Source organism: Vibrio tubiashii (assembly GCF_028551255.1).
GTDB classification, from domain to species: domain Bacteria; phylum Pseudomonadota; class Gammaproteobacteria; order Enterobacterales; family Vibrionaceae; genus Vibrio; species Vibrio tubiashii_B.
Genome location: NZ_CP117029.1, coordinates 1,845,490 through 1,903,160 on the forward strand (window position 1 = coordinate 1,845,490; position 57,671 = coordinate 1,903,160).

Sequence of the window (57,671 nt, forward strand, 5' to 3'; positions counted from 1 at the left end):
GTTTTACTTCCCCCTTCGAAATAACAGACTTCTCTGCGCTGTCGATTAAATCGAATTGGCTTCTGACGTGCTTTTTTTAGAGAAGAATTGATCACCGCACTCCAACCAAAAGTTGAAGGTAGCATGATAGCTAAAATCAAAGCGCCCCAGTTCTCTTGAATTATTACTGATAGTGTTTTAAAAAATCCCTGATGTGTATCTTTCATTATATTTGCACTAAATATAAACACGGACAACACTACGAACGTTGCAAGCATGACCCAAAATATTACTAATTGCGCTTGAAATGCTTTTCCTTGGTTTGACTGGCCGATATCCATATATGTATCGTTGATTTCTAATATTTGGTTTGATTCACCTAAACTATTAGGAGAAACTCTCACCGAAGGTAATGGCTTCGGTGAAAAGAACAGAGCCTCGCCTAAAGGGTAAGTGCGAACTTCTCCAGCAAGGGGACGTTGCTCTTTTAAGTTAAAGTCCTGTTCTATGCTTTGGTCTTTAGTCACGTTATACGCCTTGTAATTTCAATTGACTTGTCGTTAGCGGTAATAAGTTATCACGTACAATGTTTTTTGCTTTTAGCATACTTACTTCACTCAAAAGTCCGAGTCGGTTTAAACTCGTAGTTTGGTAACGCACAACAGTTGTTTCTGACGAATCCGGTGTTGGAAGATAATGCAATTCTACGCCGATACCATGATGAGCATTCGCTTCGCGAGGGAAAATTGGAAGTCCGATCTCAAGTGGCTCATTTGATGAACTCAAACAGACCCATTGCTGTCCTGCAGCTTCAGTCCAGGGCTGCCATTTGTTTCTTTGATGATCAACAAGCCAATAGACCGCTATTTCAATACCAGCGTTATCAAGTTCATTGACAGTAATGCCAGGCATTAACAATGATAAAGCATTTCCTGCAGGAAGTTGTTGAATTGACATGGTTGGTTTAGAACTGATTCTAGCCAGTTGCTCGTTGCTTACTTGAAGTGAATTGTTTCTTGGTGTGTCTCCCCATAAACTGTCTCTAAACCATTGCATATAGTCCGACAAACTAAAGTAGTTGTACCCTGCCGTAACCCCAAGTTGAATTGCAGACACAACCAAGCCAATCATATTAACTCTTATGCCAATCGAGAGAAGTCGGCTACTACTGCTTGCCCAGATAGCGGCCCTTGCAGCACTTTCTGTTTGCATTACAGCCACTCCTACTTGAGCACTTCGATATAGTCCCAAGCCATTTACTACCGTCATACTAGATTCGGCAAAAAGATCTGTACTATGTTTAATAATTGACGCTGTTTTTCCTTTTGATAGTGCTTCCACCAATTGACTGCCTGATTCATATGCTTTCATCGTTGACGACACCATACCAAACAGATATGCACTGCCACCTAGAGCAGCAGTCCATCGACCTAAATTAGCTCTGTAAGCTAGCTTTGAATTGATGTGGTTAACACTATTGAGCGCAGCCTTATCATAATTAGACCTCAAACCTTGCGCAAAGCCGAAAGTGGCACTTAATGCTGAAGTTGTGTCTCTTATTAAAGATACTATACTCACGTTCTTGTTAGAGCTTGTTAAATTGGAGTAACTATTAATGGCATTATATACTGCAAAAAAGGTGATAACTGCTGATAACCCATCCCAACCGCTAAGATAATTCCAAGATCTGACTTTACTAATCGAACGATAATCTGAAGCCATCAGTTTAACATCAAGTTTTTGAGCTTCGCTTAGGCCTTTTATATAAAATCCCGCCTTTTCAGAGCCTTCTCCAAATGGAGAAATTGATTCATAGATTTTTGTTTCAAGCTCGGAAAGTTTGACTTGATTAGCCTTGTGACTTTCGTTAAGGGCATCTACATCAGGCTTACCCGAACGACCTTTTTTTCTATGTTCTGCCCACACTTGACGTATTGTATTTTTCAAGGAGGTATTGTCTTTTCGGATCTTGGTTGCTTGTTCAGTAAGAGTATTGAATTTACTCATTTCCTTCTCACTTGCAAAACCAAGAGTTATGTCCGTATTTCTATAGGCTTGCAGTACGCCAAGCCATGCAGCACCCGTGTGACTACGCAAGACTTCTGAGGGATTGAAGTCCTGAACACTACTTACTTTTTGAAAAAAAGTTTCAATAGTGTTTGTTAAGCCAATCGTATTAGCCGGAACGTATGTTGAATCAATAAGTTGCGAAAAACTATTTAAACCGTCGTTCGTTTGAATAACTTCATGAGGCCTAAACTGCTCATTGAAGATGGTATTCAGTTCTGTCCCGATATGGTTAAGTTCAGTGAGATCTTTCTTATAAGTAGCGATGAGCTTCGCTTCTGTTATTTTTTTACTAATGGCTTCTGTCAGTTTATCGTATTCATCAGCAGAAAGCGTAAATAATGCTCGATAGCTAGCGACCCAAGGCATTTCTTCTAGTTTTTCAGCAACTAACTGGCTAGCAGCATCATTCCAACACAGATCCTGAATACAACTATATTCGGCAGCTAGTAACTCTTCTAACTGTTTGTTAGTACTTGAGTCAAAGTACCAAGCTGCAAAGTAAAAGCGCTCAAACAAATCTATGCGATCTTTGGATATTGAATTCAGCCTTTCATCCCAAAATGCGAGTTTCTTTCTTTCTTTTTCTAAAAAATTTTCCATTTCATCTTGATGTATTAGCTCTCGAATTCCTTTCTTACCATGTGACGCGTTCCAGATTTTCCATGAGCTAACTCCATTGAGGTCATTGTCAAATTGCTCTTGGATGTCATAGATTAGATCGCGATATTTATCCATAACTTCATCGCCGAGGACTTTTTCCATTGCGCGATACTTTTCACCAACAGAAGGACGCATATAATCACTACGTTTATCGTCGTATTCTTGTATCCAATTTACAACGCTCTCCTTCTGGTATTCTGAAAGTTCATCCGTAAACTCTTTATTCCCCAGCATTGCAGCAAGAGCGTCAACTTTCTCTGGTGATACCTGCAACTGAGTTTCAATATACGAACCTTCGACATATTTTTGATATTGCTTTTCGTCAGACTGCCAATTCTCCAACGATTTTGCGACCAATCCCTGATAGCTTGCTAAGTCTCTTAACACTCCTATATCATCATTGAACACTAAATAAAGATGATCTTCTCGATACTCAGCGAGAACCGAACTGCTGATAGTTGAGAAATCTGTTTGTCTAAATAACGACTTATGCTCCCATTCATATGGCTGGTAATCTAGGTCACTCGTATTAGTTTCCGGCTGCTCTGAACATTCAGCAATGAGCACTGATGCTTGTTTTGGTGTTAACAGATCTGTTCCACCATTAATCGCATCAAAGCCAGATAGGTTTACCTTTTGCATAAAACGTAATCTGTCTTTATCTGACCCAATTACTTGAGAACATTTCTTGGCAGTCCATTGCAGTTCAGAATAGGAACAGTAAATAACATCACACCTTTCAAAAATTAAGTTTGCTTCTCCGATTGACGTTGTTCGTTCATCACTATTTACTTCAGAATCTTGCCAAAGTAGTTTCGTGATTTTCCCAGCCTCTACTCTATACTCGTGAAGAATCCACGTACTATCACTTTTTACCAATACATAGATCCAACCATCACGTAGCAACCTAATACCTAAAGGCTTTGATTCGGTCTCGAAAGGTATTTTTGTGTGTTCTTTGGCGGATAAAGTTTCGACCAATCCGTATCTAACAGGAACTAGTTGAATTTTATTTTTCTTAAGAGGACAAGTACCCGCTGGGTCTTGAGCATCTTTTGTCTGACCCGATTTAGCGTCATCATTTGGGGTGCTCATACTTGTTTCTCCTGAGTAATAATATGATTTGAGTATGCTTGGGCAAGTTCGGAAGCGGCTTCTATTCTTTGAGATGGCGTTTTCTGAGATGGCATTTCAATGAGTTGGTAAATATCTGGATAAACTTTTTGATCTAGGAACTTATCCTCACCCAAGAAACCTATAACATTCATGTACATTAGGAGGTCACGTTCAGAAGTAAAACCTTTGTCATAGGCTGTTAACGCGTGTTGTTCGACCCAAGATACACTATCAGCGCAATTCTCAAGTAAAGTTGGAAACCACTTAAAAACATGCTGGGTGAGCTTTTCAACTGTGGTATTCCAAGAAACTCTCCCAAGTAGAGCCCATTGCTCGTCAGAAATCTTCAGATTCTTATCATTAAAATCTATATCTGGAGCCTGTTCAGTCTTCCACTCTTTACGAGTCGGTATCCATACCTTGGATATATCGTTCCAGAACTGAGGAGTGCGAGTTGAGTAAAAGACCCAAGCGCATTCAGAGTGTGCCATTTTTACGTAAACCTTACTACCATACGGCGACTCTGCGATGATCAGGTTTCTGTAGTTTTCACAGATACGCTCCATAGAGTGGCTAGAAGCAATAAAATAGCCAGCCATTGGATTATTCTGGTCAAAAAACCAATCTTTCACGCTCTTGGATGCATGCACAACATACGGTGTTACTTCGAGAAGCTGATCGTAAGGCGCTTTCATGTAGATTGGCTCTAAAATGAGTGGGCCATCCAAAGAATAGAGCTTCGATGCTAAATCTCTGATCTGGCTCCCATCAATGACGAGATACAACTGCTCACCTCGTACTAAGTCAAAAGTTAGCCCTGATTCCAAAAATGCATTGTTAAGACTATCCATCTGTATTTAACTCTTCACACACTTCACATACTGGTTCTGACCCTTTCAGCGCTTCAATTTGTCTACTTTTTAACAGTGAGCTCATCGAATCTTGTGTTGACGTTACCTTTGGTGACGAAACCTCCTCCGGCGCCACCAGCTCTTCTAAACCCAAAGGTAAAACAGGTGCTACCCCACCGTAGCCGCTGCCGCTTCCTGCGCTGCCACCAGAGTTAAGGTTGATAGCAGAGCCAACGACGTGAACACCGCCGGCATCGACTTTAACGAAGCTTCCACCCGCTTTAATTGTAATGGCGCTACCCGCATCCAAAACGATTTTGTTGCCTGCTTTTAGGTGTACTTCGTCACCTGCATCGATAGCCGTTTTGCTTTTCACCTTTTGTTGCAGTCCACCACCAATATTGACTGACTTGTCGGCGAGCACTCTTTCACGGAGTTCGCCTTGGACTGTTAAGTGCCGATTGTTTTTGGTCAGCTCAAACTGGTCGTTTTCTACGGTGAGATGTTTGTCATGCTTAATTTCTAACGAATGATCGTTTTTTACCTCTATGTCGAAGTCTTTCTGCGCATGAACATAGATACGTTCTTTGTCCGCTTGGTCTTCAAAGCTCAATTCATTGAAGCCCAGTCCTTGGTAGGTCTCTGTTCGAATCGCGGTTTTAGTTTTATGTTCCGGGAGTGAATAGGGAGGAACATTCGTTGCGTGGTAAGTTCGACCCGTAATGATCGGTTGGTCCGGATCGCCATTTAAGAAAGAAACGATAACCTCATGGCCTACGCGTGGTAGTGCGATCATCCCATATTGATTACCCGCCCAGCCTTGCGACACTCTCACCCAACATGAGCTATTTTCATCATTGTTCGAATAGCGATCCCAATGGAAATGCACTTTTACTCGGCCGTACTCATCACAATAGATGTCTTCCCCTTCCGGGCCAGCTACGGTCGCTACCATTGGTCCGTCGACCTGAGGTTTTACAGTTGGTTCAGCTTGCCAAACATAATCTGTCGGTATCACTTTAAACTGATTGCTATAAGCAGTTTCACCACTACCACCTTCTTCTTCTAGAGCTTGAGGCTGCTTTCCGACATGTTCTACACAAACAACTAACCATTCACGATTCACTTCAGCGGTAATGTGTTCTTGTAGTTCAAACTTTTTGCCAGCAATAAGACCAGCATGGTTACTTTTCCCTAACGCAGTTCTTGCGTCTCGACGCAGGTACGCTAGGCGCGCAGTATTAAACAAAGTTCCTGATGCGTCGTCTTTAAATCTCCCTGGGAAATCAAAGTGTTCGTATACGTCTGCTCTTTGGTAATCCATTCTAGTGCCGCGTGCTTTTTGGGCAAACGTATAAGTCGGCTTTTTAAAACTGTAGTCTTGAAGGTCGTTGTGACTGACTTCGCTGCGCACCCGAGTAGAAAACGTATTAATGAAAGGCTGCTCAACCACTCCCCCACTTATGCTGTTGTAAGGAATGGGCTGTGACAGTTTGAGAAGACCATCGTTAGCATCGGTAAATAAAAGCGTGTGTTTGCCTTGCTCATGAACAAAGCTATATACCATGCCTTCTTCTGCAGCCAGTCGATGGAGGAAGTCGAGATCAGACTCTCGATATTGAACGCAAAACTCTCGCTGGCTGTGCTCGTTCTTTAGCACAAAAGCGTATTCATTGATGCCCATTTCTTGCAGCAAAACTGACAGAATTTCGGGTACCGTTTTTAACTGGAAGATACGTGAATTACGTCGTAGTGCGAGTCGCTCTAGTGCTGGCACCATAGTCAGGGTATAGAAGGTATGATGATGACCTGTGTCCCCCTTACCAAATTGACGCACGATGCCATTTAGCCGCTGAACAATCACCCCATCTCTCACGATTTCAAAGTCAACGCAGCGATCAACAATATCGTTAGCCGATAGGTTAGGTTGACGGCTAGCAAGTTGAAATTCGAAGCGAAAGCCATTGCAGTCAACACCATTACTTAACTTCGTGTGCGAGAACGAATCTCGACCCGAATACTCGATAACACGCAATGTGTCTGGCTCTTGTCCATCGATTTGAATATTGAAGCTAAGCGTTGGCATTGTAACGTCCTTCTATTAGAGGCTTTGGACAGAAAACTATCCGAAGCAGTTACAAAGCAAACTTAATACCAATCGTAATTATCAAAGTTTCAATAACTTACGTCGTTTCGAGACCTTCAATGAGCAACGAATTACCTCAATCAAGCAAACTCTTGCTCAGAAAGACCAATTAGTTAGCTAGCCAACAATTAATTATTATCCACCAAACACTTACAGTCTGGTATGGTGTAACCTTGGTTGTGCTTAGACTAGATGGAACTAATGGATATTCTTAACCAATTGCAATTTTCTCTCTCAATTACCGGGCCTATTTGTTTGATGCTTATATTGGGAATCGTGTTTAAGCGCATTGGTTTAATTAACGAAAACTTTATTGATGTCGGCTCAAAGCTGGTCTTCAAAGTGACACTCCCTACGATGTTGTTTTTGAGCATCGTGGTATCTGAACACGACTTTTATGCGGCCAGTAGCTTTATTGCTTTTGGCGTTGTCTCTAGTGTGTTGTTTTTTATCTTATCCTTCATCGCTGTTAAAGGTCTTTTTTCCCCATCGCCAGATCAAGGCGTTATTGTACAAGGTAGTTTCAGAGCCAATACGGGCATCATTGGCATAGCTTATGTGGCTAACGCCTTCGGAGAACAAGGCGTCGCGTTGGGCGCGATCTACGTGGCCGCCATCACTCTTACCTACAACATTCTGGCGGTGATCTGTTTGACACCCAAAGGTGCCGAGTCTGGTGAGAGCGTTGGAAAAATGATGATCTCCACCCTGACAAAGAACCCGTTAATCATATCTATCCTTCTTGGACTGGTAGTTTACCTGCTCTCCATTCCTGTTCCTGATATCGCAGTGGATGCGGGTAACTACCTCGCCAAAATGACCCTCCCCCTAGCATTATTATGTACTGGCGGCTCACTTAATTTAGGTTCATTGAAAAAGGAGCCCGGACCCTCTTGGTTTGCCAGCAGCAATAAGTTGGTGATAGCCCCCGTTCTCATCACAACTTCTGCTTATTGGCTTGGATTTCGCGGCCTTGAGCTTGGTGTTTTGTTCTTTATGAATGCTGCCCCCGTTGCCGCAGCAAGCTACGTGATGGCTCGCTCAATGGGAGGAAATTCCACTCTAGCCGCCAACATCATTGCTTTATCCACCGTACTATCGACTTTAACGTGCACAGTGGGTGTCCTCATGCTTCTTGGCTTAGATCTAATGCATACATAGAACCAATGTAAGACACTGTTATATAAGCATTTTAATAACTAAATAAAGTAACAAAATCTTTGCTTTACTTTTAGAAGGTTTAGGCTTAGATTTCGCTCAATTATTACCCTTTTTGAGACTACTATGCCTGAGCAGCGTTTAGGCAATGGAATGGCCGCTTTTTCATTTTTACTATGGGGCCTGTTGCCACTTTATTATCAATTTTTGCCTAACGCCGCGACGGATGAATTGCTGGCGATGCGTTTGATTGCCTCGGTACCGCTCGGAGCGTTGATTGTACTAGGCGTGACAAAGCGTCTACCTGACATACGTGCGATCTGGGCAGACAAGCGTTCCCTCGCCTATACCACTGCGGCCACAATCATGATGTCGATCTCGTGGTGTGCCTTTACGTGGGCGCTGACCAATGATCGAGTCATTGATGCTAGCCTAGGCTTCTTTATCAGCCCGATTACTATGATGGCACTCGGTGTGTTTTTCTTGAAAGAGTCACTGTCCATTGGCAAAAAAGTCGCTCTAGTCCTCGCTTGTATTGGTCTCACCTATCAAATCATCCACTATGGCGAGATCCCTTATATTGCGCTGACAATGGCAATTTTCTTTACCTTTTATGGTTGGTGTAAAAAGAAAATCAACTATAACTGGAGTACCGGACTGTATGTTGAAGCCTTGGTGTTGTTGCCTATCGCACTTTTCTATATGGGCTACAAAGAAGTGACGGTGGGTACTGAGTCTTTGCATCAAGAAGCAACCACGCTTGCACTATATTTGGGTGCAGCCCCTGCCACTCTACTTCCTTTGGTGTTTTACTCAATTGCGATTCGATTAACCACCATGTCGACCATTGGATTAATGCAATACATCGAGCCGAGTATTCAGTTCTTCATCGCGATTTACTTGTTTGGAGAGGCCTTTGATGAGGTGAAGTTAGTCAGCTTTAGCTTTATATGGGCGGGGCTAATCTTTACCATTTTTGACAGTTTACGCTTTAAATATACCGCCAAGTACAGATAGAAAAATCCCCTGCCATAATGGGCAGGGGATTTCTAAGTTTATTAGTTTAGAAAGCTAAACTCAGGCTACCTTGCCAGATCATCCCAAAGGCCAACATGGCTATCGCACCTAGTATCCCAGCACCTAGCTTCTCACGGCCTTCAAATGGATTAATCCCCTGCTCTTTTTTCGCCTGTATGTAAAAGTAGAGACCTGGTAGATAAAGAATTGCCGACAGCAGTAAGTAGTTTAGGCCCGACGCATAAAGTAGCCAGATACCATAGAGAGTTGCTCCGGCACCAATGAGCAATAAGCTTCCTCTGTTTTTTTCCTCGATCGCTATCTTTAAGACGAAAGCGCCAACGAGAAAATACGGCACTAAGATCATTTCTGAAGCGATGATCAACAAGGTGTCATAAGTACTGCCAGCAAACATAACGAACACGAGCGAGATTTGAATCCAGACATTGGTCAAAGTAAGTGGCTTAACAGGGCTGCCCGCTTCGTTTAACTCAGCATAGCGTTTAGGGAACATCTTCTCTTTCGCACACAAATAAGGCGCTTCGGATGCTAATACCGTCCAACTAAGAAAAGCGCCACAGACTGAAATCAGTAGGCCGACACTTATAATGTACTGACCCCAAGGTCCTAAGATTTCGGTTAACACTTTCGCCATAGATGGATTTTGATAGCCTGCCAGCTCAACAGGTTTTATCACCCCCATAGACAGCAAAGTCACAAATACATAAATCGCTAACGCAGTCAGGAGACCAAGAATCGTCGCTCTGCCAATATCTTTACGATTTCTTGCACGACCAGAGACAACGACAGCGCCTTCAATACCAATGAACACCCAAACCGTTACCAACATGGTACTTTTTACTTGAGACATCAAATCATGCCCTTCACCAAAGTGAAGCCCGGTGAAATCCAAAGTAAAAGTGTTCCACTGAAAAGCAAAAGCAGCGCAGACAATAAAGATAAACAAAGGCACTAACTTAGCATAGGTCGTCACCATGTTAATCAGTGCCGCGGTTTGAACACCTCGTAGCACCAAGGCATGAACCATCCAAAGTAAACATGAAGCCCCGACAATTGAAACAATTGTATTCCCTTGGCCGAAAATGATGTTGTCTGGTGTATCAAACAACATTCCAAGCGTGCTAAAAACAATGACTAGATAAGAAACGTTAGCCAGCATGGCACTTAGCCAGTACCCCCAAGCAGAGCAAAAACCGACAAAATCACCAAAACCTTCTTTTGCGTAGCCAAAAACGCCACTATCGACATTCGGCCTATGTGACGCGAGCTTTTGAAAAGAAAGGGCGAGAAAGATCATGCCTACACCCGTTATCGTCCAACCGATCATTACTGCTGCTGGGCTAGCAACCGATGCCATATTTTGAGGCAAGCTAAAAACACCTGCGCCAATCATCGAACCGATGACGATCGCAGTTAGTGAACTCAAGCCGAGTTTATTATCCATTATAGTTTCCGGTACAACCGTTTAGGAGGTGCAATACTACGCTGAAACAGATTCATAAGGCAGAGCTGATGTGAGCTAAGTCGCACATATGATTGGCAAATCGTAGATTTCATTGTCACCGATCAATTCAGAGTGCGCATTATAATATCTTTACAATTAATAGAGAAAATAAATTAGCATCAAACACCAATAAATACACATAAAACCAGAATATAACACTTATTTTAAAACAATATAAAACACATAATACACATATCAACTAACAACAGTAACGACTAATTATCCCTGAATTCATGCAAGTTATGCATAAACCTAAGCATTCCTAGCAAACTCAACTAAGCTATTAAGAGGTGACGGTGATTGTTCCGCACATCACCTCTCTATGATATCCATTACTTCCTGTTTGTGGGGTCGCTGAAAGGCGACCATTTTTTTGTGCCTGCTTTATGTAGCAAGCAACAAAAAAGCAGCCGAAGCTGCTTTTAGAATTCTACGATTTAATGTTTAGAGCTTTCAGGCCTATGCCCGAACTCAGCTTGTTGATATATATCTGCCAGACTGCGATCTTTTCTCTGCTTCGCACTCTTTGCTTTGGCGGCATAATGGTAACTTTGATCTTTGAGCGCCTTTTCATGGGCTTTTGCCGACTGGATAAACTCTGGATCGGACAACGCTTGTTGGCGTAGGCGGTTAACGCGTTCGATGGTTTCTAACAACATAATACACCTCCCAATTACCTGTATCTATAACCAGTATAGTTCTCTAATGTTCCAGGTCAAGAAAATACTGTATATAAAAACATGAACCAACTTTAATCTCTTGTTATCAATAACAATACTCTTAGGTAGCCCATAGGTAAAAGCGCCAATCTCTATATGTTCAATAGCCCATACCTATTGATAACTAAGAGCTATTCATAGTTAAGAGCTATTGCAGTGATTAGTAACATCCATTTCTCACCACCAATCTAGCTCGATAAGATGCTTATCAAATCGAGAAATTGGATAAAGTTATGAAAGCGCTCGTCGTAGAAGGTGGAGCAATGCGCGGTATTTTTGCCGCAGGTGTTTTGGACTCATTTATTGAAAATGGTTATCAACCGTTTGATTTTGCCATTGGTGTTTCTGCTGGGGCGTCTAACCTTGTGGGTTACTTGGCACAGCAGCACAAACGTAGTTATCAGGTCATTACCCAGCTAGCGACCAATAGCGAATTCTTTAACCCCAAACGCTTTATCAAGGGGGGAAACTTAGTGGATGTGAAATGGCTTGTTTCAGAATCAGACAAGCTGTTTCCATTGAATAAAGAACAACTTTTTTCGAGTACACCTTTAGTTGCAACAACGACAAACATTGAGACCGGAAAAGCGGATTACTACCAAGTCACACCCGGCAACCTCAATTTGGCACTTGAAGCAACCAGCGCGTTACCCATCGCCTATAAGCAAACACCTTGCTTTTCCGGCGGATGCTATACCGACGGAGGCGTAGCGGACTCTATTCCCATAATGGAGGCATATCGACGCGGAGCAAAAGAAATTACGGTGGTTTTGTCGCATCCTTTAAGCTATGAAATGCCTCAAACAAGAGCATCTTGGTTACTCAAAAGGCTGCTTGCGAAATATCCCATGATTGGTAAAGCGATGGCGAATCGAGCAACAAGCTATAACAAATCACTAGAGTTTATTCGTCACCCACCGAAAGATGTCACGATACGAGTGATTGCTCCGCCAGAAGATTTTGCCGTAAAACGCTTAACCATGAAAAAAGAGTTACTCGACAAAGGCTACCAAATGGGGGTAGTTGAAGGAGATAAACACCTCGCAAGTCGCGATGGCGTCTATGGGTTAACAGAAGAAAACTGTCATTTCTGTTTGTAAAGCTTAGGAAAAACGAATTATGTTAGACTCTACGGGCTGCATCCTATTATTTCAATCTGTATGAAATTAATTAAAGCTTTAAAACCATTAGGTTGGTTACTGCTCCACTTTGTCATTGGCGTCGAGCTCGCCTACATTTCTATCATCTTAATTGCTATTTTTGGCGCGGGTTATGATGGAACCATAGAGGAGATTCAACGAGACGAACTAATGATAAACCTGGTGTACGCGGTTTTCATCCTCTATCAGTGCTGGTCTGTTTATCGGTTTGGTGTGAAAGGCCTTGTTCCCATATTAGTAAAGTCTCGAAATCAACAAAGGTCGCACTAGGCGACCTTCTTAATGCGCAATATCTAATGAATTGTCTTTGACGCCATTGACTCGAAACCAACCAGCGATGCTGTAGCGCTCAGTATTGGTTGGCAACACTTCATGTGGGAACTGCTCGGATAAAAATACAAATAGTCGTCCCGATTTTGGCGGAATAGTTGCAACATGCTTGTCGGCCAGATCATAAACCACCAGCTCGCCAGCATCTTGCTCCGACCAAGCTTCATTCATATAGAAAACCGTGGTGAGGCGACGGTTTTCGTTGCCTCTAAAGCAATCCAAATGCTTCTGATAGAAGTCACCTTTTTCATACTTGGCAAAGTGCGCTTCATACTCAAACAAGCCTAAGAAAAAATGGCGGTTAGCTTCTAGGCGGATCTGCTCCATTTTGGACAGAAAGCTGGCTACTGGCGCTCCCATATCAGAGTGTAACCACTGGATTTTATCGCTACGAATGGCGCTTTCTCGTGTCAATTCGTCATTGCGCCCAATCCGCGCCTTGTTCCAGTCTTGAGGAATACAGTCGCGTAGCTCAGCCACTTCTTGGCTTGAAAGAAATTCGTCCCAAACGTAGTAACCCTGAGTAAACAAGGCGTCAATCAATTGGTTCATAGGTGTTGGAGTCCAGTGATTAAATCAGAAGACGCCTTATACACAAGCGTACCAAGAACCAACAAATCAGATTAATTGTCGTGACGACAAACGAAGGCGCACTAACCTATTCGTTAAAAACGAGACAAATCAATTTTGACAGGCTCACCAAGCCAATAGGCGTATTCAGTGTGATCTTTGACATCATCGTCAGTGAGCGCATGAACCAATACCGTTAAGTCTTCACGCTTGTTATCTAGCCATGACACCACAGACTCAAATTCACTTGCCGTAAACGTGATTGAAAAGCTCCACATGGTATGGGGACCAACTCGCTTCTCGTTAAATCTACCTACTGGCAAATCAAACTGACTCAGCGCTTGCTCTCGGATTTGCCGAGCGAACTCGCAAGTCTGTTGATCAAAGTAAACATGAGCATGGTAATTTTGATGAATATTTTTTGGATAAGACACAGGTAGTTAACCTATTGAGTGGATCATGGCGCTATCCTATCACTGTCGCGGATAAGACTCGCGCCTACTTACAATCATTACAAAAGTTAGGTGACTTTTAAGCCACTATCCCCTGCTCGACCGCGTATTTAGCTAACTCTGCGGTACTATGAAGATCGAGTTTATGTTTGATATTTTGACGGTGAGTTTCAACTGTTCGGTAACTGATATTTAGTAGTGAGGCGATCTTCTTGCTGCTGTTTCCCTCGGCCACAAGCTTAAGTATAGCTTCTTCACGGCGGCTAAGCGGATTAGGCTTTTGTGCAACGGGCACCACTTCCTGAGAGAAAAGCGTTTGCGTCACTGATTCACAAAAATAAGTCGAACCTTGGTAGACCGTCTTAATGGCTTGCACCATGCGTCGCGCGCAAATCTCTTTGAGCATATAGCCCACAGCCCCTACTTGCATCACCTTCATGATGTATTCGCGGTTATCATGCATGGTGAGCATTAACACTTTTACGTCAGGCATGGACTCCTTAATGACGCGAGTCGCATCGATACCGTTCATCATTGGCATACTGACATCCATCAGCACTACATCCGGCTGCAATGACTTAACGACGTCTATCGCTTCTAGGCCATTACTGGCTGAACCAATCACTTCGATCTCAGGCTCTGTTTGAAGTCGCGCGATAAATCCATCTAAGACAACTTGGTGATCATCAACAATCACCACTTTAATTGGTTCATCCATATACTAATCCATCCAATTCCAGTAATACGGTAATCTCTGTACCAAAGCCCGGTTCACTTTCTATTTCAAAGTCACCACCGATAAACTCAACTCGCTCACGCATATTGCGCAGCCCGATACCACTTTTTCGCAGCGATGTGTTTACATCAAAGCCCACGCCATCATCGCGAATAATCAGCTGAAGCATATTACCCATCTGATGCAATATCACGCTTACTGTATTGGCATGGGCGTGTTTTTCGATGTTAGTCAATGATTCTTGAGCAACGCGATACAAAGTGGTCGCTACTTCTGATTTTAGTTTTCCTGGCTGAGTCGTCAAAGAGGCTTCCACCTCAACGCCAGAGTGTGATTTAAAATCTTGCAGTAAGGTGTTCATGGCGGCTTGTAAGCCAATGTCATCGAGTGCGCTCGGGCGTAGATTATGAGAAATATGCCTCACTTCATTAATCGCTGTCATCAAGGATTGTTGAGACTTAGCTAAATGCTGTTGCAAGGGTGCGTCCGTAATCTTGCTTGATAGCAGCTCTAAATGGCATTTACTCGACACTAACAACTGATTGATTCCGTCATGCAGTTCGCGTGCTAGATGTTTCTTTTCGTCTTCCTGAAACATCACTGTTTTGTGGGCTAACTCTTTTAAACTTCTATCTGCCAAACGATGTTCATGCAGGTTCACCGCTAACGTGATAACCACGATCACCCCTACCGTCACTATCATAATCACGATCACCGAGAAGAAGGTGGTTTCGATGTTTCGATTCACTTCAGACTTAAGATTCGCGACCTCATAGGTGATATCTTCAATGTATAAGCCAGTGCCGATCATCCAATTCCATTTATCGAGCCATGCAGCGTAACTTAATTTAGTCACATTTTCCCCGGTAGAGGGTTTCTGCCACAGGTAGCGATGAAACCCACCACCACTTTGCGCTTGATGCAATAGCGCCTCTATCAGCAAGTCGCCATTTTCATCCTGAAGATCGATCAAATTTCTACCAATTAGGTCAGGCATAATCGGGTGAACTAGGTTGGTTCCTTGCTCGTCATAAGCGAAGAAATAGCCGTCTTTATCTTTACCATAGCGAAGCTTCGACAACACCGCTTTGACTTGCTGTTTCGCAGTCTCTTCATCAAGGCTCTCATCATTGTAGATGTGTGAAATCGCATCAAATGCCAAATCTACGTGATCTTTGAGTGCCGTTTCCTTAGAGCGAATCAACCCGTCTTCAAAAATTTGAATCTCTTTTTCACCTAACGTTTTCGCCTGATGAATCGAAATCCAACTGGTTAACGCAGTAACCAACAGTAAAGGCAGCAGGCTAAGTAGTATTAGTTTGGCTTGTAGAGGCATCCCTTTCCCCCAATGACAACAGAGGCTGCTCACCGAATGGCAAGCAGCCCCACTTTAACAGGAGTTGTTAATATTACGTAACTAAAGGATCACATTCCGTAGAATTCAGGGAACACGAGCAGCGAAGCGAGTACCAGAATCTGAATCGCGATAAATGGCATCACACCTCGGTAAATATCTCTTGTCGTCACACCTTTTGGTGCCACCCCTTTCAAGTAGAATAAGCTGAAACCAAACGGTGGGGTCAAGAAGGAAGTTTGTAGGTTCATTGCAATCAGAATCGCAAACCACGTCATGTTAATACCCATGATCTCAGCCACTGGTGCAAGTATTGGCACGATGATGAAACAGATCTCGACGAAATCGATAAAGAAGCCAAGGATCAGAATCACAAGCATTGTGATAATTAAGAAGCCCCACTTCTCGCCCGGAATCTGTAGCATCCATTCTTCGACTAAGTAATCACCACCTGTATAGGTAAATGCCATAGAGAAGGCCGTTGCACCGAGTAGAATAGCGAATACCATCGCTGTTACTTTAACCGTCTCTTTTGATGCCTCATACACCATCGACCAACTAAATTGACGGTACAAGATCGCTAGCACAATCGCACCCGCACCACCTAAAGCAGCAGACTCTGTCGGCGTTGCTACACCGGCAAAAATGGAACCCAGTACCACGACAATCAGTGCTAGTGGTGGAACAACCGCTTTTAGCGCTGCAATGATTTCTTGCTTACGGCTTAAGTTGCCATCACTTGGCATTGGTTGCGCTGCTTCAGGGTTAAGTTTGGCGTAGATAAGGATATAAACCACATAGGCACCAACCAGAACTAGCCCTGGCCAAACCGCTGCTTGGAATAGGTCACCGACTGGCACACCCAAAACATCGCCGAGCAAGATAAGGACAATAGAAGGTGGAATTATTTGACCCAAAGTACCTGACGCACAAATAGTGCCGCACGCTAACCCTTTGTCGTAGTTGTATTTAAGCATCACTGGCAACGAGATAAGCCCCATAGCCACCACCGATGCGCCAACAACGCCAGTTGATGCAGCAAGAAGCGCCCCAACCAAAACCGTTGAAATGGCTAAACCACCTCTTACGCCGCCAAACAGTTTGCCCATAGACTCTAACAACTGTTCCGCTAATCGAGTCTTTTGCAGAACCAAGCCCATGAATACAAACAGCGGCACTGCCATAAGTACGGTGTTTTCCATGATGGACTGGATACGGTAAGGCATGAAAGCAAACATATCCATGCCTTCTGCCCAAACACCAAAAATTAACGCGATACCACCGAAGGTAAACGCAACGGGAAAGCCAAGTAGCAGTGCAAACAAGGCGACGAAAAACATTACTATACCGACCATTTTTAGCCTCCTTTATTTGCGTTCTTGCGAGTAGACAAGGTGTGGATTGACGATTCTATTTAACGAGTGCAGCAGTAATCCGACGCCGCTGATTGCCATAAAGAAAAATGACAGCGGTATCATTGCTTTAATGATCCAGCGGTAAGGTAAGCCACCCGGGTCACCTGAAGTTTCGCCTAATGCATAGCTCTCTTTAGCAAAATCGATCCCGTAGTAAGCTACCAATAAGCAAAACGGTAAAAGAAATATAAGAGTTCCAAGTAAATCGATAATCGCTTGAGCCTTATTCGAGAGACGTTCATAGAAGAGATCGACTCGGACATGGCCGCCTGCTTTTACTGCGTAAGGAACACCAAGTAGGAATACTGCTGAGAACAGATGCCACTCCATTTCCTGAAACGCGATAGAAACGTCGTTAAACACATAACGCATCACAACGTCGTAGACGACATTCGCCAGTAGCAAGATAAATAATATGCTTGATAACCACCCTAGGAAGTCACCAAAGCGATTAAATACTCGCTCGATATAGATTAGGCTTCTCATTCCCTACTCCATGGAATTTTGAATATGCGCCACTATGAGTTTGTGGCGCTTTATAAAACAAATTTTCTTGGGCTTCGAGATAGGTGACAATGTCACCTATCTTATTTATTGTTATTGAGCTTGGCTGTTTAGATACGCGCGGTGAGAAATATCAGTCCACGAGCGTACTTGCTTGAGGTAATCAGCTTGAGATTTTTGAATCTCTTTCGCTAACTCATCTTTCTCTGCATGTTTCGCTAGCAGACGATCATTTGCTTCACGAAGTGCGTTCATCACTTCTGGCGGGAAGTCTTTAACTTGAACATCAGGGTATTCTGACTTAATAGATACCCAGTTCTTGCCACTTTCGTGAGTCGCTTGAGTGTACATATCGTAAGCGGCGGTACGCATTGCGACACGTAGAATTTCACGAAGATCTTCTGGAAGACGCTCATAGGTACGCTTGTTAACTAGGAACTGCAGCTCTGAACCTGGCTCATGCCAACCTGTGTAGTAGTAAGGTGCAATTTTGTGGAAGCCCATACGAAGGTCAAGAGATGGACCTACCCACTCCAGTGCATCAATTGTACGACGTTCTAGAGAAGTATAAAGCTCACCCGGTGCAATGTTGGTTGGTTTAGCGCCTAACTCTGCCAAGATCTCTCCCGCGAAACCAGGGATACGCATTTTCAGACCCTGTAAATCTTCAACCGAGTTGATCTCTTTTTGGAACCAACCACCCATCTGGATATCGGTGTTACCACCTGGGAAAGAAAGAAGGTTGTGTGGAGAGTAAACTTGCTCCATCAGCTCCATACCACCACCGTGATAGAACCATGCATATTGCTCTGCTGGGGTCATACCAAATGGCATAGATGTGAAATAAAGCGTGTTCGGTACTTTACCTTTCCAGTAGTAAGAACCAGAGTGACCTAGGTCGTACTGCCCTGATTTCACCATATCGAAAATACCGAGCGGCGCTTTGTGTTTATTTGCCGAGTCGATACGAATTTGCAATCGACCATTAGACATTTTCTCTGCCATTGCGGCCATGTTCTTAGTCGCATCACCGAATACTGGGAAGTTTGGTCCCCAAGTTTCAGCTAGCTTCAAGCGATACACTTTTTCAGCTGCAGTAGCCGAAGTCGCTGCCATAACCAAAGCAGCCGCCATCGCGGTTCCTTTTAACACTCTTTTTAGAGATTGTTTGATAAGACTCATGTTCACGTCCTTTGTTAACGGGTCATACCTTTATAGGCATGTTCTATTTCTCATACAGAGTGGTTCATCAATAACCAATATGAAATAGGCGCGAACACGGACTGGTTTTAACAACTAAGCTGACGTATAGACGAAAGAATTACGTAGTAATACGTAGGAAATATGACAACCAGAATCTTTTAGCTAAATAAATCAGCTAGATACAAACAACCACTAAGGTTGACGCTTACAGATTATACTTAGTTATGTGCACAGGAAGGAATTGATGAAAAATGTGACAAAAGTATTAAACATAATTTATAGAAATGAAAAAGCCCCGACACTGTCGAGGCTCTGAAGGTGCTAGGATCCAATTAAATGGATTTGCTAGTGGCAATTAAACTGCTTTATAGATAACTTTGTTGCCAGCTAGTTGCTCTTTAACCACTAGGTTTTCTTCTAGAAGTTTCTTAAGAGCGCCTGTTGCCCAAGATGCTGCTTTAGCGTCTTCTTGACCAGCCGCTAGGCCGATACCTTTCGGGTTGATACCTTCAGCGTTGTTAACAACGATATCTAGAACTTGTTGCTGCTTTGGAGTAAGCGCAACGTCAGTTGTTTTAGCTGCTGCTACAACTTTCTCCGCTGCTGGTTTTACAGCTACTTTCTTCTCAACTGCAGGCTTAGCTTTCTTTGTCGCTTCAACGTTCGCAACTGTCGCTTTAATGCGTTTTTGCAGTTTAAGCTGCACTTTACGCTTATGAGCAAGTCTCATCGAGTATTTCTCCATTTCACTGCATACGGAGCAGTGGTGAAAATTTGAAGCGCGATTTATACCAAAAATTTGCTCGCATTTACAGGGTATGAGCGGCTTTATGCCACAAAAATACGCGATACAGCGACATGCGACTACAATTTAATCAATAACCCAAGTGATCGAATCTTCAACTACTGATTATATAAACAGATGTATTTGTTGTTGTGAGAAAAGCCTGTATGCAAACCGTACACCTAACCAATCAACCCTTTGTTTTTTCATCTATCACAGTGAGATGGCTGAGTGGAATTTTCACGATTGGCTGTCTGTTTTTGCTACTTTACGCACCAGGTTGGCAACAAGCTCTACTGACCGCCGTCGCTGTCGCGGCACTGATTGGGTTTGGCTATGTGCTCATTTTAAAAAGCACCGTCAAGTTCACCCTCACCGCAACCCATTTTCAGCAACATTTGTTCAAGGGAGGTTGGGTTATACAGTGGAGCAACGTGCAAAAGATTGGTATTTGTACCTATGAGCAAGATGGATGGCATCAACCTTTACCTTGGATTGGCATTAAACTCAAACACTACTCACCCTACTTAACCAGTATCTGCCCGCGGATTGCTACGGAAATCTTACTCAGTCAGCGTGCGCTTTTATACCTTGGCGCTCGTCAACATCAGCAAGGCGAGCAGTTCGAAGACATCGTGCTCGACTCACACGCCTATCGCAATTCTGACGGAAAAGAGTTTAAAGGGCTGTTAGCCATGTTAGCGAACAGAATGAGATATCAGCGAGAGTATTATGACTATGATATTTTTATCTCAGCCAATGATCTTGACCGCTCGCCAGAAGAGTTTGTTGGCTTAGTGCGCCGATATCTCGCAGCGGCGGAAACTGAGGTATAAAAAAGGCCACAAAAAGTGGCCTAGTTCGAAGTCTCATTTCTACTGTTTAATACAGAGGCATTTCATCGGCAACAAATGGGTTTGATGCGCGCTCACGACCAAAGGTTGACTCTGGTCCGTGTCCTGGCACGAAGCGAACTTCACTACCTAGCGGCCATAACTTACCTTTAATCGAAGCAATCAGAGTATCGAAGTCACCTTTAGGGAAATCGGTACGACCAACAGAGCCGTTAAACAGAACATCACCAACAAAAGCGAGCTTAGATTCCTCGCTAAATAGAACCACATGACCTGGCGTGTGACCCGGCGTATGAATAACATCCATAACCTGATTACCAAACGTGACTTGATCACCATCGTTTAGCCATTGGTTTGGTTCAAAAGCTTCTGTTAGTGGGAAGCCAAACATCTGGCTCTGCCCCTCTAGGCCTTGTAGCCAAAAGTTATCATCCTTATGTGGACCGACGATTTCCACACCCCCTAACTCACGAGACAAAGGCTCTGTTCCGCCAACATGGTCAAGGTGGCCGTGAGTTAACACTAGGTTGACGACTTTAACACCAAGCTCTTTGATCAGCATTGCTAGCTGTTTAACATCACCACCGGGATCGACAACTATGCCTTCCATGGTTTCATCACACCAAACAATGGAGCAGTTCTGAGAAAAAGAAGTAACAGGAACGACTTGGTACTTAAGTGACATAGCTTAACCTTGATATAAATCTAAACTGGCTGAACTATGACACTTGCTTTCCATTTTGACAACTCTGAACAAGAAGTTTACGCCCAGTAGCGAACTGGTCCTGTATCGATGTGAACGAAGTTACTCTTTGGATAATAACCAACCCCGCCAAACTTAAGCTCACGTGCGACATCTCGAATTTGTTTTAGGTTCACTCCGTCAAGACGAAAATCTATCGCTTGACCTAGCATGTGGTAGCTCTTCTTTGCCACACCGCTCGACTTGCCACGTAGCGCCTCGTTTGTCGCTGGTGAACGATAACCGGAAATGATCTGTACTTCAGCTTCGACGCCAAGTTCTTTTTGAATTTGGCTGATGTGATCGAACAAGCGCTTGTCCATCGCGTGCACTTCGTTGCGTCTAAAGTCACGGCATAGATGATTCAAACGACCAAGCTCTTTGTCGATATAGTTGCTGCCATCGAAATAACACGTTTCAAGCGCTTCGCGGGTATGTAGGTTGGTTAAGGCTAATGAGCGAGGTTGATCAGGATAAGATGCCCAAGCCACACTTGGCGCGCAACTCGCTACGACTAAACCACTTCCGGCTAGCTTAATAAAATCTCGTCGGGATAATGCCACTTTAAATTTCCTTCACAATGTTGTTGCCCTAACGTGTCAAACGGCGACACTACCGAACTCTATTGTGAAGTGCAAATGCATAAAACATGCTCAAAGTCGCATTGTATTCGCTATTTTTTGCTTAACTATTGAACCTATTAATAAAATTGTTTTTGGAAAATAAACGTAAAGAGTCTGTCAATTCTAGCCCTTTGTGTAACGAAATCTGTCTAGGCGGTAAATATCTTCCCTATAGTGGACATTCCCTTCCTCGTACCATGCCGTTTGATAAATGATATGTACCGGGATACGGCTTTTTAGCGGAATCGATTGATTCGGCATAGGCTCTACTGGCTCATTCTCTTGCGCAGTTTCTTCCTCTTCCATGTTTAGTCCTTGAGACTCTAGCAGTGTCACCGCAAAGAGATCCGCATTCTCTACTCGGATACACCCTGAACTAAATGCCCTTTGCGTTTCATCGAATAACCCTTTGCTCGGTGTATCATGAAGGTAAATGGCACGTCGATTCGGCGTATTGAATTTATACAGCCCCAACGCGTTGGAATTACCCGACAACTGTGTCATTCGATACGGGAACGAACTCGGTCTTAGATTCTCCCAATCAATTTCTTCAGGGTTGATCACCTCGCTAGAACCCCATTTAGGCACAATCTTAATATTTTGGCGAGTGAGATACTCAACATCTTCCTTCACCTTTGGAATAATATCTTCCACCATGATTTTCCACGGTACATTCCAGGTTGGATTCAAGATAAGTGAGTCTAATTTTGTATTCATAACAGGTGTCGGTCGACCTTTGCGACCCACTACCACTTTCGATTCAAACAGTTGCTCCCCTTGCGCCCAGTACTTCATCTCAAAGCTTGGTACATTCACTACGATGATAGTGTCGCGCTGATTTGGCCAGTATCGAATCCGCTCCGCATTGATAGCGAGTGTCGACAAGCGCTTTTCTATGGGTAGGTTTAACCACTTAATCGTATCAGGGCCAATAATGCCATCTTCCTTTAGGCCATGAAGTCTTTGAAATTGCTTAATAGCGGTCTCTAGTGTGCTATCAAACCAAGTCACATCCTTTCTGACATCGATCAGGTCAACATCGACAACTTCTAATCGTTGAAGCAAAGCCTCTCTATTGGTGAGTTTGTCTCCGACTTGCTTTAACCCTTGTTGCACGTACAAAGGGGTATCCAACTTCTGAAACTTGATCAAATGGAGGTAGGTATCGATCAGATATTGGTAACCAGCAGAGTCAGGGGTGTAACGGTCAATGAGATCGCCTAATGATTGCTGTGCGATTGCGCGATGAGTAGCAATCAATGAACTATTTGGTGGCAGTGGTAAGCTATGAGCCATCTTCTTGTCAAAGAACCATTTATTACCGCTGGTCATAGAGTTCTCCGCATAGCTAAGGTAGAGAAGCAATGTGTCCGTTGCCAGCACATCATATTCAAACCAGCGGTTACTCTTACGATAGAATTGCAAATAACTAAGTTGACGGGAAAACAGAGAACTAAAACTGGCGTGATGAATGACTTCGAGTTGAAACTCCAGTTTGCTGCTTTGCTGAAGATCAAACCAGATCATTTGAGAGTCATTGTTGCGGTAGATATCTTCCACGACAGCGGGATATTGAAGTAAGCGATGCAGTTGGCTATCAGGCTCAAGCCAACCGATTTGGTTAAAGTATTGCGTTGCAAAGGTCGTCGAAGGCGCAAGGCACAACACTAACAACCAACAAGTCCATTTTCCCATTGCTTTGCCCTCCGCCATACTCAGAATATAAAGTATGGCAGAGTTCAAGACCGTGAGTATGACTTGTTTTTGAAACTTTTGTCGGTCTCTCTATTTTTATTCGATTTATTAACTAATTACCGACCAATGATTATCCCATTGAATTCCCGAATGAGCGACCTGCTTATCACCGGGTTGGCATTGGCTAACGACTCCCCCTGCACCCGAACTGACCTTAAAGGTCTCACCTTGCACCACAACGCCTGATGCGTCAGGCAATGGAGAAAGCTCAACTAACTGTTGGGTATGTTTAGACCAAATACCGTAGCAATTACCGCGAGGTGACGTGGCTAGAATCCAGTCTTCTGTTGCGGCGATACTTGCAATGTAATGATTAAAACGTGCCCACTGTTCTGGTTCCGCTTGAAGTGAGACTAACTCACCTCCTTTGGTATGCATCGCAAGTAGAGAAGGATACTCGTCAGGCTCTCCTCGGTATTGCTGACCACACAAAACCGTCTCGGATCCATCATGCGCTAAGTGGCGAATACTCAGCTTATGGTCACTCAAACCCACTTGTTCCACCAACTCTCCATTACGGTCAAGATAACTCAGGCTCGGTGTCATTGAATCTAAGTTGAGCGGTTCTCTTCCATTGGTATGAACACCACCCACCCCTATCACGAGTGAGTCATCTGGCATGACAATCACTTCATGGGGCCCTAAACCAAACCCAGTGAACTCCGCGACCTTTTCATATCCTGCGATGACATCATAAACACCGATAATACCTCGGCTTGTCCCCCGCTCACCTTCGGTCGCGTAGAGCCATTTCCCGTCATTGGAGTACACACCATGACCATAATAATGCCGTTTATTATCGGCAGGTCTGAGCTTTATTGACTCCCCTGTCTGATAGTCAAACACTTGGAAATAAGTACCTGGCCTGCGCGCAAAAGCAACGGCATGCCTTAGCGCTGAATTCGAAGCAACACCATGACCACGTTCAGGCAACGGCACTTGACGAATCGGCAACCCATTTTGATCGGCGACGACCGCATTAAAACGGTCGCGGCCGGAGATTGAACAACCAATTAACGTTGGCGTAGCGCTTTGCGTCGACGTCGAAACACAGCCAGCCAACGGATAAGCCGCCCCCAAAAGAGCGGCTTTTAGTAGTGAACGTCTTGTGTTATCAGTCACCATCGGTTGCGTTAAACCCTATAATGACGCCCAATTCAATCGCGACTTCCTCATGGATCAAATACTTAAGCTGTTCTAGCTTGTTATACTGTGAGTAAGCCTTCTGGTAGCCCTGTTTGGTTTGCAACATATCGAACAGACTTTCGTCGCTTGGCCAAGTTTCAACTGTCATCGCAAACTGATTGGAAATGCTGTCTGCTAGCGTCGCTTTGCCTTTTTCACGCAACAACGCGTCTAAACCCTTTCCATTGGCAAAATAGAGTGCTTGCATCGCTTCAACATTTGCCTTCAAGTTTTGCATGGAAGTTTCTGAACGCCATGACTCAGCAAAGTACGGACGTGGCTTGCCAAAATTAGCCAGCGGACGGCTCATCTTTTTCATGCTGTATTCAAGCTGATTCGATAGCAGTGCGATATACTCTGATTCCCACTGTTTCTCATCAAGACCGACCCAAGGGTTCATTACCCACGCTTGGGCGATTTTTCCCGCATTCAACTCAATGTTAGAGCTAATAGCTTGGGCCGTTTCACATGTCTGTGGATTCCCCGTCAGGTTTGATGCTTTGTCATACAGCAACCACTCAATAGAGCCCAAACCTTGCACTGTCACACTCTGTAGAGCAATATCTTGCTGAGTCCAAGCCTTAGGTTGCTTGATTAGGCTGCTCATCTTGCGCCCTGTGGTGTTTTTCTTATCTGGCCAAAATTGAATATTCCAACTTTGCGCCAATGCCGCTTCTGGGCCACGTTCTTGCCCTTGCAACGCCATCCACGCAAGCATGGTTTGATGCCACTGCTCTTTCACCATGTTCAGATCAGAATTAGCAGCGCAGTAGCCTGAAACAGATTGTGCTAGCTTAGCCGATTCATTCTTAAAGGCGTGCGCTGATGCAAATTCTACTTCATACACACCTTGGCTAAGATGATTGGTTCTTTGTGGCTGTGCGTCTTCTGGCTGTGAAGTTTGACAACCACTCATAGCGATTGCAGCCGCAGCTACTAATGCATAATGCTTTTGTTTCATCATCGAATCCTATAAAGAGTTTAGGAAAGCAATCAGTGCTTCTCTCTCTTTCTGGTTGAACTTCAACACTTTCTGTTTTGCCATTTCTGCTTCACCGCCATGCCAAAGCACAGCTTCCATTAGGTTGCGCGCTCGACCATCGTGCAAGAAATAGGTGTGGTCATTGACTTCTTTGGTGTAACCAATACCCCATAGTGGCTGAGTTCGCCACTCTTGACCATTAGCAAGATACTCTGGGCGATTATCCGCTAAGCCCGGCCCCATATCATGCAGCAACATATCTGAGTAAGGATGAATGGTTTGGTTAGACAATGCGGGTAGACCTTCACGATTGCCAGTTTTCACATTGGTTTTATGGCAGCTATCACAGCCCACTTTAGCGAACAGTTCTTGACCAAGCTTCACTTCTGGTTTGTCGACATTACGACGAATTGGCACAGCTAAGTGTTGAGAATAAAACTCTACAAAATCAAGAATATTGTCGCTGACTTCAGGTGAACCACCATTAGGAAGATCATCACAGATAGTCTGATTAGAGGTACAGTTTTCGTTAGGGAACAAGTTACTGGTTAAACCTACATCCCCATTAAATGCGGCGGCATTTTGCTGCATTAGGTTCGGTTGACCGGCTTTCCAGCCAAAACGGCCAATGGCAAAATCATTAGCACGCACATCCCAAACAACATTGACCTTGCCTGAAATTCCGTCGCCATTCTTGTCTTGTTCGTCTGCCCAAGCTTTCAATGTTTCATCCGGAATGCTTTCAAGAAGACCTAAACCTATCATTGGGGGTGCAACGCGCGCCGACATCTGCGTATCGGGATGCATCTCTCCGTAGCCGAGATTTGTAATAGCTAGGTCAGGTTTACGTAGCGTGACAACGGTACCATCAGCAAATGTCACCGGGACATCAGTATAGGTAATTTCGATCGTGCCTTCTGGAGTTTGATCTTGCAGTGCAAAATCTTGTAGCTGACCACCGTAGGTTGGCTCCGGAATGACGCCATCTTTGATAAATGCTTTCTTTTGTTCTGGCGTCATGGCTGGAATGCTTAAACGCACCAACATGGAAACCGCGTGAATGTCGCCTTCTTCTGGTGGATGTCCGCGACCATCCTTAATGTGACAATTTTGACAACCATTGGTGTTAAACAGAGGTCCTAAACCATCACGCGCATCTGTTGATGCAGGTGCCTGTACCCAAGGGTTACGGAAGAAGCTGTTACCTACGCTAAAATCCAAACGCTTAGACATAGGTAGATTTCCAGCGGGAAGTGAGAAAGCGTTCGCGCCGTCTTTTTTGACGGATGTGCCACCACCCGATTTAACATCATAGGCAATGGCAGAAGAGGTGGTAATAGCGAGAAGGCTTGCTAGGACAGTTTTCGTGTACAACTTCATACGAGGACTCTCAAAAAAGGGAATAACCCGACATTTTAAATGGGAATAATTCTCAAAAACACCGCTAATAAAAAACGGCAAAAGGGCTCAATTGAGCCCTTTATTTTTTGTTCGTTCTGGATTAGAACTCGTGGTCAGCTGTATCTGGATTTAAGCTGTTGATGCCAACGATTTTAGCTGCTCGCTCAATTTGAGCTGTTTGAGCAACTAAAGACATAATCGTTTCATTCACAAGTGCGTTACCTTGCGTGTTACCCGCTGCGATAAGTTGGTCGAAGTACTGACCTTTCTTCTCAGCTGAAGTCACAAGTTGGCCTACTTGAGCACGTGTTACATCAAACTGCTTTTGAATCTCTTTTGCCGCTTGCTTGTCTTTTTGTGCCACAAGATCGTTGATGCTTGGGCCAGAAAGTAGCGTACCATCTTCACGTTTGTAGATACCTGTATAAACGTTGTAGATGCCTTGCTCGTTGTAGTAGTGAGAGTTATGAGTGTTGTCAGAGAAACAATCGTGCTCATCTTCTGTTGAGTTTGCTTCTAGAGCAACCTTCATACGTTCGCCCGCAAGCTCACCTAGAGAAAGAGAACCCATACCAAATAGCATCTTACGAAGACCATTGTCTGCCGATTCGTTTAGAAGCTCTTCACGGTAGTTACCTTTAACATCAGAAGACCACTGCTTTTCCATCCATTCTAGATCTTGTACTAGAAGCTCTGCTGCCGCTTTTAGGAACTCGCCACGACGATCACAGTTGTTGTTTGTACACTCTGCACCAACAACGAAGTCCGTGTACGCACGTTGGCCTGCACCAGCATTAGTACCGTTTAGATCTTGACCCCATAATAGGAATTCAATCGCGTGGTAACCTGAAGCAACGTTAGCTTCTGAACCGCCAACCTCGTTTAAGTCTGCGATTAGCTCAGGAGTGATTTTCGCAACATCTAAAGTCGAAGCGCCAATGGTTAGCTTTTGGTTAGCAACGATGTTTGCATTTGCGCCTTCGTTACCAAGTTCATATTGGTAATCTGAAGATACGTAATCGATTAGACCTTCATCCAGAGGCCATGCGTTTAGTTGGCCTTCCCAATCATCAACAATCGCGTTACCAAAACGGAAAACTTCAGACTGTTGGTAAGGAACGCGAGACGCAAGCCATACTTGCTTCACTTGTTCAAACTTCGCTGCTGTTGGGTTAGCTAGGAATGACTCTACCGATTTATCCAGAGCCTTAGCTGTTGTTAGTGAGTCAGCAAAAACTGCGTGAGCAACATCCGCATAGTGCTCAACAACTTGTTCTTTAGTTACATTTGCCGCGAAAGCTGAGCCGCTAGCGATAAGTAGTGAAGCTGCTACCGATTGAGCTAATAGAGATTTTACATTCATTGAAAAAGCATCCTTGTTGAGCTTAATAATTATTCTTAATTATTAGTGCTAATTATTCTCATTTGCACCATTAATTGCGAATAATACAAACTTACAATTTTTTTGCAAGCAGGAAACAAAAAAGCCTCACAAAAGTGAGGCTTTTATCAACATAGATAGCTCAATGGCTTACACGTCTAGATTGTGCTTTCCGTGTGAAATTTTGGCTTTGAGGTAGTTCTCGTTGCCATCCTTAACATGCGCAAGGGTATTGACAACCTCTTCTATCTCTATGCCGTGTTCTTGAAGTTCTCGAATCTTTTTCGGGTTATTTGTCACTAAACGAATTTTTTCAACACCCAATGCTTTCAACATCTGCGCAGCTTCGGTGAAGTCACGCAGATCATCACCAAACCCTAAGTGGTTGTTTGCTTCGTATGTGTTCATTCCTTCACTTTGCAACTTGTAAGCGTCGATCTTGTTGTAAAGACCGATACCACGACCTTCTTGTCGTAGGTACAAAATGATACCGCCAGATTCGCCCATACGATTGATGGTTTCATCTAATTGTTCACCACAGTCACAACGAGATGAGTGGAATACATCCCCAGTGAGACATTCAGAATGCATGCGGACAAGTGGTGTCGCTTGGGTTTGATCCGCTTGTTTAAAGATCACGGCAACATGCTCTTTATCTGTTTTCAAACCGTGAAAGGAAAGTAGCTCCGCATCAATGTTACTCTTTGCACCTACTTTGAAGTCGACTCTGGCTCTTACTTCCGCCATATTTTTACTCACTTGAATCTCTGTGTTTATTATTTCTGTCGCTGCATTCATGAAATGCTCCGCTTTGAAGTTAACTATGGGGACTATTACTCATCTTTTCAATGATTAGATCACAAAATGTTATAATATAACATTTTAACATTGAGACAATAAAAAACCTCGATAACTTTAGTTACGAGGTTGCTAGATCTTATCTTGCTAGGTTAAGCAATTAGTCTTGTTGGTTTTTCCACACAGAAAGTGCGATCCAACAGGCTTCCAGTTCTCTTAGTTCTTCATCAGTAAGCAAAGACAAAGTTGGCTTGGTTTGCGGAAGCGCATACGCCTGCACGGCGCTGAGATGTGCATAAAAATCGTCACGAAGTTGAGATACATTTAAAGCCACTGCTTTTCCCTAAGACTCTAGTGTTCTAAAAATAAGTGTTAGAAGCATTTATCAAACTAATGATAGCAAAATACACATTTGTCGCAAAAAATAGACACATTATTGGGCTAAAAGTCACATAATTACTATGGTTTTAATCTTTACTTTTCTTGAAGTTAGCATGATCAAATTGATCATTCAGAAGAGTTCGATGTCATCTTCACGATCATGACTGTTAACAAGAAACTTCGCATCAAAGAAATGCACTCGATTACGACCATTGTCTTTAGCGTAATACAAGGCTTTGTCCGCATGATCCAATATAGTTGGCAAATACTCTTGCGGCGTTACGCCACATACACCACAACTAAAAGTTAGATTAATCACTTGGGGAAAGCGAAATGCCTCAATATGACGACGAAAACCTTCCAATGTAGACATGCACTCTTCTTGTGTTTGTTGGGGTAATAATACGACAAACTCCTCTCCGCCAAAACGAAACAGTTGTTCATGGCAAGTAAAGTAGTTGCTCATTTGCTGAGCAAACATCAGTAAGACTTCATCACCAATCATATGACCAAAGCGATCGTTAACCTCTTTAAAATGGTCTAGATCGATGATCGCAACCCAGGCTGTGATTTCAACCGGCGTATCAGGCATAACATTAAAGCTGCGCGCCAAACGCTCTTCTAATGTTCTTCGGTTTAACAGTCCCGTCAGCTTGTCGCGCTCGCTATCATGCAGCACAACAAGATAATTACGATAGATTTTCGCGAAGCCATCAATGAGTAGTTCATAGTTTGTTGGACATTCATTCAACACAACCACAAGTTCTGCAGAACTGTCTTCAGAAACCGGAACCGGATGAGTAGAAACATAGCGCTCAAGCTCATTTCTAGTGACGGTTGCGGTTTGATTGAGATGGTTTCTACTTCCACTATACACAGAGACAGAGTCATAAACCCAATCGAATTCATTTTCAGTCCCTAGTCGGGTCACTTTCGCCACTGTGCGTGCAGTATCATTGATGAAATAGGTTAATTCGATGGACTCAGCAGGGATCATTTCAAAAAGTGTGGCAACGAGACAATGGCCTAAAGATACAGAGTTCCTCTGCTCAGTAATTTCTATAACGGATTGGATTATTTTGTCTTCCATGACTTATCCCGTCTCATCACGTTCATAAGGAAAGTATAGACAGCAAGACCAAATATGACACAGATCCCATAAAAAAGAGCGGCAATGCCGCTCTCCAATATTTTAGAAGTTAGTTTCTAAAGCCTAGTTTGACTGTCCCTTTTGTATCAAACCACAGCGCTTCTTTTCTGCGACGCCCTATTAAGATCGGCCCATCATCGTAGAATAAGAAGTTTTTCCAATGCTTTTTAAACACAGACCATTTCGTTTCGATGACGTTGTACTTTTCGTAGCAAAAATACACGGTCACATCATCTTGCCAATCAATAAACTCTGTCAGCTCAAGCGGCATTGCTTCATCATCCGCTTCCCAAGCTGCCATCCAGTCAACTTCCTGTTTCCAGTTAGACTCTTTCATCGGCCAATCACTCGAACTTAAGCGATCCGCGTCTGGGCTTTGCGCACTAATGTTCTCTTTCCACAATTGAGATGCACGTGCTTGCGTCATTGGCTTAATCGCAGCCAAATCCTCTTCTGGCACTGGCATAGATTGATGGGTGAAAATCCATTTTCTTTGGTATTCATCCAAAGTTAGGTAAGACATTAATTTTCCTCTTAAAGCATTACGCTTTTAGCCAACCTTTATTTGTGGCGTCGTCGATAATTTGTTGCGCTTTGTCCCACAGTGCCTGTGAGCCAAATTCAATCTTTTGGTTAATGGTCAAAGCTTGGTGCCTTGTGACACCATGCTCTTGCCAGCTTTGCCCCTGATTGTGGTAGTTGAGTAGCATAGGAATGATTCTATCCAACGCTTTAGCAAACTTTGCATCGGCGGATTGCGCAGATTCAAACTCTAACCACAATTGTAATAGCGATTGCCCTTGCTCTTCGGGTAGCATGCCAAACAGGCGGTGAGCAGCATCGAGTTCTTTTTGCTCTTGTTCAGCGGTTGCAGCAACATCATAAACAAAGGTATCACCCGCATCAATTTCTACGACGTCGTGGAGCAGCAACATCTTCACTACCCGGGCGATATCAACGGGCTCATTAGCATGCTCTTCCATTAATATTGCCATTAAAGCAACATGCCAACTGTGCTCTGCACTATTTTCTAAGCGTCCTTCGGCACTTTTTACCCGCGTACGTCTTAACACCGATTTGAGTTGGTCAAGCTCCATAAGCAAAGCTAGCTGCTTTTCTAATCTCTCCACGTTTACACATCCTTCCAATTTGGATTAATGAGCGACGTTAGATTATGATCTTCCCATTTTCCATTAATAAGTAAGTAATCTTTGGCAAAGCCGTCTTTGGTAAAACCGACACGTTCAAGAACGGCTTCACTGCGATGGTTGCGCGGCATATAACTCGCCATTACGCGATGGATATTCTGAACCTTAAACATGTAGTTCACAGCCAGCTTAAGGGCACGTGTCATCGCCCCCCTGCCTTGCGCATTCGCAGCCAACGAATAGCCAACGTTACAAGCATGAAAGGGAAAACGAGAAATGTTGCTAAACGACACCGTCCCCAACATTTCATTGCTCTCTTTATCGATGATCAACAGATAGTAACCAAGTCCCATTCTGTGTAGCTCATTGAGCTTAATCAGTTTTTGCGTCCAACCTGCTAAAGTAAAAAAGCCCTCTTCACGCTTCGGCTCCCACTCTTTAAGGTGTTGTCGGTTAGCAATAAAATATTCAGAGATTAAGTAACCATCGGTTGGCTCCGCAGTGCGAAGCACAATATCGTCATCCACTTCATAAACTGACGTGGGAGTGCTAATTCTTTCCATTTAGTTTTTTCTAATTCCATATTCACGCAGCTTATTCGCCACAGATGTGTGTGAAACATTAAGGCGCTTAGCTAGCTTACGACTTGATGGGAAAGATTGATAAAGACGTTCGAGTATCTGAGATTCGTATTCTTTCATGATTTCGTCTAACGAACCGTCTAAATTCAAAGTTGGTGCATTTGAAGGTGCACTTTCAAGTTGCGGTAAGTGGAACAAATCCGCGGTCAGGGTATCGGATTCCACCTCTGTTAACGCGCGCAGCACCATGTTCTCTAACTGACGCATGTTACCCGGCCACTGATAGCTCACCAACTGATCAACCAAAGTCTCATCAATGGAAGGTTTGTTAATGCCAAGCTGCTTAACGTACTTCGCCACAAACAATTCTAGTAGCGGCGCTATGTCATTCGAACGCTCTCTTAACGGTGGAATTAACAAGGTCAGTACGTTTAGGCGGTAGAACAGGTCTTCACGGAACGAACCTGATTCGGCTAAATCCGCTAACTGATGACGTGTTGACGCAATGACGCGCACATCAACATGAATTTCATCTTCTTCACCCACACGGCGGAACGTGCCGTCTTGGAGTAAACGAAGCAACTTGATTTGCAGGTGCGGGCTCATCTCACCGATTTCGTCGAGAAATACCGTTCCCCCATTCGCCTGTTCAAAGATCCCTTTGTGGCCTTGCTCATGGTTAAATGAGCCAGGCGCGTGACCAAACAACTCAGTTTCAGCAACACCATCTGGCATTGAAGCACAGCTCAATACTAGGAAAGGATTCGCAGCTCGATGGGAACGGTTGTGACACGCTCGTGCGAGCATCTCTTTGCCCGTCCCGGTTTCACCTTGAATGAGCAGAGGCTGATCTAGCATAGAAAGTTTCTTCGCTTGACTGATCAGTGCTTTGTGACGGTTAGAGACGCCAACAAAATGTTCAAACCCGAGGTTATTGTGCAGAGGAAGCGAGTCGTCAAACAGCGGTTTTTCTTGAGTAGAGCGAATAATCATTACCGCACTTGCTAGCACAGACTCATTGGTCTCATCCGAAATGTATACCGGCATGATTTCCATCGTGTAATCTAACCCGCTGATCACAATCTCTTCTCTTTGACGTGCGATATTGCCTTCAGCCCACTTTGCAAAATTAAAATTAGGCAATAAGTTGGTGATGAGGTGACCAATCATTTCGCTTTCTTCACAACCAAACAGCGACAGTGCTGCATGGTTCGCCATATCAACATTACCTTTTAGGTCAATAGCTAATACCGGCTCTGGAAGGTTATTGAGAAGAGAGATCAGTTCATTATTGTGACGTTCAATAGGCATGAACTGGATCTTGCGAACGTCTTTAACACCCGAAATACGGCGAATCTCTGCCATCAATTCACTAAAAGTATCGAAATCAATATCAGGGCAGTTTAAGTAGATAATCCCAGAGACATCAATTTCGATGCCTCGAAGATCGAGGTTTTTAGAAGCAAGAATATCGAGTAACTCACGAGTCAGACCAAGTCTGTCTTCACAGATAACTTCAAGACGCACGGATAAGTCCTTAAATAAGGTGTCACGAAAAGTTGACAGTAGTTTCCCTTAAGCCTAGATCCTCGTCAAGTAAACAGATATTACCTGCTTCACATTCGCACTATTTGATTGTTATTGCGGCGACTTTTTCTACAATCCGCTTGCGTATTGCCCCCAGTTTAACTTGTCTCTCTTTATGCCAAGGAATTGGGCGAAGCAGTGCCATTGCCTTTAGACCTAACCTCGCAGTCAAAATACCTACACCTAACCCCTGCCCTGCACGAGCTGAAACCTTTCCAGCCAGATCCATAGACATCAGATCCATACTGGCATCAACCGCAAGTTCGCTCGCACCAGCGGCCGCCATATTGACCAATGTTGCTTTAAATAACTTCAGGCGCGACCAATAACCGAGTTCTACACCGTACACTTCGGCTAAATTGTCGATCATTTTGAAATTTCGCCAAGCCACTAGCATCATGTCAGCCACTGCAAGTGGGCTAATAGCGACAAGAGCCGCGGATTCCGTTGCATGTTGAGAAACGATTTTTGTTGCGACTTTATCTTGCTCAGCAACAACCATAGCGTCATACATATCGAGAATTTCTGCGTCGCTATGTGACGTATTGATACTGTTCACCCAACGGTCATAGCTCGGTGATTCTCGCTTAATACCAGACTGCTTTGCTACCGATTCACAAAAAGCTTTGCCTTGCCCCACACTGTCTGAATGGATAAGCGCTTCACTTTGTTCCTGAACACTGAAGTGATTACGGAGCCTGCGTAGTTTGAACAATTCTTTGCCAATCGCACCAACACCAAGTAATGAAACTGTCGCGATAAAACCTGACCAACCCAAAGCGAGCCAGTCTGCGGTTTGAATCGCCGTAACAACATTGTCTACCGCTTGCCAACCGACCAAACCCGCAAATGTACCGACCAGAGTTGTCGCTAGCCATTTAGAACCTGACTTTGGTCTTATGACCTGCTCTAGCTCAGCTTCTACAGCGGTATCTTCCTGCTCATTATCGATTTCAACAGGCACGAATTGCTCGGACTGCTGAAACTGCATATGTGCCGTTAGATCTGGTTGTACATCTTCTTGTTCGCTGCGCAAAGCATCATCGAAGACCTGCTTTTGTTTAAACTGCGCTTTATCACTGTTTGTCATTTCAGCTTATCTCCGATTAAGTATTCAAGTGCTTTATCCATACGAATATGCGGCAAAGGCTCATCCGGTGAAGATTGTTGAGGTCTAAAGGCAGTAAACTCGAAGCCTTTCTCATGCCAGTAATCTTGAGCGGGCAGCTTTTTGGGTACTTCTCCGGGAAACACTGTAAGTGCTTGCTCATCCATAGTGACCCCTTGAATCGCAGGATAAGATTGGTCGCCCTTACTAATAAAACCTGCTTGCGTTGCCTGTATCGATGCCATGGTCATGCAATTCATTTCAATATTTTCGTACGACGCGGTTTGCCATGCCGGATGCACCATTTGCTGGAGCAAAGAAACCAAATTTGTGTGCTGCTCTGGCGTGACATGGTCAGCTTTGGTTGCAGCAAACAAAATCTTATCGATTCGAGGGGCAAACAAGCGCTTCAAGATATTGCTTCGACCATAGCGGAAACTGTGCATGATCTGTTCTAGGGCATGACGCATATCGTGGAATGATTCATAGCCCGCATTAAGCGGTTGTAAACAGTCCACCAGCACGATTTGACGGTCAAACGTTGAAAAGTGATGTTTGTAGAACGCCTTAACCACTTTCTGTTGGTACTCTTGATAACGTGCTTTGAGCATGGCTAAGTTAGAGCCTTTCTCTGCTTTGCTTTGTTGTTCAAACTGGCAAGGGAAAAACTGCAGCACCGGGGCACCTTCTAAATCCCCGGGCAAGACAAACCGACCCGGCTGCACCCAGTGCAAACCTTGCTCTTTGCAGCGATGAAGAAACTCAGTATAAAGCTCAGATATTTCTGCAAGCAGGTTTTCATCTAACTCCGCAGTTAAATCAATTTGTTTAAGCCGCTCTAGCCAAGGCTGCGCCAGTTCTTTGCGCTTACCTTTCAGTGCCTCGAACTGACTTTGCGACCACTGATGAAAGTCCATATCAAGCAGAGGTAAATCAAGTAACCACTCACCCGGGTAATCGATAATATCAATGTGCAAAGTAGATGTGCTACCGAACAACTTTTTGGTCTTTTTCTGCGGACGATATTTTATTGCCAGTCGGATCTCACTCACGTCACGAGTTGGTTCCGGCCAGATCGGCGGATCTAAGTGTACATGCTGCATTGCCTCGTCATAGGCAAAACGCGGAACAAGCATATTGGTTTGCGGCTCACGCTTGGCGCCGACTAATCTTTTGTCTCGCGCTGCGGAAAATAACGGTAGATTTTCATGAGTTGAAGTATGGAGAAGCTGATTAACGAGCGAGCTAATAAATGCGGTTTTACCCGCTCTAGAAAGACCTGTCACGGCAATACGAACATGGGAGTCCATAGTACGGCTAAGTAAATCATTAACTTCTTGAGTAATTTGCTTCATTCACGTTCTCTTTGTTTCAATCACACTGTTAGCTTAGCGGCTCTAATCTTAATCCTAGATGAACAAAAAAGCCCCTGATAAAAATCAGAGGCTTAGTGTATCAGCGAAAACGATAAACGTTAGTCGTCTTCGATCAATTTGTAGATGACAAACAGAGCGATTTCTAACAGCACAAACAGAGCACAGCTAATGGTGACATACTTTTCATCGAAGATACTGATGCCATGGAGAATAAGGTCATATCCGACGAAAGCACCAATAACCACCGCAATGATGATCTGTAAGATTTGAATAAAGCGTGGCATTTTTACTCCTGACTTAGGGTTACAACTCTAAACTATATAGACAAAAGGTGCAGCATTCGCTCCACCTTTGTCAAATTTTCACTAATTAAATCAGTGATTTCTCACAAGCTAAACAGTGACTATTAAGCTTGGTCTTCCATTTCTTGGATTTTTACTTTCCAAGTGTCTGGACCAATCTGGTGAGCGTTTGCGCCGTTTGAGTCAACCGCGACAGTCACAGGCATATCTTCTACTTCAAATTCGTAGATCGCCTCCATGCCTAGGTCTTCAAATGCAACCACGCGTGCTTTCTTAATCGCTTTAGCAACCAAGTAAGCCGCACCGCCTACCGCCATTAGGTACACCGCTTTATGCTTTTTAATCGACTCTACGGTTGCTGGTCCCCGCTCAGCTTTACCAATCATGCCCATGATGCCCGTCTCTTCTAGCATCATATCGGTAAATTTATCCATACGCGTAGAAGTCGTAGGGCCAGCAGGACCAACCGCTTCATCACCAACAGCATCAACTGGGCCTACGTAGTAGATAAATTTGCCTTTGAAGTCGACGCCTTCAGGCAGCCCTTCACCACTTTGCAGCATGCCTTGAATGCGTTTATGCGCCGCATCACGACCTGTTAGGATTTTGCCTGAAAGTAGAACAGTTTCACCTGTTTTCCACTTTTCTACTTCTTCTTGAGTCACTTCATCTAGATTAACACGGCGAGTATTCGCACCAGCTTCCCAAGTGATATCCGGCCACTCTTCAAGCTTAGGTGGTTGGAGATCTGCTGGGCCAGTTCCATCAAGCGTGAAATGGACGTGACGAGTCGCAGCACAGTTTGGAATCAAGCACACTGGCTTAGAAGCGGCGTGAGTTGGTGCTGTTTTAATTTTAACATCAACTACAGTAGTCAAACCGCCCAGACCTTGAGCACCAATGCCGAGCTTGTTAACACGATTGAAAATATCGAGGCGAAGCTCTTCTTCTGCATTTTGTGGACCACGGTCAATCAGCTCTTGAATGTCTATGTGCTCCATCAGAGACTCTTTCGCCAGTACCGCCGCTTTTTCTGCTGTACCACCAATACCGATACCAAGCATACCTGGTGGACACCAACCTGCGCCCATTGTTGGTAGTGTTTTCTCTACCCACTCAGCGATATCATCCGATGGGTTAAGCATCACCATCTTAGTCTTGTTTTCTGAGCCGCCGCCTTTCGCCGCAATTTGAATTTCAACCTTGTTGCCCGGCACCATATTGATGTGAACAACGGCAGGCGTATTGTCTTTGGTATTGATTCGCTTACCTGCTGGATCCATAAGAACCGAGGCACGTAGCGGGTTGTCTGGGTTGTTGTATGCTTGGCGCACACCTTCATCAACCATTTGCTGAACTGTTAGTTCGGTTGAGTCCCACTGAACACCCATGCCCACATTCACAAAACAGGTCACAATACCAGTGTCCTGACAAATTGGGCGGTGGCCTTCTGCAGACATACGAGAGTTAATTAGGATTTGAGCAATGGCATCTTTCGCCGCTTGACTCTCTTCACGGTTATAGGCTTTTTCTAGGGCTTGGACAAAGTCTAATGGATGGTAATAAGAAATGTACTGGAGCGCATCAGCAACACTGCTGATCACATCCTGCTGGCGAATTACGGTCATTGCATGCCTCGTTATATTTTTGCTTCCTTTTTATGGTCGAACACAAACGTTTGCTTGTTGATTTTATATTTGCAAAACACTGGTGTAGCGACCTTTGTGGTCATTATGATACTCTTGCTTTCCTCAACACGCCACGTAATCAACGATCTCTTTGTCACAAATTAAACAAATGAATAACATCAAGCCAAATCGCTTAGAAATCAAACCGATTCCTTATCAGCTACACCTTGCAGCCCAACACTTTGCTAACATTCACCAGCGACCTTGGGCCATGTTATTGCGCTCTCCTTCCAGAACGCACGTTGATAGTCGATTTGATATCCTAGTGGCAGAGCCAAAAGCAACGATTACCACCCTTGGTGACGAGAGCTATATCGTTACTCAAGGAGTGAAGGAAACTTCAAGCGACAACCCATTTGAACTGCTTAAGCGAGTTCAAGCTCAAGTTTTGCCTGATCTCGACTATTGTGGTGAGCTGCCTTTTATTGGCGGTGTTTTGGGCTATTTTTCGTATGATTTAGGCCGCCGAGTTGAGCGAATGCCATCTCTTGCCAAACAAGATCTCGTTACCCCCGACATGGCGATTGGTCTCTATGACTGGGCGTTGATTGTCGACCACAAAGAGAAATCCGCTTATGTCGTCGGCTCTGACACTGAAGAGAAATGGCAATGGCTGACCAGTCAGCAAGAGAATAGAGTCGAAGCGTTTGCCCTGCGTGGTGATTGGCAATCCAATATGACTAAAGCGTCATACAGCAGCAAGTTTGCTCAAGTTCAAGAGTACTTGCGCTCTGGAGACTGTTACCAGATTAACTTGGCACAAAGATTCAGCGCGCCTTACCAAGGTAGTGAGTGGCAAGCTTATCAAAAGCTTGAAGGGGTAAACCAAGGTCCATTTTCTGCTTTCGTTAGAACGGAGCACGGCGCGATTTTAAGTGTCTCTCCTGAACGTTTCTTACAGGTGAAAGACAATGAAATTGAGACAAAGCCTATTAAAGGAACTCGTCCACGCTCTGCTGATCCACAAGCAGACCGAAATGCGGCTTATGAACTTGCTAACGCAGAAAAAGATCAAGCCGAAAATCTGATGATTGTTGATCTACTAAGAAACGATGTCGGCCGAGTGGCGAAACCTGGCAGCGTACACGTACCCAAACTTTTTGATATAGAGAGCTTTCCTGCGGTACACCACTTAGTCAGTACCATTTGTGCCAAGCTCGATGACCAATATTGCGCAGCGGACTTATTGAAAGCCTCTTTCCCAGGTGGCTCAATTACAGGGGCACCTAAGATTCGCGCGATGGAAATTATTGAAGAGCTAGAGCCCCATCGTCGAAGCGCTTACTGTGGCAGTATTGGCTATATAAGCCGACATGGTCGTATGGACACCAGTATTACCATTCGTACGCTAGTCGCTGAAAATGGGAACATCCACGTCTGGGCGGGAGGCGGTCTAGTCGCTGATAGCCAATGTGAAGCGGAGTACCAAGAGACGCTTGATAAGCTAAGTAAGATCCTGCCGATCTTAGAGTAAACAATGCTAAGTGGCACACAGGCTGACTGCCTGTAGCGTTTTCTGTATGGAGAGAGTCGCATGGGCAGCCTTACCATAGACGTAGCAGTGAGAACCCCTTCAACACCAAAGCCTGAGAATTAACAGCCCATGCAACAATTTGAAATTACCTGTCTTAGATTAACCTACTCTAATTTATAGTAAGCGCTGCAAGCTAGGACACAACGAGATGTTATAACATAACAAAGACAAAAGAAAGCATTTCGTGCTCGCTCTCTATCCCATCAAATTTATTTAAAGACGTGCCTGCAACTTTGGTGCAGGCTAGCTCCATTTTTCGAGCATCAGTTTCAGATCTTTGGCCGTATAGGGCTTAGTTAAAATATCATCCATACCGCACTGGATGCATTTCTCTCGCTCTTCAAGTGTGGTTCCCGCCGTTAACGCGATGATAGGCAAGGTATACGCCTGTTCTCTTAAGTAAGCGGTAGCCTCAAAGCCATCCATTTCGGGCATGCGGCAATCCATAAAGACAAGGTCATAATTGGCAGAATTAAACGCCTTGATCGCCTCAAGGCCATTGTTTGCCATATCAGGAGTAATTGAGAGCTTCTTTAACATTTGATTGATGATGACTTGGTTCATACGAATATCATCAACCACAAGAATAGATAGCTCCTCTAGCGGCTTGAATTGGGGTTTCTGTTCTGCTTTACCTGTACTCACCGTCCACTCTGCGGTTTCTTTAAGCGGCAAACGCACTTCAAACGTACTTCCTTTTCCGATTTCACTAGAGAGCGATATTTCGCCAGACATCAACTCGACAAGATTTTTGCAGATCGCGAGGCCAAGCCCTGTCCCTTCAAAGTTTCGCTTCGCAGTTCTATCAGCCTGAACAAATGGTGTGAACAATTGCGCTTGCGACTCTTCACTGATCCCTATCCCAGTGTCAGAGACAGCGAAGATTAAGTTTTCGTTTTCCCATATAACTTTGACTATCACCTTTCCGTGCGATGTAAACTTAATCGCATTGCCCACCAAATTGATCAGAATCTGGCTAATGCGTTCAAAGTCACCAATCAAAGCCGTCGGAATTGTGTTTTGTTCAATGATCTCAAAGCCGATTCCCTTCTCTAGCGCTTTTGTTTCAAAGATGCCTAACACCATTTCGCGCATTTCCGACCACAAAAACTGAGACGGGATCAACTGCATCATCCCTGCACTCATTTTACTAAAGTCGAGGATGTCGTTAATGATATGGCGAAGCAGGTCGCCTGAATGCGAAAGATTGCTTAGCAAGGTTTGTTGCTCTTCATCTAACTGAGTTCCAGCTAAGAGTTCAGCACTACCTAATAAGCCATTGAGAGGCGTTCGGAGTTCGTGGTTGATCATGGCAACAAACTCTTTGGTCGATCGTTCTGACTCTTCAGCCCTTGCTCTCGCTTCTTGGTTGCTTGTCACAATCAGTTGACGACTGATCGCGCTGCATAATAACTCGGCAACCAGCAAAAGCTGATTAACTACAAACTCTCGGTCGATATCTTCACTAGTCAAGTCAACGGTCAGTTCACCGACAATTTTATGCTCCACTTCGATCGGTAGCTTCAATGAATTACTGTGCCAAATAGCATAGGGTTTCACTAAGCTTAAATCTTTCTCTTCCGCCGAACCAAATACGTTACCAATAACAGAATTCATCAGCTCGGGCTCAATGTACAAACCTACACCAGATAATGCCGAAGAAGCCGTGAGTCTTTCGAGTAAGTTGGCAATCAAGCCATCATCGAGCGTTCGGCTTAAAAATGCCCTGCCGAAGTGGATCAACGCTTCACTGATATGCTGTTCGAACTCAAGCTTATGCAGATCACTATGGGTTTGCCTTTTAAGCTGCGTTAATACCAACTTCAAATGCTGGTTGGACTCGTACAGCTCTAAACTTTTTTGTTCCAATAACGCTTCGGCTTGTTTACGAGCAGCTATTTCTCTGGCTAGCTTTCTTTCTAAAGGGGTGTCCTTATCCATTTAGGCTATCCTACTACACTCACCTTGAACCGAACTTGACTGCCATCTTCAGTCAAATTTTCCATCGTCGTTGCTATTTTCTCATCGAAAAACTCACCACAACCTTCGATTAAACCTAAACAGACATGAGACATACAACGGGCACTATGGTAATCAAATACCATCTCGCTTTCCGCCTCAGAGATAAATATGAAGGAAGGAGGGTTAGCTTCGGGATAAAGTTTTTTAACTTCGATATGGATATAGTCTTCGACCAATTTAATAAATTGAAACGTCGACTTGCACTCTTGTAAGCTATTATTATCAGGTAAGGTGTTATAAAGGTTATTAAAAACTGATTGACCAAAAACTCGTTGAAGATCTTCTGGTGAGATACCCGTACGAACGCTGAGCTGCATGATGAGCTTGACCAAGTTGCGATGGTCATAACTGCCCACAGAAGTGTAGACGCCATCATCACCCACAGCGGAAAGCAAGCTATCCAGTTCTTCTAAACCAAATTTTTGTTCAACCAAGTCCATAAACTCAGTAAAGATAATACCTTTCATTAATTACGCCATCCTTGCGCTAATGGGTGTAGTAGAAAGCATGAGCCATATTGAAGGCTTTTTCAAATATCAAAAGGAGCTAACGTGTTGTCTGAGCTAAATAAAAATCACTTGATCCAGCGATTTCAAATGCACCAAACCGTTGACTATCACCAAGAAGCTCTCAACCGTGTCTCACACCTCAATCAAACCCACTTACGTAAAGCCTCGGTACTGGTTGGATTTGTCGAACGCGATAACGGAATTAATGTCCTCTTCACTCGCCGTGCCAAACATCTGAAACATCACCCCGGTCAGGTCAGCTTTCCGGGTGGGAAATTCGAATCTAGTGATATCGACTTATCCCACACAGCGTTACGAGAGACTTATGAAGAAGTAGGAATAGAGCAAAGCCAAATTGAAATATTTGGTCAAATGCCAGAACTGGTAACAATAAGTCGATTTACAGTCACCCCTTTCTTAGGATTCATTTCTCCAGATTATCAAACACGCATTGACAAAAATGAAGTCGATGAAGTTTTTGAAGTGCCTGCTACTGTAGTTTTAGATAGAGAAAAATTACACAGTCAGCAATTTCGAGTTAACAATTTTTCACATCGAGTGTTTGGGCTTTCCTACAATTCTCATTTTATCTGGGGTATGACCGCGCAAATAATACAAGCGATGCAAAATCACATTATGAATCAACATTAATAACCCTGGTAAATGAAACAAATCCATTCACATTAGTTAAATTGTTTATCAATAACGGAAACGTTTTCTGAGACATACATTAAACAAATTCATAACAACATTAGATTTACTAATGTATCGCATTAGCATAAATCACTAGTAGCACATCATTTTCGTGAGCAAAAACCTGTTTTTGACATATCATGTTATAACTTGAATCAATTCATGATTTAGATCTAGTTTTCGTGCAAGGTTTTTATGCAAAATTGCCCCCGACTTATTTCCTGTTCCCAAAAATGAGTATCACAAAATGAATACTACAACTACTGCGGCTTCGACCGCACAATCGTCTAGTAAGTTTACTTACAAAGACTTCACTTGGTGTCTATCACTTTTCGGTACCGCTGTAGGTGCTGGCGTACTTTTCCTTCCTATTAAAGCAGGTGCGGGTGGTTTTTGGCCATTAGTTATCCTTGCTCTAATCGCAGCACCAATGACTTGGTTCGCTCACAAATCTCTTGCACGTTTTGTACTTTCTGCGAAAAACCCTGAAGCTGATATCACTGACACTGTTGAAGAACACTTTGGTAAGACTGGCGCAAACCTTATTACTTTTGCCTATTTCTTCGCTATCTACCCAATCGTTCTTATCTACGGTGTTGGTATCACAAACACAGTTGACTCTTTCCTAGTTAACCAAATGGGTATGGAATCAATTCCTCGTCCAATCCTGTCTGGCGCACTAATCGCTGCAATGACAGCGGGCGTAGTGTTTGGTAAAGAGCTAATGCTGAAAGCGACATCTGCACTGGTTTACCCACTAGTGTTCATCCTACTTGCGCTTTCTTTCTACCTAATTCCAGATTGGAACAGCTCAATGGTAGAAGTAGCACCTGACTGGTCTTCTATGCCATCTGTTGTTTGGCTAGCAATCCCAATCATCGTATTCTCTTTCAACCACAGCCCAGTAATCTCTCAGTTCTCTAAAGAGCAACGTCGTGTTCACGGTGAAAACGCAGTTCAGAAAACTGACGCTATCACTGGCGGCGCAGCGATGATGCTAATGGGCTTTGTAATGTTCTTCGTATTCTCAGTTGTTCTATCTCTGTCTCCAGAGCAACTAGCGATGGCGCAAGAGCAAAACATCTCAGTACTTTCTTACCTAGCGAACGTTCACGAATCACCACTTATCTCTTACATGGGTCCACTAGTGGCATTCGCGGCAATCACATCTAGCTACTTCGGTCACTTCCTAGGTGCACACGAAGGTCTAGTAGGTCTAATCAAATCTCGCTCTGAAACGCCAGTAAGCAAGATTGAGAAAGGTTCTCTACTGTTCATCGTTATCACTACTTGGATCGTGGCTATCGTTAACCCAAGCATCCTAGGTATGATTGAAACAATGGGTGCGCCAATGATTGCGGCAATCCTATTCCTAATGCCAATATTCGCAATGCAGAAAGTGCCAGCTATGGCGAAGTACAAAACTTCTGCACCTGTACAGATTTTCACAGCAATCTGTGGTATTGCGGCAATTACTTCTGTAATCTACGGCGCTCTTTAATCCACGGCTTTATAAAGTCTGATTAAACCAAGAATATAACGATAATAAATAAGCCTCCCTCACCCCTTGGGAGGCTTTGTTCTGAGGTAATCGATATGATTAGTGTTTTTGACATCTATAAGATCGGCGTTGGTCCTTCTAGCTCACACACTGTAGGCCCAATGAAAGCAGGTAAAGAATTTATTGATGATTTACGCTCAATGGGAAAATTGCGCGACATCACTAAAATTACCGTCGACGTTTATGGATCACTATCACTGACAGGGAAAGGTCACCACACCGATATTGCTATCATCATGGGTCTTGCGGGCAATACCCCTGAGAAAGTTGATATTGACTCTATTCCGGGCTTTATCGCTCGCGTAGAAGAAACTGAGCGCCTTCCTGTTGGCATGCACTGTCACACAGTATCGTTCCCTAAAGAGGGTGGTATGAATTTCCATACTACTAACCTTGAGCTTCACGAAAATGGCATGCAAATTCATGCTTGGATCGGTGAAGAGAAGATTTACTCTAAGACTTATTACTCTATCGGCGGTGGTTTCATCGTTGATGAAGAGAACTTCGGTAAAGAAGAAGAAAACCCAGTAAAAGCTCCTTACGAGTTCACTACGGCTGAAGAGCTAGTAAATCAGTGTAAGGAAAGCGGTCTTTCTATCAGCACGCTGGTAATGAAAAACCAAGCTGCACTTCATTCTGACGAAGAGTCTCGCACTTATTTTGCTAACATCTGGAAAACCATGCGTGAGTGTATGGATCGCGGTATGAACACGGAAGGTATTTTGCCTGGTCCTCTGCGTGTGCCTCGCCGTGCAGCAGCACTGCGCCAGCAGCTTCTAACATCAGAGAAAACAACGAACGATCCTATGTCTGTTGTAGACTGGGTAAACATGTTCGCTTTCGCTGTTAACGAAGAAAACGCTGCGGGTGGCCGTGTGGTGACTGCGCCAACTAATGGTGCTTGTGGCATTATTCCAGCGGTATTGGCTTACTACGACAAGTTCATTCAAACAGTCACAGAGAAAGACTATATCCGTTACTTTGCAGCTTCTGGTGCAATCGGTGGTCTATACAAGCGTAACGCTTCTATCTCTGGTGCTGAAGTTGGCTGTCAGGGTGAAGTTGGTGTGGCATGTTCTATGGCGGCAGCGGGTCTTGCTGAGCTTATGGGTGGTAGCCCAGAGCAAGTATGTATGGCAGCCGAAATCGCAATGGAGCATAACCTAGGTCTGACTTGTGACCCCGTTGCAGGTCAAGTTCAGGTACCATGTATCGAACGTAACGGTATCGCTGCTGTTAAGGCAATCAACTCGACTCGTATGGCTCTACGCCGCTCTTCAGCGCCAACAGTTTCTCTGGATAAAGTAATTGAAACTATGCTAGAGACAGGCAAAGACATGAACGCTAAATACCGTGAAACATCTCAGGGTGGCCTAGCGGTTAAAGTCATCTGCTAATCGCGCTAAACCTTATAGAATAAAGCCTGAGCTATTGCTCGGGCTTTTTTATTATCACTTCAAACAACCCCATTCACCAAATAAATACATCATTTGGTTTAGTTTATAAAAAAATATAAATATGTCGCTATATCCAAATACTTTGGATATGCCCGCATTTAATCACATCCAAACGCTTCATTTATTGATAACTTCATCCCCTTTTCAACTCAGGGGTTATTATTCGAATGATTAGGTTTGAACTTGGAAGTCAAATCTGTGTGTGCCTGTCGGAAGACGAACTCTTAATCGAGATCGATCACCAACGACATGCATCCCTTTCCATTACTGACAACGAATATCTAATATTAAGCACTATATCCGCATACGGAACGTTAAACTCACCAATCTGCCAACGAGCTATCGAGAATAAGCTCGCGCAAAATCATCAGGTAACATTGCCAGAAAACGGCTTTAAGAATGTTATCGCCTCATTGCGTAAAAAATTTAAAAAACTGATCAAGCCTCACCTAGAAACAAGAAAAAACATCATCGAAAACATCCATCGGGTCGGATATTTCGTTCCTTTCGAAAGTCACGACAATCAAAAAAATGGAGCCGACCAACAAAAAAGAGTCAATAAAGTCGCTAAGCATGCCGTCGTCACTGCGCTTAAATATTGTCTAACCAATCGAAAACTCTATTTCGATCTCGGGCTTGTTTTAATGCTATCGAGTCTTGGTTTCGTCTTTATTTGCTACATCACTATTAATGCCCTTATTAAGCAAAGCTACTTCAATGACGTTAACGACTTCACAGATGCTCTTGCTGAGCAAAGCTGTTTTACAGATCAAACAACACTGAGTTCTATGTTCGATCAAGTAGAGCTAGTTGAATCGAGTATGATGATCGATCGATACAATACTCGCTGCTTAGTGACGCCAGAACATGTTATGCCTGTAAGCAAACAACAATATGATCAATGGCTTGAGAACAGCAACTACATCATGCATGAGTTCGAAAAGAAAGGAACGACTATGGTGGTGCGAGTAAAGAACATTAACCTATCTCGAAGTATAGAGGGCCATCTATCAAGTTTCTTTCTTAAAGGCATTAAGATCTGCACCAACACGGGTACATCACTCAAGGTGGGTAAAACAGATGGGCGACCATCAATAAGCAAGGAAACAGATGCAGGCTATACGGAGCTTTTTTACATATCCAACCCTATACGTAATATCCTGCTGTTTACCGTGTTAATGGTCATAATGCTGCGCTACAAAAACCTGATTGCAATTAGCCAGTATTTCCTAGGTATTAGGCGATTTAGCATGAAACTAGAACCTATTTATGACACTGAGGGACATGTAAATCTGCACTATGAAGCCCTTTCCCGTTTCACTACTTCGAATACACAGAAGTTTATTGAAACGCTGATAGCAAGGGACTTACTGCTCACTCACACATTGTTGGTTATCAAGACCTTGTATGCCGAAGAAACTAACTTGCTTGCTCCAGTCAGTGTCAATGTTTGCCCTTCTCTATTGAAAGGCGACAATTTTCGCTCGCTATACCAATGTTTAAGCCAATACGATTGCCATTATTTAACCATCGAGATCACTGAAAACGCTTCGATGTATTATACCGATGAGATTTACCACAATATCCGTCTGATCAAATCTCTTGGGTGTAAAATTAGCATTGATGATTTCGGGACTGGGAACAACAACGTCGAATTGATCGGAAAAATTAAGCCTGATTACCTCAAAATTGACCGAGACTTTGTTATTGGCATGCGCCAAGACGAAAAGAAAATTGAAACGGTTCGTCAACTCATTGCTATGGGTAAAGCCTACCAATGTACAATCATTGTTGAAGGTGTTGAAACGGCGGAATGTGCGCACCTGCTAACAAAGCTTGGAGCCAAAATACATCAGGGCTTTTATTACGCTCTCGCCTAAATCTCAAAACAAAGGTGGCTTAGCCACCTTTATTCTCTGCATATATTCCGCCAAAGGCTCGCCTTTCCAATTTAAACCCAGCAGATATCAGTTGACGTTTATATCACCCCAATCTGTTGTTTGTGAGATATTCTGCATAATTTTGCAAAATCAAATCGTTCAAACAAATAAAAATGCGACGCACCTTAAACTTATTGACATAGTAAATACCTATCTTAGTTGTGATTTTTTAATCCAATGAGAAAACCTATGACAATAAAAATGAATAAACTCACCCTAGTCGCATTGATGTGTTCCCCTATGGCTTTAGCACAAATACAAAATGGCGACTTTGAACAGTGGAATGGAAACACACCCGCTAACTGGACAACTATCGACTCTGGTATATCTGTTGCCCCATCGAGTGTCCAGATAAAGAGTGGTGGTTTATCCGCTCTTATCACCATCAATACGGGTACTCAGAGTAACACCGACTTTTTGCAAACAATCTCTGTAGAGCAAGGAAAAACGTACCCAATCTCGGCCGCTATCTTTCATACAGAAGGCAAGGTGAAAGCGAGGCTTATCGTAGACGGATACCAGAATTATTCAGATCCATCCAAAACAAACCAGTGGCAAGATCTCACCTATACGTATACTGCCACCACTAATAAAGACATTCAGGTTGGACTCAGATTTTACGATGTATCTGGTTTTGACGGTTCAGAAGCGGTTTACGTTGACAATTTCCAACCAACAAACTCCTCTACCCCTCAGCCATCGACGTGCGATAAGACTAATCTCACCCTCTCATTGACTACCGATCAATATGGTTCAGAAACTTCTTGGAACATCAAAAACAGTGGCTCGACCGTTGTCGCTTCCGGAGAGGGTTACAGCAACTCTACCACCTATACCAAGGATATTTGTCTCGACGATGGCAGCTATCAATTCACAATCCTAGATAGCTACGGAGATGGGATTTGCTGTAACTCTGGTAACGGCGCTTATTCGTTAAAAAATGGTCAAGAAGTCATCGCGTCCGGCGGTCAATTCCAAAACAGCCAAACTACTAACTTTACTCTTGGCACTACTACCCCACCGCCAACCAGCGACTACTATAAGTCTGCACAAGGGAAATCCGGGTTTGAGCTAAAAACCGCGTTGTATAACATCATTAAGGATCACAACAGCCGCGGGTATTCCGCCATTTGGACTCTAGTTAAAGACGCCGACATAGATAACTACTATGAGAAAGATGGTTCAATTCTCGACGTCTATTCCGAAAAACCAGAAACATCGGACTCCATCAACTTCACCAAAGTAACTGACCAGTGTGGGCAATATAGTAAGGAAGGCGATTGCTATAATCGAGAACACTCTTTCCCTAAAAGCTGGTTTGGTGGCAAGGTAGAACCAATGAACTCTGATGCCCATCACTTGTTCGCTACCGACGGTTACGTTAATGCGAAACGCAGTAATTGGCCGTTTGGTGAGGTGACAAGTACCACTTATGTCTCAAGCAATGGTTCAAAACTTGGCAGTGCAAGCAGTTCATTAGGCTACAGCGGCACGGTGTTTGAGCCTATTGATGATTTCAAAGGGGACTTTGCTCGTGCGTATTTCTATATGGCAACTCGCTATGAAAATGTGATTGGAAGTTGGCAAAACAATAGCTCTAATGCGGACGCAGTGCTAAACGGTACCAGCACTACGGTATTTGAACCTTGGCTTCTTTCGATGTTAAAGCGTTGGCACAAAGAGGATCCTGTCAGTACGAAGGAAGTGAATCGTAATCAGGCCGTATTTGAGTTCCAAGGAAATCGAAACCCATTTATCGACCATCCAGAGTTTGTCGCGCAAATTTGGGGAAATTAATCCCAATACAAAAATAGGCGCTAGTCAGCGCCTATTTCATCTTTCCAACAGGATTACTAAATTACTTGCGATACAAGTAAGAACCCGCCAAAAGCTAGCCCAAATATCATCATGGCATTACCACCTTCAGCAGCATAACGCTCACTTAAGGTCTTTGCTATTCTCAGTTTGTACACCATAGCAAGAGGGACAAAAACAGCCAGAAATACCAAGATAATTCCCGCGTAAGCCAGAACTGATAGGAACTGGTCAGCAGCCATAATTGCGCCGATTAATGGCAATACGAAGGTCAGCACATAAGTCACAACACGATTTTGTTTAAAGGTATCGCTGTTTTGGTGGAACAGTGACATTGCAACACCGAAGAAAGATGTCAGCAGCGCTAAACCTGTGAACAGAGATAATACAGTACCAATCCAAGGTGCATCATGCTCAAAGCCTGCCATCAGTTCAGAAACACTAGCGAACTCTTTTAGCTGCTCTGACGGCAAGTTCCCAACGACAGCAAACAACCAACACAGGTAGCAAAACAGTGGGATTAAAGAACCGAGGATGACCATGTTTCTTAGCTGCTTGTCTGTCGCTTCACTGTTGTAAGTCACCAAACTTGGGATCACAACCATAAAGCCAAAACTGGTAAACAGCACGGCACTGGTTTGAATCAAACCAACATGATCGTTGTTGCTCACTTGCGCAAGATTTTGCGTCGAAAACTCAGGCAGCAGCACCAGCAACGTAACCGCTAAGCTTGCGATCATAATAAAGAAAAGCGCTCGGTTAAGCTTATCAATCACGCCTGTACCACAGGCAACAATCGCACCCGCAATCAAAGTAAACAGAATTTGACTTTGAGTGAAACTAATCGACAAACCAAGAGCGGAAAGGCCCTGAGACAACAAGTCTGCTGCGCCAAGAATGTATGCCATCAATAGGCAAATGAGCAGAGCATAGAGCAGGCCATTGGAGATAAGCTGTCCGCCCTTGCCTAATGTTTTGCGAGCTATCGAGTTAAGTCCTAACCCGCCACCAGATTTGATGGTTGCTTCGAGCAAAAGTAATGCTGAATATGTGGTACCAAACCAAATCAGTACCATTAAAAGGGTCCCGTACAATAAGCCAAATTGGGCTAGTACCATAGGAATTGCAAGCATACCAGCGCCTAGCGCTGTACCAGAAATAATGAGCGCGCTGCCCAGAAGTTTTGTATTCATTTTCTCTAAAACCGTAAATATTATTTAAATTTTGAAGTTATGCGCTTGGTGCGCAGACGTACTGAGATAAGGAAGAGTCAATACGAAAAATAAAATCGAGAAAATGAATAAGGCTGCAAGAGGGTGTTGCAAAAGCGGAAAAGTGCCACAGAAGAAAAAAGAGAGGTTAGATTGCTAGAAGCGTTATGAGGCGACCCTTCAGTTGGCTCCAGAATCGGGGTAGTAATCTTGAAGATCATTAAGATGTCCTAAGTAAAAGACAATCCGTTGGAAAAAGCATAGCAAATCCTGCGCTATGTTATCTCGAACTGAGATAACCTCATCTTATAGGCTGAGACTATGATTGCAATGGGTTAGATTTTAACTGGTCAAATAACAACCTAACCCTACATTAGTTTTACGCCTGCTAGAAACACTATTCTTCCGTTGGCGCTACTCTTCCCTTTATCTCATTACCCGCATCTCGAATCAGATCAATGGGCGACATAATCACGCCTTTCACTGCTCCCTGCGTTGCTTGCTGAACAATATCTTGGCTTTTTTCGACGATCTGATCGGCTTTGACTAAAACAGGCGGAATTTCTTTACGCAGAGCTTGAGACTCCGCCACCACGAGAGGAACGGTTTCTAGCCTGTAACCTTCACTCTCCACCAGTACTTTGGGGATGACATGAGTGCGATACTGTTTGGTTTCATCGATGACCGATGGGATCACAGACTGGCGATACAAACTCACTTCTTCAACAATTGAAGGAATTTTTGCGTCAATAGAAGCAGCGGTTTTATTGGTTGCGTTTACTGCAGCGGTGACATCATCAATACTTTTCAATGCATTCGGAACAAGCTGCTCAAGCGTATCTGCGATGGCTAACCACTCATTTATCTGCAGGTTGTCTGAAAGCGCGCTGATGTCCTCAATGACTTGAGGGTAAGTTTCAACAATTTCACCGACCTTGGTGGTCATGCTATGAATGGTATAGCCTAAATAGAAGATTGAAAGCGCCAATACAAGTTGAATCGCCGAACCGATCTTTGATGCCATATGCCTACCCTGTTTGTTACTCGCTACGCTTTAATTCGATGAGCTTACACGTATATATTGTTTGGATATATAGATAATAGCTTGTTTTAGATACAAAAAAAGCCAGCGTTTAAGCTGGCTGTTAGTTAGTGCGTAATCGAGACCGCCATTAACTCCTCATGCTTGAGGAACATGGCATGTTTTCTAATCAGCCGCTCGCTGACTTCATTCATCCCTGTCACTTCGACTTTAGAACCCTTTTTCCTGAACTTAAAGACAACCTTGTCCAACGCTTCTACCGCTGTGTTATCTAAGAAATGGGCGTGAGTTGCGTCAATGGTGACTTTCGGTGTAGCAGACTCAAAATCAAACATATCGATAAATGCATCTGACGAGGCGAAAAATACGTTTCCACTGATTTTATGAACCGATTGGACATCTTCAACAATCACCGTATCTGAAATAAACACCATAGACTTGCTCGTATGTGCATAAAACAAAGCTGACAAAACAACGCCAACTAGGACGCCTATCGCTAAGTTGTGTGTCAGAACAACGGTTATTACAGTCACAACCATGGTCACATTGGTAGGCCATGTATGATCTTTGAGCTCAGCTATCGAGCGCCAAGAAAAAGTGCCAATAGAGACCATGATCATTACCGAAACTAACGCTGCCATTGGGATCATAGTCAACCAATCAGACAGAAAGACAACCATCAAAAGTAAACCTAGCCCTGCAACTAAGGTAGACAAACGGGTTAACCCACCAGACTTAATGTTTATCACCGACTGACCAATCATCGCACACCCTGCCATGCCTCCAAACAGCGACGAAACAAGGTTGGCAATCCCCTGCCCTTTGCATTCATTGTTTTTGTTGCTTTCAGTATCCGTTAAATCATCGACTATAGTTGCTGTCATCAGTGACTCAAGTACACCCACTATCGATAGGGCAATGGAATAGGGCAAAATAATAGTTAATGTTTCTATGCTAAGCGGAACATCTGGAATGAGAAAAGTGGGTAAAGAATCTGGTAATTTGCCCATATCGCCTATCGTTCTCACATCGAGTCTCAACGCTAAGGCAATGGTCGTCACTACAACAATCGCGACCAAAGGAGAAGGAACCGAACGACCTAACCCCGGGATGTAAGGAAAGAGATAAATAACGGCAAGCCCTATCGCTACAAGTACATAGACATTACTTGAAACATCTGTCAGCTCTGGTAATTGAGCTAAGAAAATGAGAATCGCTAAAGCATTAACAAAGCCGGTAATGACCGCCTTCGATACATAGTTCATCAGATTGCCGAGCTTCAAATAGCCTATCGAAATTTGAATCACTCCAGTCAAAAAAGACGCCGCAAACAGGTATTGAATACCGTGTTCTTTAACAAGGGTTACCATTAGCAGAGCCATCGCCCCAGTTGCGCCGGATATCATTCCTGGCCGACTCCCCACCAAGGCGGTAATAGCACAAATACAAAATGACGCGTACAACCCCACCTTTGGGTCGACCCCTGCAATAATTGAAAAAGCGATCGCTTCTGGGATAAGCGCAAGCGCGACAACAATGCCTGCTAAACTGTCTCCTTTGATGTTTGAAAGCCAATGTGTTTGTAGTGTTTTTATCATGAAATTCTCTTTGTAATGATGTCACTAACCCTACCCTGTTTAAGGTATCAGTTAGGTTGTTAAATCGATGAGCCTTAGCTCATTAAGTAAAAGTTAGAGAATCGTGTTTTTTAAGGCGGCGTAATTAACACTAGGGTTAAACTCCTCTTTTCATTGATAGGGCTACCAGATAACTCTTACAGCTCAGAGTTGTACTTAGTACTAAGCAAATCTATCTTGAACGAAAGTTGTCGGTACCTTGCTAATAGGGTCTGGGAATGACGTTGCTGCTCTAGTAAGTCAGCTAATAAATTTGCTTCATCGATCAGTTCATCAATCGTCAAAGCTCGTTCACCGTGGTTGATAGTAGGATTAAGGCTAGATTCGCCTTGTAGATAAAGATAGATATCGCACCAACGTGCATTTTGTTGGGGGGTTAACTGTTCACCAAGCCGCTCGAGATGCTCCAACTCGGATTCCAATTGTTCCCTTTCTTCGGTAGGTATTATTGATAGGCGTTTAGCTACGAGTCTCGCTCGTTGTTCATCGACTTCAGGGTTAACAAGGGCATGCTTTTTCCAGATTCGCTCGTCTTCATTCCACTTTGCTAAAGCGCTTACACCAACAAGTAAAATGAATAAAACAAGAGTTATCAGTGACTTCATTACTAAACTCCTAGTGTCGATGTGTGTTGTATTAAGACTCCTCTAGCAATGCATAACCGTTTTTCTAATGGACATATGATCATAAAATTCTCTTTTAACGCGTACAGTAAACCCTGCCAATACAGACATCTTAAAGTTCACTCGTAGTTCGGATGAGCGGGCGCTCGGATTATGTGTAGGTTGGGAGAGAATTGATGGTTAAGGCGGCGTAATTAACACGTGACGTTAAACTCCTATGATAGATTCAAAACAATAAGCCAAGTATGACTTCTGCGCCAATATAATCTGTCGCTAGGTTTTTATACATTGCGAAATTCAAAAACAATGATTGCACTTTTCCAATCTCATTCAGTCGAATTAACATACTCACGGCGCAACAGAAAATAAATATTCATAATCAACGAATTAACCATCGTCTAATAGCACCTCTCGTATCGTCAATTTTGTTCGTATCCACTTCTTTGCCAGCCCGTGCTTTACCTAAGTTGTATCCCATCAAAAGACTCTAAATAAGCAAAATTATTCCTTGACCACTACTTCTTATAAGCCACTATATTTAAACAAGTTATCATCACTCCTCAAGCACGTCGATTTTACGTCACTACGTCAAAGATTTGATTACACGCACCTTACATCACATTTACAATACCCTCACAGAGAGTGCGGTCACAGTATAAAATTTGACGCCTTTCTTCCTATTTGCATATAGGAGAATATGTTGATGTCTATTCCAATATTATAAATTTATATCCAATAATGCGCCTAACTATTACTACAAAGTTGCTCATTACATTGTTAACGGTTTTTGGCTTAGTCCTTGTAGCGTCAACAACATACCAATACTTGCAGCAACGCGAATTAATAAACTCTGTCTTGAGTGAACAGCTTCACGACAAGGCGAGTAACTATTTTGACAGCCTAAACATGATGATGCTGACGGGTACCATGGCTCAAAAAGAAACTTTGAGGCAAAAAGCCCTCGCTCAAGATGGCATTGAACAAGTCAAAGTTCTTCGAGCAGATGCAGTCAGTAAGCTCTACGGACCTGGGCAAGAGAACCAAAACCCTGTCGATGACATCGATAAACGCGCTCTTGCCGGTGAAATGATCATTGAACCTATCGACGCTGAATGGGGCAAAGGTATCGTGGTCGCTCTGCCAATGAAATCAAGCGAAAACTATCGTGGAACTAACTGTGTCGCTTGTCATATGGCGCCAGAAGGCGAAGTGTTAGGGGCCATTCGCCTAGAGTACAACTTATCCCATGTTAACCAACTCATTAGCCAACGCGCCTTTATCGCTTTGGCTATCATGTCTGCATTCGGCTTTGTCGGCTTTTTAGTCACAATGGGCTTAATTAGAAAGATCATTGTTCGTCCAATTCAAAAAACTTCCGGCTTTATGCAAAGCGTCAGTGAGACTAAAGATCTTTCGCAACGACTCGTAACAAAACAAACTGATGAGATCGGTCAGCTATCAGGTGCCATCAACTCATTTATGGATACCGTTAACCATAGCCTTGAGCAGGTTCAGTCGACTTCTCACAAAGTCGCTGCAAGTGCCAGTGAGTTAACGCAAGTCGCACAAGTCACCGACTCTGCTGCGAGTAACCAGCAAGCGGAAACTGCCGAAGTTCACGGCAACATTGAGCAAATGCAGTCGCAACAAGTACAAGTAGAGTCCGCAACTGAAGAAGCCTCAACTCTGATCAAACACACCACTCATATTGCCGAGCAAAGTGCCCGTCAGGCGCATGGCGCGAGTGACGAGATTAAGAGCTTAGTGACCGATATTGAGCAAGTAAAAGAAAGCATTGTTGAACTTAACGATCAAACTGCTGAAGTATCGAGCATCTTGGAAGTGATTAAAGGCGTTGCCGAGCAAACCAACCTCCTCGCCCTAAATGCCGCTATCGAAGCAGCGCGTGCGGGTGAGCAAGGCCGTGGGTTTGCTGTAGTCGCAGACGAAGTGCGCAACCTTGCAAGTCGCACCGCTGAAGCAACCGGCAGTATCGAGAACATCATCGCCCAGTTCCAAAAAGACAGCGAAGCATCGCTCTCTTCCGTCGATACTGTTTGTGGCACAGCGCATCAACGTTCAAATGAAATTGAGCTGCTTTCTCAAGCGATGAATGAAGTAGTCGATGAGATGAAACAAGCGCTCGCTCATGCAAACAGCATTCAGCAACAATCGAGTAGTACAGCGCACTTAAGTCATGAGGTCCAAGGTAAAGTTCAAGTGATAAACCAACATGCTAACCAAACCACCGAGTCAGCGGCGCAAACAAGAGACATCAGTATGAATCTTGAGCAACTTTCAGAACACCTAGAGCAGTTGCTGGCACAATTTACCCTTTCAACAAAGAAATAAGCGAATAATGGGTATTTTTGTTCTACTAAATGACAATAAAGGTTGAAGCATAATATTTGAAAGGTAATATGTTCCATTGAATCTATAGAATTCTATCCAACCCAATGTTTGCTCATTATTTATCCGGTGAGTATTGCAACATTGGGTTGAATTTTTACCTCAATGGAGAATATTGAAAACATGACTTACGCGCCTGTATCAGACGTTTTGAAAGGTCAGCTAGCAGTAGACAGTGAAGTAACTGTTCGTGGCTGGATCCGTTCACGTCGTGATTCCAAAGCTGGAATCTCTTTCCTTGCCATTTATGACGGCTCTTGTTTCGACCCGATTCAGGCCGTGGTCCCTAATAATCTTAATAATTACGAAGACGAAGTACTAAAGCTGACTACTGGCTGCTCTGTTGAAGTAACTGGTAAGATTGTTGAGTCTCCTGCGAAAGGTCAAGACTTTGAACTAGCAGCAACTGACGTAAAAGTGGTTGGCT

Annotated in this window: 50 protein-coding genes (2 of these 50 only partly in view); 12 read left to right on the plus strand and 38 right to left on the minus strand. The window is 43.7% G+C overall.

Annotated elements, in window-relative coordinates:
- The 4 genes in view from LYZ37_RS08435 to tssI are tightly spaced (at most 1 nt apart) and all read right to left on the minus strand, a layout consistent with a single transcriptional unit that may run on beyond the window.
- On the minus strand, window positions 1-506 hold the 5' portion of the coding sequence (locus LYZ37_RS08435) for a DUF6708 domain-containing protein (protein WP_272785162.1). Its footprint begins 592 nt before the window's first position; 506 of the gene's 1,098 nt are visible here — the first part of the coding sequence; the start codon lies at window positions 504-506; its stop codon lies beyond the left edge, outside the window.
- Window position 507: 1 nt separating this feature from the next.
- Complete coding sequence (locus tag LYZ37_RS08440) at window positions 508-3,804, minus strand: toxin VasX (RefSeq protein WP_272785163.1); 3,297 nt, start codon at window positions 3,802-3,804, stop codon at window positions 508-510.
- Window positions 3,801-4,676, minus strand: a complete 876-nt coding sequence (locus tag LYZ37_RS08445; protein ID WP_272785164.1) for a DUF4123 domain-containing protein — start codon at window positions 4,674-4,676, stop codon at window positions 3,801-3,803. Before LYZ37_RS08445 ends, LYZ37_RS08440 begins: the two co-directional genes overlap by 4 nt.
- On the minus strand, window positions 4,669-6,762 hold the full coding sequence (tssI, locus tag LYZ37_RS08450) for a type VI secretion system tip protein TssI/VgrG (RefSeq protein WP_272785165.1): 2,094 nt from the start codon (window positions 6,760-6,762) through the stop codon (window positions 4,669-4,671). The genes LYZ37_RS08445 and tssI overlap by 8 nt, the downstream gene beginning before the upstream one ends.
- A 261-nt stretch (window positions 6,763-7,023) precedes the next feature.
- On the opposite strand from tssI, the gene LYZ37_RS08455 reads away from it, so the two are divergent.
- Window positions 7,024-7,983 (plus strand): AEC family transporter, encoded by a 960-nt coding sequence (locus LYZ37_RS08455; RefSeq protein WP_272785166.1) that lies wholly within the window; start codon window positions 7,024-7,026, stop codon window positions 7,981-7,983.
- Window positions 7,984-8,106: 123 nt separating this feature from the next.
- A complete protein-coding gene (gene rarD, locus LYZ37_RS08460) occupies window positions 8,107-8,997 on the plus strand; it encodes an EamA family transporter RarD (RefSeq protein ID WP_272785167.1) in 891 nt (296 codons plus the stop codon).
- 46 nt (window positions 8,998-9,043) lie between these two features.
- Here rarD and LYZ37_RS08465 read toward each other — a convergent pair whose 3' ends face one another.
- Together LYZ37_RS08465 and LYZ37_RS08470 are read right to left on the minus strand one after the other, a co-directional pair.
- Window positions 9,044-10,462: a basic amino acid/polyamine antiporter gene (locus LYZ37_RS08465; RefSeq protein WP_004746218.1), complete on the minus strand. Its 1,419-nt coding sequence runs from the start codon at window positions 10,460-10,462 to the stop codon at window positions 9,044-9,046.
- Between the two features lie 497 nt (window positions 10,463-10,959).
- Window positions 10,960-11,181 carry a hypothetical protein gene (locus LYZ37_RS08470; RefSeq protein ID WP_004746219.1) on the minus strand — a complete coding sequence of 74 codons (222 nt, stop codon included), beginning with the start codon at window positions 11,179-11,181 and terminating at the stop codon, window positions 10,960-10,962.
- 293 nt (window positions 11,182-11,474) lie between these two features.
- Between LYZ37_RS08470 and LYZ37_RS08475 the strand changes: the two genes are divergently transcribed.
- Complete coding sequence (locus LYZ37_RS08475; protein ID WP_272785168.1) at window positions 11,475-12,341, plus strand: patatin-like phospholipase family protein; 867 nt, start codon at window positions 11,475-11,477, stop codon at window positions 12,339-12,341.
- A 339-nt stretch (window positions 12,342-12,680) separates the two neighbouring features.
- Here the strand turns inward: LYZ37_RS08475 and LYZ37_RS08480 are convergent, their stop codons facing one another.
- The 8 genes from LYZ37_RS08480 to LYZ37_RS08515 form a co-directional block, all read right to left on the minus strand.
- Window positions 12,681-13,283, minus strand: coding sequence for a 2OG-Fe(II) oxygenase (locus tag LYZ37_RS08480; protein ID WP_272785169.1), 603 nt, complete (start codon window positions 13,281-13,283; stop codon window positions 12,681-12,683).
- Between the two features lie 113 nt (window positions 13,284-13,396).
- The gene (locus tag LYZ37_RS08485; RefSeq protein WP_272785170.1) at window positions 13,397-13,735 is read right to left on the minus strand and encodes a DOPA 4,5-dioxygenase family protein; all 339 of its coding nucleotides are present in this window, start codon (window positions 13,733-13,735) and stop codon (window positions 13,397-13,399) included.
- Window positions 13,736-13,832: 97 nt separating this feature from the next.
- Window positions 13,833-14,471: a response regulator gene (locus LYZ37_RS08490; RefSeq protein WP_004746224.1), complete on the minus strand. Its 639-nt coding sequence runs from the start codon at window positions 14,469-14,471 to the stop codon at window positions 13,833-13,835.
- Window positions 14,464-15,825 carry a cache domain-containing protein gene (locus tag LYZ37_RS08495; RefSeq protein WP_272785171.1) on the minus strand — a complete coding sequence of 454 codons (1,362 nt, stop codon included), beginning with the start codon at window positions 15,823-15,825 and terminating at the stop codon, window positions 14,464-14,466. Before LYZ37_RS08495 ends, LYZ37_RS08490 begins: the two co-directional genes overlap by 8 nt.
- Before the next feature lie 89 nt (window positions 15,826-15,914).
- Entirely contained in the window at window positions 15,915-17,198 is a 1,284-nt protein-coding gene (locus tag LYZ37_RS08500; protein WP_004743973.1) for a TRAP transporter large permease, read from the minus strand.
- Between the two features lie 12 nt (window positions 17,199-17,210).
- Entirely contained in the window at window positions 17,211-17,744 is a 534-nt protein-coding gene (locus LYZ37_RS08505) for a TRAP transporter small permease subunit (RefSeq protein ID WP_004743974.1), read from the minus strand.
- Window positions 17,745-17,855: 111 nt separating this feature from the next.
- Window positions 17,856-18,944, minus strand: a complete 1,089-nt coding sequence (locus tag LYZ37_RS08510; RefSeq protein ID WP_004749280.1) for a TRAP transporter substrate-binding protein — start codon at window positions 18,942-18,944, stop codon at window positions 17,856-17,858.
- Between the two features lie 376 nt (window positions 18,945-19,320).
- On the minus strand, window positions 19,321-19,695 hold the full coding sequence (locus LYZ37_RS08515) for a MarR family transcriptional regulator (RefSeq protein ID WP_171321467.1): 375 nt from the start codon (window positions 19,693-19,695) through the stop codon (window positions 19,321-19,323).
- A gap of 221 nt (window positions 19,696-19,916) precedes the next feature.
- Between LYZ37_RS08515 and LYZ37_RS08520 the strand changes: the two genes are divergently transcribed.
- Window positions 19,917-20,585, plus strand: coding sequence for a DUF2982 domain-containing protein (locus LYZ37_RS08520; protein ID WP_069666529.1), 669 nt, complete (start codon window positions 19,917-19,919; stop codon window positions 20,583-20,585).
- A 46-nt stretch (window positions 20,586-20,631) separates the two neighbouring features.
- Here the strand turns inward: LYZ37_RS08520 and LYZ37_RS08525 are convergent, their stop codons facing one another.
- From LYZ37_RS08525 to LYZ37_RS08610, 18 genes are all read right to left on the minus strand, one after another.
- A complete protein-coding gene (locus LYZ37_RS08525) occupies window positions 20,632-21,288 on the minus strand; it encodes an MBL fold metallo-hydrolase (protein WP_004743871.1) in 657 nt (218 codons plus the stop codon).
- A 77-nt stretch (window positions 21,289-21,365) separates the two neighbouring features.
- Window positions 21,366-21,908, minus strand: coding sequence for a DUF882 domain-containing protein (locus LYZ37_RS08530; RefSeq protein WP_272785172.1), 543 nt, complete (start codon window positions 21,906-21,908; stop codon window positions 21,366-21,368).
- Between the two features lie 183 nt (window positions 21,909-22,091).
- Window positions 22,092-23,663 (minus strand): L,D-transpeptidase family protein, encoded by a 1,572-nt coding sequence (locus tag LYZ37_RS08535; protein WP_272785173.1) that lies wholly within the window; start codon window positions 23,661-23,663, stop codon window positions 22,092-22,094.
- A gap of 108 nt (window positions 23,664-23,771) precedes the next feature.
- Window positions 23,772-24,848 (minus strand): DUF1513 domain-containing protein, encoded by a 1,077-nt coding sequence (locus LYZ37_RS08540; RefSeq protein ID WP_272785174.1) that lies wholly within the window; start codon window positions 24,846-24,848, stop codon window positions 23,772-23,774.
- Window positions 24,838-25,869 carry an imelysin family protein gene (locus LYZ37_RS08545; RefSeq protein WP_272785175.1) on the minus strand — a complete coding sequence of 344 codons (1,032 nt, stop codon included), beginning with the start codon at window positions 25,867-25,869 and terminating at the stop codon, window positions 24,838-24,840. The genes LYZ37_RS08540 and LYZ37_RS08545 overlap by 11 nt, the downstream gene beginning before the upstream one ends.
- A 9-nt stretch (window positions 25,870-25,878) precedes the next feature.
- Window positions 25,879-27,270: a di-heme oxidoreductase family protein gene (locus LYZ37_RS08550; RefSeq protein WP_272785176.1), complete on the minus strand. Its 1,392-nt coding sequence runs from the start codon at window positions 27,268-27,270 to the stop codon at window positions 25,879-25,881.
- A 121-nt stretch (window positions 27,271-27,391) separates the two neighbouring features.
- Complete coding sequence (locus tag LYZ37_RS08555) at window positions 27,392-28,654, minus strand: imelysin family protein (RefSeq protein WP_239855451.1); 1,263 nt, start codon at window positions 28,652-28,654, stop codon at window positions 27,392-27,394.
- Window positions 28,655-28,822: 168 nt separating this feature from the next.
- Window positions 28,823-29,470: a GTP cyclohydrolase II gene (locus LYZ37_RS08560; protein ID WP_272785177.1), complete on the minus strand. Its 648-nt coding sequence runs from the start codon at window positions 29,468-29,470 to the stop codon at window positions 28,823-28,825.
- Between the two features lie 160 nt (window positions 29,471-29,630).
- Window positions 29,631-29,804: a hypothetical protein gene (locus LYZ37_RS08565; RefSeq protein ID WP_004746185.1), complete on the minus strand. Its 174-nt coding sequence runs from the start codon at window positions 29,802-29,804 to the stop codon at window positions 29,631-29,633.
- A 177-nt stretch (window positions 29,805-29,981) separates the two neighbouring features.
- Window positions 29,982-30,941 (minus strand): GGDEF domain-containing protein, encoded by a 960-nt coding sequence (locus LYZ37_RS08570; RefSeq protein WP_272785178.1) that lies wholly within the window; start codon window positions 30,939-30,941, stop codon window positions 29,982-29,984.
- Between the two features lie 109 nt (window positions 30,942-31,050).
- Window positions 31,051-31,524 carry a DUF2947 domain-containing protein gene (locus tag LYZ37_RS08575; protein WP_171321446.1) on the minus strand — a complete coding sequence of 158 codons (474 nt, stop codon included), beginning with the start codon at window positions 31,522-31,524 and terminating at the stop codon, window positions 31,051-31,053.
- Window positions 31,525-31,543: 19 nt separating this feature from the next.
- Window positions 31,544-32,131, minus strand: a complete 588-nt coding sequence (locus LYZ37_RS08580; RefSeq protein WP_272785179.1) for an HD domain-containing protein — start codon at window positions 32,129-32,131, stop codon at window positions 31,544-31,546.
- A 2-nt stretch (window positions 32,132-32,133) separates the two neighbouring features.
- Entirely contained in the window at window positions 32,134-32,712 is a 579-nt protein-coding gene (gene rimJ / locus LYZ37_RS08585; RefSeq protein ID WP_272785180.1) for a ribosomal protein S5-alanine N-acetyltransferase, read from the minus strand.
- Window positions 32,713-34,257, minus strand: coding sequence for a transcriptional regulator TyrR (gene tyrR, locus LYZ37_RS08590; RefSeq protein ID WP_171321443.1), 1,545 nt, complete (start codon window positions 34,255-34,257; stop codon window positions 32,713-32,715).
- A gap of 100 nt (window positions 34,258-34,357) precedes the next feature.
- The gene (locus LYZ37_RS08595; RefSeq protein ID WP_272785181.1) at window positions 34,358-35,407 is read right to left on the minus strand and encodes a YcjF family protein; all 1,050 of its coding nucleotides are present in this window, start codon (window positions 35,405-35,407) and stop codon (window positions 34,358-34,360) included.
- Window positions 35,404-36,780: a YcjX family protein gene (locus LYZ37_RS08600; protein ID WP_272785182.1), complete on the minus strand. Its 1,377-nt coding sequence runs from the start codon at window positions 36,778-36,780 to the stop codon at window positions 35,404-35,406. The genes LYZ37_RS08595 and LYZ37_RS08600 overlap by 4 nt, the downstream gene beginning before the upstream one ends.
- A 119-nt stretch (window positions 36,781-36,899) precedes the next feature.
- On the minus strand, window positions 36,900-37,085 hold the full coding sequence (locus tag LYZ37_RS08605; RefSeq protein ID WP_004746177.1) for a hypothetical protein: 186 nt from the start codon (window positions 37,083-37,085) through the stop codon (window positions 36,900-36,902).
- Between the two features lie 122 nt (window positions 37,086-37,207).
- Entirely contained in the window at window positions 37,208-38,731 is a 1,524-nt protein-coding gene (locus LYZ37_RS08610; RefSeq protein WP_004746176.1) for a fumarate hydratase, read from the minus strand.
- Between the two features lie 169 nt (window positions 38,732-38,900).
- Here LYZ37_RS08610 and pabB point away from each other — a divergent pair, with 169 nt between their 5' ends.
- A complete protein-coding gene (pabB, locus tag LYZ37_RS08615) occupies window positions 38,901-40,265 on the plus strand; it encodes an aminodeoxychorismate synthase component 1 (RefSeq protein WP_272785183.1) in 1,365 nt (454 codons plus the stop codon).
- 303 nt (window positions 40,266-40,568) lie between these two features.
- On the opposite strand, the gene LYZ37_RS08620 is transcribed toward pabB, so the two are convergent.
- Window positions 40,569-42,266 carry an ATP-binding protein gene (locus tag LYZ37_RS08620; RefSeq protein WP_272785184.1) on the minus strand — a complete coding sequence of 566 codons (1,698 nt, stop codon included), beginning with the start codon at window positions 42,264-42,266 and terminating at the stop codon, window positions 40,569-40,571.
- A 5-nt stretch (window positions 42,267-42,271) separates the two neighbouring features.
- Window positions 42,272-42,814 carry a heme NO-binding domain-containing protein gene (locus tag LYZ37_RS08625; protein ID WP_272785185.1) on the minus strand — a complete coding sequence of 181 codons (543 nt, stop codon included), beginning with the start codon at window positions 42,812-42,814 and terminating at the stop codon, window positions 42,272-42,274.
- Between the two features lie 84 nt (window positions 42,815-42,898).
- Here LYZ37_RS08625 and LYZ37_RS08630 point away from each other — a divergent pair, with 84 nt between their 5' ends.
- The 5 genes from LYZ37_RS08630 (at window position 42,899) to LYZ37_RS08650 (ending at window position 50,304) form a co-directional block, all read left to right on the plus strand.
- Window positions 42,899-43,507 carry a CoA pyrophosphatase gene (locus LYZ37_RS08630; RefSeq protein WP_272785186.1) on the plus strand — a complete coding sequence of 203 codons (609 nt, stop codon included), beginning with the start codon at window positions 42,899-42,901 and terminating at the stop codon, window positions 43,505-43,507.
- Between the two features lie 289 nt (window positions 43,508-43,796).
- On the plus strand, window positions 43,797-45,050 hold the full coding sequence (locus LYZ37_RS08635) for an aromatic amino acid transport family protein (RefSeq protein WP_272785187.1): 1,254 nt from the start codon (window positions 43,797-43,799) through the stop codon (window positions 45,048-45,050).
- Window positions 45,051-45,145: 95 nt separating this feature from the next.
- Window positions 45,146-46,507, plus strand: a complete 1,362-nt coding sequence (locus LYZ37_RS08640) for an L-serine ammonia-lyase (protein WP_004746169.1) — start codon at window positions 45,146-45,148, stop codon at window positions 46,505-46,507.
- A gap of 227 nt (window positions 46,508-46,734) precedes the next feature.
- Window positions 46,735-48,447 carry a cyclic di-GMP phosphodiesterase TpdA gene (gene tpdA / locus LYZ37_RS08645; protein WP_171321423.1) on the plus strand — a complete coding sequence of 571 codons (1,713 nt, stop codon included), beginning with the start codon at window positions 46,735-46,737 and terminating at the stop codon, window positions 48,445-48,447.
- 249 nt (window positions 48,448-48,696) lie between these two features.
- Window positions 48,697-50,304: an endonuclease gene (locus LYZ37_RS08650; protein ID WP_272785188.1), complete on the plus strand. Its 1,608-nt coding sequence runs from the start codon at window positions 48,697-48,699 to the stop codon at window positions 50,302-50,304.
- Between the two features lie 56 nt (window positions 50,305-50,360).
- Here the strand turns inward: LYZ37_RS08650 and LYZ37_RS08655 are convergent, their stop codons facing one another.
- The 4 genes from LYZ37_RS08655 to LYZ37_RS08670 form a co-directional block, all read right to left on the minus strand.
- On the minus strand, window positions 50,361-51,515 hold the full coding sequence (locus tag LYZ37_RS08655) for an amino acid permease (protein WP_272785189.1): 1,155 nt from the start codon (window positions 51,513-51,515) through the stop codon (window positions 50,361-50,363).
- Between the two features lie 415 nt (window positions 51,516-51,930).
- A complete protein-coding gene (locus LYZ37_RS08660; protein ID WP_171321414.1) occupies window positions 51,931-52,557 on the minus strand; it encodes a hypothetical protein in 627 nt (208 codons plus the stop codon).
- 125 nt (window positions 52,558-52,682) lie between these two features.
- Window positions 52,683-54,173, minus strand: coding sequence for a SulP family inorganic anion transporter (locus LYZ37_RS08665; RefSeq protein ID WP_272785190.1), 1,491 nt, complete (start codon window positions 54,171-54,173; stop codon window positions 52,683-52,685).
- Between the two features lie 176 nt (window positions 54,174-54,349).
- Entirely contained in the window at window positions 54,350-54,817 is a 468-nt protein-coding gene (locus tag LYZ37_RS08670) for a hypothetical protein (RefSeq protein ID WP_272785191.1), read from the minus strand.
- A gap of 756 nt (window positions 54,818-55,573) precedes the next feature.
- On the opposite strand from LYZ37_RS08670, the gene LYZ37_RS08675 reads away from it, so the two are divergent.
- Window positions 55,574-57,187, plus strand: a complete 1,614-nt coding sequence (locus LYZ37_RS08675) for a methyl-accepting chemotaxis protein (protein ID WP_272240127.1) — start codon at window positions 55,574-55,576, stop codon at window positions 57,185-57,187.
- 180 nt (window positions 57,188-57,367) lie between these two features.
- On the plus strand, window positions 57,368-57,671 hold the 5' end (the start) of the coding sequence (asnS, locus tag LYZ37_RS08680; RefSeq protein WP_272785192.1) for an asparagine--tRNA ligase. Its footprint extends 1,097 nt past the window's final position; the window shows 304 of its 1,401 coding nt (coding positions 1-304); its start codon is at window positions 57,368-57,370; the stop codon falls past the right edge of the window.

What these genes read in the sequence shown, in the direction of transcription:
- LYZ37_RS08440 (WP_272785163.1), bottom strand. Translation starts at nt 3,804, where the DNA reads ATGAGCACCCCAAATGATGACGCTAAATCGGGTCAGACAAAAGATGCT.
- LYZ37_RS08445 (WP_272785164.1), bottom strand. Translation starts at nt 4,676, where the DNA reads ATGGATAGTCTTAACAATGCATTTTTGGAATCAGGGCTAACTTTTGAC.
- tssI (WP_272785165.1), bottom strand. Translation starts at nt 6,762, where the DNA reads ATGCCAACGCTTAGCTTCAATATTCAAATCGATGGACAAGAGCCAGAC.
- LYZ37_RS08455 (WP_272785166.1), top strand. Translation starts at nt 7,024, where the DNA reads ATGGATATTCTTAACCAATTGCAATTTTCTCTCTCAATTACCGGGCCT.
- rarD (WP_272785167.1), top strand. Translation starts at nt 8,107, where the DNA reads ATGCCTGAGCAGCGTTTAGGCAATGGAATGGCCGCTTTTTCATTTTTA.
- LYZ37_RS08465 (WP_004746218.1), bottom strand. Translation starts at nt 10,462, where the DNA reads ATGGATAATAAACTCGGCTTGAGTTCACTAACTGCGATCGTCATCGGT.
- LYZ37_RS08470 (WP_004746219.1), bottom strand. Translation starts at nt 11,181, where the DNA reads ATGTTGTTAGAAACCATCGAACGCGTTAACCGCCTACGCCAACAAGCG.
- LYZ37_RS08475 (WP_272785168.1), top strand. Translation starts at nt 11,475, where the DNA reads ATGAAAGCGCTCGTCGTAGAAGGTGGAGCAATGCGCGGTATTTTTGCC.
- LYZ37_RS08480 (WP_272785169.1), bottom strand. Translation starts at nt 13,283, where the DNA reads ATGAACCAATTGATTGACGCCTTGTTTACTCAGGGTTACTACGTTTGG.
- LYZ37_RS08490 (WP_004746224.1), bottom strand. Translation starts at nt 14,471, where the DNA reads ATGGATGAACCAATTAAAGTGGTGATTGTTGATGATCACCAAGTTGTC.
- LYZ37_RS08495 (WP_272785171.1), bottom strand. Translation starts at nt 15,825, where the DNA reads ATGCCTCTACAAGCCAAACTAATACTACTTAGCCTGCTGCCTTTACTG.
- LYZ37_RS08500 (WP_004743973.1), bottom strand. Translation starts at nt 17,198, where the DNA reads ATGGTCGGTATAGTAATGTTTTTCGTCGCCTTGTTTGCACTGCTACTT.
- LYZ37_RS08505 (WP_004743974.1), bottom strand. Translation starts at nt 17,744, where the DNA reads ATGAGAAGCCTAATCTATATCGAGCGAGTATTTAATCGCTTTGGTGAC.
- LYZ37_RS08510 (WP_004749280.1), bottom strand. Translation starts at nt 18,944, where the DNA reads ATGAGTCTTATCAAACAATCTCTAAAAAGAGTGTTAAAAGGAACCGCG.
- LYZ37_RS08515 (WP_171321467.1), bottom strand. Translation starts at nt 19,695, where the DNA reads ATGAGACTTGCTCATAAGCGTAAAGTGCAGCTTAAACTGCAAAAACGC.
- LYZ37_RS08520 (WP_069666529.1), top strand. Translation starts at nt 19,917, where the DNA reads ATGCAAACCGTACACCTAACCAATCAACCCTTTGTTTTTTCATCTATC.
- LYZ37_RS08525 (WP_004743871.1), bottom strand. Translation starts at nt 21,288, where the DNA reads ATGTCACTTAAGTACCAAGTCGTTCCTGTTACTTCTTTTTCTCAGAAC.
- LYZ37_RS08535 (WP_272785173.1), bottom strand. Translation starts at nt 23,663, where the DNA reads ATGGGAAAATGGACTTGTTGGTTGTTAGTGTTGTGCCTTGCGCCTTCG.
- LYZ37_RS08540 (WP_272785174.1), bottom strand. Translation starts at nt 24,848, where the DNA reads ATGGTGACTGATAACACAAGACGTTCACTACTAAAAGCCGCTCTTTTG.
- LYZ37_RS08545 (WP_272785175.1), bottom strand. Translation starts at nt 25,869, where the DNA reads ATGAAACAAAAGCATTATGCATTAGTAGCTGCGGCTGCAATCGCTATG.
- LYZ37_RS08550 (WP_272785176.1), bottom strand. Translation starts at nt 27,270, where the DNA reads ATGAAGTTGTACACGAAAACTGTCCTAGCAAGCCTTCTCGCTATTACC.
- LYZ37_RS08555 (WP_239855451.1), bottom strand. Translation starts at nt 28,654, where the DNA reads ATGAATGTAAAATCTCTATTAGCTCAATCGGTAGCAGCTTCACTACTT.
- LYZ37_RS08560 (WP_272785177.1), bottom strand. Translation starts at nt 29,470, where the DNA reads ATGAATGCAGCGACAGAAATAATAAACACAGAGATTCAAGTGAGTAAA.
- LYZ37_RS08570 (WP_272785178.1), bottom strand. Translation starts at nt 30,941, where the DNA reads ATGGAAGACAAAATAATCCAATCCGTTATAGAAATTACTGAGCAGAGG.
- LYZ37_RS08575 (WP_171321446.1), bottom strand. Translation starts at nt 31,524, where the DNA reads ATGTCTTACCTAACTTTGGATGAATACCAAAGAAAATGGATTTTCACC.
- rimJ (WP_272785180.1), bottom strand. Translation starts at nt 32,712, where the DNA reads ATGGAAAGAATTAGCACTCCCACGTCAGTTTATGAAGTGGATGACGAT.
- LYZ37_RS08595 (WP_272785181.1), bottom strand. Translation starts at nt 35,407, where the DNA reads ATGACAAACAGTGATAAAGCGCAGTTTAAACAAAAGCAGGTCTTCGAT.
- LYZ37_RS08600 (WP_272785182.1), bottom strand. Translation starts at nt 36,780, where the DNA reads ATGAAGCAAATTACTCAAGAAGTTAATGATTTACTTAGCCGTACTATG.
- LYZ37_RS08605 (WP_004746177.1), bottom strand. Translation starts at nt 37,085, where the DNA reads ATGCCACGCTTTATTCAAATCTTACAGATCATCATTGCGGTGGTTATT.
- LYZ37_RS08610 (WP_004746176.1), bottom strand. Translation starts at nt 38,731, where the DNA reads ATGACCGTAATTCGCCAGCAGGATGTGATCAGCAGTGTTGCTGATGCG.
- pabB (WP_272785183.1), top strand. Translation starts at nt 38,901, where the DNA reads ATGAATAACATCAAGCCAAATCGCTTAGAAATCAAACCGATTCCTTAT.
- LYZ37_RS08620 (WP_272785184.1), bottom strand. Translation starts at nt 42,266, where the DNA reads ATGGATAAGGACACCCCTTTAGAAAGAAAGCTAGCCAGAGAAATAGCT.
- LYZ37_RS08625 (WP_272785185.1), bottom strand. Translation starts at nt 42,814, where the DNA reads ATGAAAGGTATTATCTTTACTGAGTTTATGGACTTGGTTGAACAAAAA.
- LYZ37_RS08635 (WP_272785187.1), top strand. Translation starts at nt 43,797, where the DNA reads ATGAATACTACAACTACTGCGGCTTCGACCGCACAATCGTCTAGTAAG.
- LYZ37_RS08640 (WP_004746169.1), top strand. Translation starts at nt 45,146, where the DNA reads ATGATTAGTGTTTTTGACATCTATAAGATCGGCGTTGGTCCTTCTAGC.
- tpdA (WP_171321423.1), top strand. Translation starts at nt 46,735, where the DNA reads ATGATTAGGTTTGAACTTGGAAGTCAAATCTGTGTGTGCCTGTCGGAA.
- LYZ37_RS08650 (WP_272785188.1), top strand. Translation starts at nt 48,697, where the DNA reads ATGACAATAAAAATGAATAAACTCACCCTAGTCGCATTGATGTGTTCC.
- LYZ37_RS08655 (WP_272785189.1), bottom strand. Translation starts at nt 51,515, where the DNA reads ATGAATACAAAACTTCTGGGCAGCGCGCTCATTATTTCTGGTACAGCG.
- LYZ37_RS08660 (WP_171321414.1), bottom strand. Translation starts at nt 52,557, where the DNA reads ATGGCATCAAAGATCGGTTCGGCGATTCAACTTGTATTGGCGCTTTCA.
- LYZ37_RS08665 (WP_272785190.1), bottom strand. Translation starts at nt 54,173, where the DNA reads ATGATAAAAACACTACAAACACATTGGCTTTCAAACATCAAAGGAGAC.
- LYZ37_RS08670 (WP_272785191.1), bottom strand. Translation starts at nt 54,817, where the DNA reads ATGAAGTCACTGATAACTCTTGTTTTATTCATTTTACTTGTTGGTGTA.
- LYZ37_RS08675 (WP_272240127.1), top strand. Translation starts at nt 55,574, where the DNA reads ATGCGCCTAACTATTACTACAAAGTTGCTCATTACATTGTTAACGGTT.